At 69.2% G+C, this 56,256-nt stretch carries 54 protein-coding genes (2 of these 54 only partly in view); 32 read left to right on the forward strand and 22 right to left on the reverse strand.

The window, feature by feature from the left end:
* Positions 1-166 carry the 5' end (the start) of an MFS transporter gene (locus ABIC28_RS14230; protein WP_354579448.1) on the reverse strand. The gene continues 1,283 nt to the left of window position 1, outside the view, so only the first 166 of its 1,449 coding nucleotides appear in the window; its start codon is at positions 164-166; the stop codon falls past the left edge of the window.
* Positions 167-300: 134 nt separating this feature from the next.
* On the opposite strand from ABIC28_RS14230, the gene ABIC28_RS14235 reads away from it, so the two are divergent.
* Positions 301-900 carry a helix-turn-helix domain-containing protein gene (locus ABIC28_RS14235; protein ID WP_097211822.1) on the forward strand — a complete coding sequence of 200 codons (600 nt, stop codon included), beginning with the start codon at positions 301-303 and terminating at the stop codon, positions 898-900.
* A gap of 4 nt (positions 901-904) precedes the next feature.
* Here ABIC28_RS14235 and ABIC28_RS14240 read toward each other — a convergent pair whose 3' ends face one another.
* Entirely contained in the window at positions 905-1,474 is a 570-nt protein-coding gene (locus ABIC28_RS14240) for a TetR/AcrR family transcriptional regulator (RefSeq protein ID WP_097211823.1), read from the reverse strand.
* A gap of 221 nt (positions 1,475-1,695) precedes the next feature.
* On the opposite strand from ABIC28_RS14240, the gene ABIC28_RS14245 reads away from it, so the two are divergent.
* Both ABIC28_RS14245 and ABIC28_RS14250 read left to right on the forward strand, forming a co-directional pair.
* Positions 1,696-3,195 (forward strand): LVIVD repeat-containing protein, encoded by a 1,500-nt coding sequence (locus tag ABIC28_RS14245; RefSeq protein ID WP_245222156.1) that lies wholly within the window; start codon positions 1,696-1,698, stop codon positions 3,193-3,195.
* Positions 3,192-3,866 (forward strand): DUF305 domain-containing protein, encoded by a 675-nt coding sequence (locus ABIC28_RS14250; protein ID WP_097211773.1) that lies wholly within the window; start codon positions 3,192-3,194, stop codon positions 3,864-3,866. Before ABIC28_RS14245 ends, ABIC28_RS14250 begins: the two co-directional genes overlap by 4 nt.
* Before the next feature lie 15 nt (positions 3,867-3,881).
* Here the strand turns inward: ABIC28_RS14250 and ABIC28_RS14255 are convergent, their stop codons facing one another.
* Complete coding sequence (locus tag ABIC28_RS14255) at positions 3,882-4,517, reverse strand: TetR/AcrR family transcriptional regulator (protein ID WP_269589612.1); 636 nt, start codon at positions 4,515-4,517, stop codon at positions 3,882-3,884.
* 107 nt (positions 4,518-4,624) lie between these two features.
* Positions 4,625-6,340: a hypothetical protein gene (locus ABIC28_RS14260; protein ID WP_354579451.1), complete on the reverse strand. Its 1,716-nt coding sequence runs from the start codon at positions 6,338-6,340 to the stop codon at positions 4,625-4,627.
* A 354-nt stretch (positions 6,341-6,694) separates the two neighbouring features.
* Between ABIC28_RS14260 and rsgA the strand changes: the two genes are divergently transcribed.
* Entirely contained in the window at positions 6,695-7,717 is a 1,023-nt protein-coding gene (rsgA, locus tag ABIC28_RS14265) for a ribosome small subunit-dependent GTPase A (protein ID WP_354579453.1), read from the forward strand.
* 61 nt (positions 7,718-7,778) lie between these two features.
* On the opposite strand, the gene ABIC28_RS14270 is transcribed toward rsgA, so the two are convergent.
* Positions 7,779-8,588, reverse strand: a complete 810-nt coding sequence (locus ABIC28_RS14270) for an alpha/beta fold hydrolase (RefSeq protein ID WP_097211777.1) — start codon at positions 8,586-8,588, stop codon at positions 7,779-7,781.
* A 367-nt stretch (positions 8,589-8,955) separates the two neighbouring features.
* The gene (locus ABIC28_RS14275; protein ID WP_269589610.1) at positions 8,956-9,576 is read right to left on the reverse strand and encodes a TetR/AcrR family transcriptional regulator; all 621 of its coding nucleotides are present in this window, start codon (positions 9,574-9,576) and stop codon (positions 8,956-8,958) included.
* A 125-nt stretch (positions 9,577-9,701) separates the two neighbouring features.
* Here ABIC28_RS14275 and ABIC28_RS14280 point away from each other — a divergent pair, with 125 nt between their 5' ends.
* The 3 genes from ABIC28_RS14280 (at position 9,702) to ABIC28_RS14290 (ending at position 13,074) form a co-directional block, all read left to right on the forward strand.
* Positions 9,702-10,883: a phosphotransferase family protein gene (locus ABIC28_RS14280; RefSeq protein WP_354579456.1), complete on the forward strand. Its 1,182-nt coding sequence runs from the start codon at positions 9,702-9,704 to the stop codon at positions 10,881-10,883.
* A complete protein-coding gene (locus ABIC28_RS14285; RefSeq protein ID WP_269589608.1) occupies positions 10,880-12,043 on the forward strand; it encodes an Rv3169 family protein in 1,164 nt (387 codons plus the stop codon). The genes ABIC28_RS14280 and ABIC28_RS14285 overlap by 4 nt, the downstream gene beginning before the upstream one ends.
* Positions 12,044-12,126: 83 nt before the next feature.
* The gene (locus ABIC28_RS14290; protein ID WP_354579458.1) at positions 12,127-13,074 is read left to right on the forward strand and encodes a tyrosine-protein phosphatase; all 948 of its coding nucleotides are present in this window, start codon (positions 12,127-12,129) and stop codon (positions 13,072-13,074) included.
* Positions 13,075-13,173: 99 nt separating this feature from the next.
* On the opposite strand, the gene ABIC28_RS14295 is transcribed toward ABIC28_RS14290, so the two are convergent.
* Positions 13,174-13,806: a TetR/AcrR family transcriptional regulator gene (locus ABIC28_RS14295; RefSeq protein ID WP_354579460.1), complete on the reverse strand. Its 633-nt coding sequence runs from the start codon at positions 13,804-13,806 to the stop codon at positions 13,174-13,176.
* A gap of 47 nt (positions 13,807-13,853) precedes the next feature.
* On the opposite strand from ABIC28_RS14295, the gene ABIC28_RS14300 reads away from it, so the two are divergent.
* From ABIC28_RS14300 to ABIC28_RS14330, 7 genes are all read left to right on the forward strand, one after another.
* A complete protein-coding gene (locus tag ABIC28_RS14300) occupies positions 13,854-15,284 on the forward strand; it encodes an amidase (RefSeq protein WP_354579462.1) in 1,431 nt (476 codons plus the stop codon).
* Positions 15,285-15,310: 26 nt separating this feature from the next.
* A complete protein-coding gene (locus ABIC28_RS14305) occupies positions 15,311-15,835 on the forward strand; it encodes a hypothetical protein (protein ID WP_354579464.1) in 525 nt (174 codons plus the stop codon).
* Between the two features lie 80 nt (positions 15,836-15,915).
* Positions 15,916-16,371: a group II truncated hemoglobin gene (locus ABIC28_RS14310; RefSeq protein WP_097211784.1), complete on the forward strand. Its 456-nt coding sequence runs from the start codon at positions 15,916-15,918 to the stop codon at positions 16,369-16,371.
* A 115-nt stretch (positions 16,372-16,486) separates the two neighbouring features.
* Positions 16,487-16,957 (forward strand): Rieske 2Fe-2S domain-containing protein, encoded by a 471-nt coding sequence (locus ABIC28_RS14315; protein WP_502945017.1) that lies wholly within the window; start codon positions 16,487-16,489, stop codon positions 16,955-16,957.
* Positions 16,958-17,199: 242 nt separating this feature from the next.
* On the forward strand, positions 17,200-19,959 hold the full coding sequence (locus tag ABIC28_RS14320) for a (Fe-S)-binding protein (RefSeq protein ID WP_354579466.1): 2,760 nt from the start codon (positions 17,200-17,202) through the stop codon (positions 19,957-19,959).
* A 101-nt stretch (positions 19,960-20,060) separates the two neighbouring features.
* On the forward strand, positions 20,061-20,273 hold the full coding sequence (locus tag ABIC28_RS14325) for a hypothetical protein (RefSeq protein WP_245221121.1): 213 nt from the start codon (positions 20,061-20,063) through the stop codon (positions 20,271-20,273).
* Between the two features lie 3 nt (positions 20,274-20,276).
* Positions 20,277-20,762 carry a Clp protease N-terminal domain-containing protein gene (locus tag ABIC28_RS14330; RefSeq protein WP_097214437.1) on the forward strand — a complete coding sequence of 162 codons (486 nt, stop codon included), beginning with the start codon at positions 20,277-20,279 and terminating at the stop codon, positions 20,760-20,762.
* 10 nt (positions 20,763-20,772) lie between these two features.
* On the opposite strand, the gene ABIC28_RS14335 is transcribed toward ABIC28_RS14330, so the two are convergent.
* The gene (locus ABIC28_RS14335; RefSeq protein ID WP_097214436.1) at positions 20,773-21,675 is read right to left on the reverse strand and encodes a LysR family transcriptional regulator; all 903 of its coding nucleotides are present in this window, start codon (positions 21,673-21,675) and stop codon (positions 20,773-20,775) included.
* A 79-nt stretch (positions 21,676-21,754) separates the two neighbouring features.
* Here ABIC28_RS14335 and ABIC28_RS14340 point away from each other — a divergent pair, with 79 nt between their 5' ends.
* The 6 genes from ABIC28_RS14340 to ABIC28_RS14365 all read left to right on the forward strand — a co-directional run bounded on the left by ABIC28_RS14340 (position 21,755) and on the right by ABIC28_RS14365 (position 25,025).
* Positions 21,755-22,993 carry an MFS transporter gene (locus tag ABIC28_RS14340; RefSeq protein WP_354579470.1) on the forward strand — a complete coding sequence of 413 codons (1,239 nt, stop codon included), beginning with the start codon at positions 21,755-21,757 and terminating at the stop codon, positions 22,991-22,993.
* A gap of 61 nt (positions 22,994-23,054) precedes the next feature.
* Positions 23,055-23,693, forward strand: a complete 639-nt coding sequence (locus ABIC28_RS14345) for an NAD(P)-dependent oxidoreductase (RefSeq protein WP_097214435.1) — start codon at positions 23,055-23,057, stop codon at positions 23,691-23,693.
* 32 nt (positions 23,694-23,725) lie between these two features.
* Positions 23,726-24,187 (forward strand): winged helix DNA-binding protein, encoded by a 462-nt coding sequence (locus ABIC28_RS14350; protein WP_209928245.1) that lies wholly within the window; start codon positions 23,726-23,728, stop codon positions 24,185-24,187.
* Between the two features lie 29 nt (positions 24,188-24,216).
* On the forward strand, positions 24,217-24,618 hold the full coding sequence (locus tag ABIC28_RS14355; protein ID WP_097214434.1) for an SgcJ/EcaC family oxidoreductase: 402 nt from the start codon (positions 24,217-24,219) through the stop codon (positions 24,616-24,618).
* A gap of 39 nt (positions 24,619-24,657) precedes the next feature.
* Entirely contained in the window at positions 24,658-24,804 is a 147-nt protein-coding gene (locus ABIC28_RS14360; RefSeq protein WP_354579472.1) for a hypothetical protein, read from the forward strand.
* Positions 24,747-25,025, forward strand: coding sequence for a hypothetical protein (locus ABIC28_RS14365; protein ID WP_354579607.1), 279 nt, complete (start codon positions 24,747-24,749; stop codon positions 25,023-25,025). The genes ABIC28_RS14360 and ABIC28_RS14365 overlap by 58 nt, the downstream gene beginning before the upstream one ends.
* Positions 25,026-25,069: 44 nt before the next feature.
* Here the strand turns inward: ABIC28_RS14365 and ABIC28_RS14370 are convergent, their stop codons facing one another.
* The 3 genes from ABIC28_RS14370 to ABIC28_RS14380 all read right to left on the reverse strand — a co-directional run bounded on the left by ABIC28_RS14370 (position 25,070) and on the right by ABIC28_RS14380 (position 30,264).
* Positions 25,070-26,485, reverse strand: a complete 1,416-nt coding sequence (locus tag ABIC28_RS14370; RefSeq protein WP_354579474.1) for an HNH endonuclease signature motif containing protein — start codon at positions 26,483-26,485, stop codon at positions 25,070-25,072.
* Between the two features lie 69 nt (positions 26,486-26,554).
* Positions 26,555-26,917 (reverse strand): hypothetical protein, encoded by a 363-nt coding sequence (locus ABIC28_RS14375; protein ID WP_097213868.1) that lies wholly within the window; start codon positions 26,915-26,917, stop codon positions 26,555-26,557.
* Positions 26,918-26,985: 68 nt separating this feature from the next.
* Positions 26,986-30,264 (reverse strand): AfsR/SARP family transcriptional regulator, encoded by a 3,279-nt coding sequence (locus tag ABIC28_RS14380; RefSeq protein WP_354579477.1) that lies wholly within the window; start codon positions 30,262-30,264, stop codon positions 26,986-26,988.
* Positions 30,265-30,421: 157 nt separating this feature from the next.
* Between ABIC28_RS14380 and ABIC28_RS14385 the strand changes: the two genes are divergently transcribed.
* Positions 30,422-31,456: an NADP-dependent oxidoreductase gene (locus tag ABIC28_RS14385; RefSeq protein ID WP_209928237.1), complete on the forward strand. Its 1,035-nt coding sequence runs from the start codon at positions 30,422-30,424 to the stop codon at positions 31,454-31,456.
* 39 nt (positions 31,457-31,495) lie between these two features.
* On the forward strand, positions 31,496-31,891 hold the full coding sequence (locus ABIC28_RS14390) for a RidA family protein (RefSeq protein ID WP_209928235.1): 396 nt from the start codon (positions 31,496-31,498) through the stop codon (positions 31,889-31,891).
* On the opposite strand, the gene ABIC28_RS14395 is transcribed toward ABIC28_RS14390, so the two are convergent.
* Positions 31,881-32,888 carry a zinc-dependent alcohol dehydrogenase family protein gene (locus ABIC28_RS14395; protein ID WP_209928233.1) on the reverse strand — a complete coding sequence of 336 codons (1,008 nt, stop codon included), beginning with the start codon at positions 32,886-32,888 and terminating at the stop codon, positions 31,881-31,883. The two genes, ABIC28_RS14390 and ABIC28_RS14395, sit on opposite strands and share 11 nt — an antisense overlap.
* 21 nt (positions 32,889-32,909) lie before the next feature.
* Entirely contained in the window at positions 32,910-33,308 is a 399-nt protein-coding gene (locus ABIC28_RS14400; protein ID WP_354579480.1) for a nuclear transport factor 2 family protein, read from the reverse strand.
* Positions 33,309-33,399: 91 nt separating this feature from the next.
* Here ABIC28_RS14400 and ABIC28_RS14405 point away from each other — a divergent pair, with 91 nt between their 5' ends.
* Positions 33,400-33,969 (forward strand): TetR/AcrR family transcriptional regulator, encoded by a 570-nt coding sequence (locus tag ABIC28_RS14405; RefSeq protein WP_354579482.1) that lies wholly within the window; start codon positions 33,400-33,402, stop codon positions 33,967-33,969.
* Between the two features lie 52 nt (positions 33,970-34,021).
* Here the strand turns inward: ABIC28_RS14405 and ABIC28_RS14410 are convergent, their stop codons facing one another.
* From ABIC28_RS14410 to ABIC28_RS14425, 4 genes are all read right to left on the reverse strand, one after another.
* Positions 34,022-34,822: an SDR family oxidoreductase gene (locus ABIC28_RS14410; protein ID WP_097213862.1), complete on the reverse strand. Its 801-nt coding sequence runs from the start codon at positions 34,820-34,822 to the stop codon at positions 34,022-34,024.
* Positions 34,819-36,477, reverse strand: a complete 1,659-nt coding sequence (locus ABIC28_RS14415) for an FAD-binding dehydrogenase (RefSeq protein WP_269588681.1) — start codon at positions 36,475-36,477, stop codon at positions 34,819-34,821. The genes ABIC28_RS14410 and ABIC28_RS14415 overlap by 4 nt, the downstream gene beginning before the upstream one ends.
* A gap of 2 nt (positions 36,478-36,479) precedes the next feature.
* Complete coding sequence (locus tag ABIC28_RS14420) at positions 36,480-37,124, reverse strand: TetR/AcrR family transcriptional regulator (RefSeq protein ID WP_097213860.1); 645 nt, start codon at positions 37,122-37,124, stop codon at positions 36,480-36,482.
* Positions 37,125-37,282: 158 nt separating this feature from the next.
* Complete coding sequence (locus ABIC28_RS14425) at positions 37,283-37,894, reverse strand: hypothetical protein (RefSeq protein WP_097213859.1); 612 nt, start codon at positions 37,892-37,894, stop codon at positions 37,283-37,285.
* Positions 37,895-38,292: 398 nt separating this feature from the next.
* On the opposite strand from ABIC28_RS14425, the gene ABIC28_RS14430 reads away from it, so the two are divergent.
* The 5 genes from ABIC28_RS14430 to ABIC28_RS14450 all read left to right on the forward strand — a co-directional run bounded on the left by ABIC28_RS14430 (position 38,293) and on the right by ABIC28_RS14450 (position 43,534).
* Positions 38,293-38,634: a hypothetical protein gene (locus ABIC28_RS14430; protein ID WP_097213858.1), complete on the forward strand. Its 342-nt coding sequence runs from the start codon at positions 38,293-38,295 to the stop codon at positions 38,632-38,634.
* 122 nt (positions 38,635-38,756) lie between these two features.
* On the forward strand, positions 38,757-38,960 hold the full coding sequence (locus ABIC28_RS14435; protein WP_027502787.1) for a cold-shock protein: 204 nt from the start codon (positions 38,757-38,759) through the stop codon (positions 38,958-38,960).
* A 583-nt stretch (positions 38,961-39,543) separates the two neighbouring features.
* The gene (locus tag ABIC28_RS14440) at positions 39,544-39,876 is read left to right on the forward strand and encodes a hypothetical protein (protein ID WP_354579486.1); all 333 of its coding nucleotides are present in this window, start codon (positions 39,544-39,546) and stop codon (positions 39,874-39,876) included.
* A 161-nt stretch (positions 39,877-40,037) separates the two neighbouring features.
* On the forward strand, positions 40,038-41,771 hold the full coding sequence (locus tag ABIC28_RS14445; RefSeq protein ID WP_354579488.1) for an Ig-like domain repeat protein: 1,734 nt from the start codon (positions 40,038-40,040) through the stop codon (positions 41,769-41,771).
* 35 nt (positions 41,772-41,806) lie between these two features.
* Complete coding sequence (locus ABIC28_RS14450; RefSeq protein WP_354579490.1) at positions 41,807-43,534, forward strand: Ig-like domain-containing protein; 1,728 nt, start codon at positions 41,807-41,809, stop codon at positions 43,532-43,534.
* A 379-nt stretch (positions 43,535-43,913) separates the two neighbouring features.
* Here ABIC28_RS14450 and ABIC28_RS14455 read toward each other — a convergent pair whose 3' ends face one another.
* Together ABIC28_RS14455 and ABIC28_RS14460 are read right to left on the reverse strand one after the other, a co-directional pair.
* Positions 43,914-44,939 carry a beta-ketoacyl-ACP synthase III gene (locus tag ABIC28_RS14455; RefSeq protein WP_354579492.1) on the reverse strand — a complete coding sequence of 342 codons (1,026 nt, stop codon included), beginning with the start codon at positions 44,937-44,939 and terminating at the stop codon, positions 43,914-43,916.
* A 151-nt stretch (positions 44,940-45,090) separates the two neighbouring features.
* On the reverse strand, positions 45,091-46,074 hold the full coding sequence (locus ABIC28_RS14460) for an isopenicillin N synthase family dioxygenase (RefSeq protein ID WP_097213853.1): 984 nt from the start codon (positions 46,072-46,074) through the stop codon (positions 45,091-45,093).
* Positions 46,075-46,269: 195 nt separating this feature from the next.
* Between ABIC28_RS14460 and ABIC28_RS14465 the strand changes: the two genes are divergently transcribed.
* From ABIC28_RS14465 to ABIC28_RS14480, 4 genes are all read left to right on the forward strand, one after another.
* Positions 46,270-47,331: a glycoside hydrolase family 183 protein gene (locus ABIC28_RS14465; protein ID WP_179800693.1), complete on the forward strand. Its 1,062-nt coding sequence runs from the start codon at positions 46,270-46,272 to the stop codon at positions 47,329-47,331.
* A gap of 35 nt (positions 47,332-47,366) precedes the next feature.
* The gene (locus tag ABIC28_RS14470) at positions 47,367-47,975 is read left to right on the forward strand and encodes a methyltransferase domain-containing protein (RefSeq protein WP_097213888.1); all 609 of its coding nucleotides are present in this window, start codon (positions 47,367-47,369) and stop codon (positions 47,973-47,975) included.
* Between the two features lie 97 nt (positions 47,976-48,072).
* A complete protein-coding gene (locus ABIC28_RS14475; protein WP_097213851.1) occupies positions 48,073-49,908 on the forward strand; it encodes an acyl-CoA dehydrogenase in 1,836 nt (611 codons plus the stop codon).
* A gap of 214 nt (positions 49,909-50,122) precedes the next feature.
* Positions 50,123-51,355, forward strand: coding sequence for an oxygenase MpaB family protein (locus tag ABIC28_RS14480; RefSeq protein ID WP_257017778.1), 1,233 nt, complete (start codon positions 50,123-50,125; stop codon positions 51,353-51,355).
* 7 nt (positions 51,356-51,362) lie between these two features.
* On the opposite strand, the gene ABIC28_RS14485 is transcribed toward ABIC28_RS14480, so the two are convergent.
* The 3 genes from ABIC28_RS14485 to ABIC28_RS14495 all read right to left on the reverse strand — a co-directional run.
* Positions 51,363-53,486: a VanW family protein gene (locus ABIC28_RS14485; protein ID WP_354579496.1), complete on the reverse strand. Its 2,124-nt coding sequence runs from the start codon at positions 53,484-53,486 to the stop codon at positions 51,363-51,365.
* 577 nt (positions 53,487-54,063) lie between these two features.
* Positions 54,064-54,855 carry a glycoside hydrolase family 19 protein gene (locus ABIC28_RS14490; protein WP_097213849.1) on the reverse strand — a complete coding sequence of 264 codons (792 nt, stop codon included), beginning with the start codon at positions 54,853-54,855 and terminating at the stop codon, positions 54,064-54,066.
* A gap of 614 nt (positions 54,856-55,469) precedes the next feature.
* A protein-coding gene (locus ABIC28_RS14495) for an aldo/keto reductase (RefSeq protein ID WP_097213848.1) crosses the window boundary here: on the reverse strand, positions 55,470-56,256 show its 3' portion. The gene runs 209 nt beyond the window's last position; 787 of the gene's 996 nt are visible here — the last part of the coding sequence; its start codon lies beyond the right edge, outside the window — the gene reads right to left on this strand; its stop codon occupies positions 55,470-55,472.

A 56,256-nucleotide genomic window follows, 5' to 3' on the forward strand; every position in this document is an offset into this window, starting at 1 on the left:
CCATCGTCGTGTCCAGCCCGACCACGAACAGGCTCAGGCAACAGATGGCGAGCACCACCCAGCCCCTCCTGCCGCTGCTGCCCCCGGGGTCGACCGGTCCCGTCGAGGGGTCCTGCCGCGGATGCGGTGGCAGGTTCGTGGTGCTGATTCCAGGCTGAGGTCGCACGATCAGTTCCTCCGGTCGGTTCGTCCGGACCGCGCGGATCCCCCGCTGCGCCGATCCCCATTCGTCGGGGGGATCGTCGCAGTCGATCCCTCGAACCCGGTAGGAAATTTGCGAGGACTGCAAAGATGGGCGGCATGGACACCGAGCTGGAGCAGATGCTCGCCGACGTCGGACCGCGACTGCGCTCGCTCCGCCGCGATCGCGGCATGACCCTCGAGACGCTCTCCGCCGCGACCGGCATCTCCGTCAGTGCGCTGTCACGGCTCGAGTCGGGCAAGCGACGCCCGACCCTGGATCTTCTTGTTCCCCTTGGCCGGGTGCATCGGGTGGCGCTCGACCAGCTCGTCGGGGCTCCGGCCACCGGCGATCCGCGCGTCCACCTCACACCGCGGCGACGCCGCAACGGCAGCGTCGTCATCTCGCTGACCAACTACCCGGGCCGGGTTCAGGTCTTCAAGCAGGTGATCGGGCCGTGCACACCAAAGCTGGTCACCCATGCCGGGTACGAGTGGCTGTATGTCCTCGCGGGTGACCTGCGCCTGATCCTCGGCGAGCGCGAGGTGCTGTTGCGTCCCGGGGAGGTCGCCGAGTTCGACACCAGCGAGCCGCACTGGTTCGGCCCGGCTGGCTATCAGGCGGTCGAGATCCTCCACCTGTTCGGGCCGCAGGGCGAGCGGGCCCACGTGCGCGCACGGCCGAAAGAACATGCGGCCCAAGATCATCAGGATTGCTGAGGATCTACCGGATCGGTTTGGCCCCCAGCCCGCGCCGCAACAACCGCCACGCCCGGTCGGCCGTGTCACGGCGGGAGTCCTCGTCGCTCTGGAGCAGGATGGGCGCGAACATCGCCAGCGCCAACACCACGTCTGCCGCCTCCACCTCAGGCGCGATGGCGCCGGCCCGGCGAGCACCCTCGACCTTCCCGACCAGCAGGTCGGTGAACCGCACACTGACCTCGACGAGCCGGGGGTCCTCCAGTCCGGCAGGGATGAGCATCGCGACGAATGCCGTTGAGGCGGTGATCTGCTCGACGATGAACTCGAGGACCTCGTCGAGCGTCGATTCCGGCCGGGCTGCCAGTTCCTCGATCTCGGCGATGTTGTCCTCGAACACCGCCAGGATGATGCTCTCCCGGTTCGGGAAATGGCGGTAGAGGCTGCCCTGGCCGACCCCGGCGGCGCGCGCGATCAGGCTCAGCGGCGCGTCGACGCCGTTCTCGGCGAACACCCGTCGCGCCGCATCGACCAGCGCCGCACGGTTTCCCGCCGCGGCCTTGGGGCCTCGATTGACTCGGTGCGATGTGTTCACGCCGACCACCCTACGGAGGTGAACATTTCGGACATCGGCCGCCGCGAGCAGTGCACTGAACGGTGATTCGAAGCTTGACTCGACGACCGGTGTGACGCACACTACAGAACCATCCGGACAACGGTGTCCGGTTAGAGGGGAAACAAAGCGTGAACTCCAGGAATGTGGTGCGTGCCGGCCGAGCTGCCACTCTCGCCGCTGCCGCGGCACTGTTGCTGCCCATGGTCAGCGGCGCCGCCGCACCCCAGTCGGACGCGCCCGGCAAGGTGCTCGAGGAGCACGCCGTCGCCACCAACACGGCAGCGCTCGCGGACTGCGGCCCGGGTTCACTGCCGGAAACCGGACTGCAGGGCGACGTCCCCGCCGCCGAGCGCGACAACGGCCGCAGCACTCAGGGATACCGCTGCAACGCCTCCGCACTCGGTGGATTCGCGGGGCGTGGGGCAGGCATCGTCTCGGCCTCCTACGACCACTGCGCCTACCTGGGCACGATCTTCCCCGGCGACCTGCTCGGCCCCTCTCCCGGCGTACAGGTCCTGGACGTGTCCGACCCGGCCCACCCCGTCCCCACCGCGAACCTGACCGAACCCGCCATGCTCGCGGGCACCTGGGAGAGCCTGAAGGTCAACGAGAAGCGCAAGCTCCTGGTCGGCACCGGCGTCCCCGCGCTCACCGGCAACGGCCTGCTCTCGGTGTACGACATCTCCGATTGCGCCCACCCGCGCCTGCTGAACCCCGGCCCGGGCACCAACCTGCAGATGCCGCTGCCCATCACCTCCCACGAAGGCGGCTTCTCCCCCGACGGCAACACCTACTGGTCTTCGGGAATCGCCCCGAGTGTGGTCAGCGCCGTCGACCTCACCGACCCGGCCAACCCACACGTCATCTGGCAGGGCCTGATCGGCCAGTCCGCCCACGGGTTCGGCATGACCCCCGACGGCAACCGGATGTACCTGTCGGACAACGGCGGTGGCATCACGGTTCTCGACACCAGCGCGGTGCAACGCCGCGATCCCAATCCCCAGGTCCCCCAGCTCGCTCAGCTGACCTGGACCGATGGCATGGCGACGCAGCACAGCGTCCCGGTCACCTACGACGGCACGCCCTACCTGTTCACCCCAAACGAGGGCGGTTCCGGCGGGGTGAAGCTGATCGACGTCTCCGACGACGCCAACCCCCGGATCGTCAATACGATCAAGCTCGAGATCAACCTCCCGGAGAACCAGGACTCGGCCATCGGGTCCGCTTCCGGCGGTTCGGCATTCGGCTATGAGTCGCACTACTGCGCGGCGGACCGGCCGACCAACCCGACCGCCCTCGCCTGCGGCTGGAGCTCCTCGGGAATCCGGGTGTTCGATGTCAGTGACCCCTTCGACGTGCGGGAGATCGCCTACTACAACCCGCCCGCGATGAAGGGCCGCAACCTCGAACGCTGGAACTCTCCGCACGCGCTGGCGTCGGTCCTGGGAATCCCGGCGCTCAGCATCTCGGCCGCGATGCAGGCCAAGGAGCAGGGCAAGTTCAACATGGACGAGGCGCTCACCTCGCGCACCGGGATGATCGCGGGCGGCGACCTGACCACCGACTGGTGCTTCTCGCCGCCGCAGTGGCGCGGCACCCAGCTCTGGGTCACCTGCTCCGACAACGGATTCATGGCCCTGCAACTCGACAACGACGTCTATGACCCGCCCGCAAACCAGAAGTCCACGCTCGGATCATGACGAAGGCAACCTGCATTCGGGTCGCCGCGCTCGGGGCGGCGGCGCTGCTCTTCCTCGCTCTGGGCGCGGCGCTCCGCCCACTCGTCATCGACGAACCACAGGTCTCCACAACGGTGTTGAACGACACCGAGATCGGCTTCATCCAGGATATGGCGGGGCATCACCAGCAGGCGCTGATGATGGTCCAGCGGCTGGACCCCGGGATCGATCCGGGCGTCGCGCGCCTCGCCCAGCAGATCGGTGACGCCCAGCGCATCGAGGTCGGCACTCTGATGGGCTGGCTCCGACTCGCGGGCGTCACCGCCGCCAACCCCGCGCCGATGGCCTGGATGGGCGCCGACCACGAAACCGGCGGCGCCCATACGCATCGCGCCACAGTCCCGCCCGCGGACCCGCCGGCGGACCAACCGGCGGCGCTCATGCCCGGCATGGCCACCACCGCCGAGCTCGATGCCCTCGCCACCGCCCGCGGCCGCGACGCCGAAACGCTGTTCCTGCAACTGATGCAACGCCACCACCTCGGCGGGATCGCCATGGCCCAGGCCGCAGACCATCTGCTCGACGAAGGCCCGGTCAAGCAGACCGCGCGCAGCATGATTCTGGAACAGGGCTCGGAGACCGGGCTGATGACGGCCCTGCTCGATCAGCGGGGTGCCCAACCCCTCGGATAGGCGAGCCGACCGCCGCTACTGGACGGCGTCGGGGTCCGAGCCGGAGCCGACCATGTCTCCATCGTCGAACCCGGCCGCCCAGTACCGACCCCGCAGGGACAGGTTCAGGAGCATCTCGGTGACCTCCTCGGGCGTGAGGGGTGGTGGGTCGAGGTCGAGCCACCACTGCAGCACGCCGACCACTTCCCCTACCCATGCCCGCGACAGCACCGTGAGGTCCATGCGCGGGGTGACGCCGAGTGCCGTGGCCCTGGCCCCGAACATCTCCGCCGCTGCCGCGCTGCAGTCGTCGACGAACCGCCGCAATGCACGGCCGTCCCCCTCGCCCCGCAGGATCATTCGATAGATGTCGCGTTCCTCGGCTGCGTGCCGAAAGATCTCGAGTACCGGCCTTCCGGTGAACCCCACCGACGATTCTGGGGTCAGCGAGCGAAGGCGCTCCTGCAGATCATCGATCAGGCCGGTGACCACCTGTGCGAGCAGGGCGTCCTTGTCCGGGAAGTGGGTGTAGAAGGTGGCCCTGCCGAGGTCTGCTCGCTCGGTGATGTCCTCGACCGTGACGGCCGAGTACCCACGTTCCAGGGTCAATGACACCAGCGCGTCCCGTAGGAGTCCGCGACTCCTACGAACCCGACGATCTTCGCTTGCCACGCGATACTCCCTGGGTTGCCTGAGGTCGGAGCTGGACAGAGTACCCACTACCGTACAGAGCGTCGGTGCCGTCCCTACCCTGCTGACCACCGGGTTCACCCCGGGTTCTACCGGGATCGCCGCGGGATGCGGTGGACGAGGAAGGGATCGAGAGTGTCGATCGCCTCCTCTGGCTGGGTGCGGTGATTCCAGCGGAACATCGAGATGGTGATCGCTTCCGGGGTGAAATCGATCAGGGTGAACCCGTTCTCCTCGAGCGGTTGGACGATCTCCTGCGCAGTGAGGGTGGTCGAAGGTATCGGCGGTGTTCCCCGGAACGACGAGGGAAAGCCCGGGGTGCTGCTACCGGGCGTGCCCACGCACAGGCTCACAACGGGGTTTGCGGACAGATCGTGGTCACGGGTCCGGGAGATCGTGCCCAGCGCCGAGCAGTGCAGATCCCCGCTGACCCACAACGGAATTCGGTCCCGGCGCTCGGAGGTGGCGACGACGAGGCGGTCGTGCTGGTCGTGCCAGCCGCTGGGCCAGAACGGCTTGTCCAGGTCGGCCGAGAGTTCGCCGTCCTTGCCGAGCAGGTCCGGGTACCACTCGGCGAATTTCCCTGCGCCCCAGAGAATCGGCGAGCTGGGGATGTGCGCGATGTGGGACGCCGTGGTGCTGCGCGTGCGTTTGATCAGCCACTGCTCGATCGGCTTCGGTACCAGGCGGGCCTCGGGGTGGCCGTCGCGGCCCGGATTGTTGTTGTAGTCGGGCTGCGCCGGGTCGCGAGTGTTGTTCATCAGACCCTTGGCATTGTAGATCCAGCCCTCGAACAGATCGCCGTAGCGCAGCACTCCGAAGTCCGGTGACCGGCCGTCGGCGTTCGCGTATTCGGACGGCATGTCGTATCCCGCAAAGAGTTCCGGATAGTAGAAGTCCTGCGTCGCGCGGGCGGTGTCGAAGGCGAACCGATCGGGCGGGAAGGTCCGCGCTGCATCGGTCGCCTCGTCGTTGTCGAGGTAGTCGTGGTCGTCGCGCACGAAATAGACGGGGGTGGAGCGCCACTCGACCCCGTACAGGTCGGCGATCTGCGGACCGAAATCCCGCTTGAGGATCTGCTCGTTCGCGGTGCCCTTGACCGGCTGATTGCGGTCGAAGTACCCGCCGCCGATCACCGCGGCCTGTGGCGAACGCCCCTGGGCGATGCTGCTCGGGATGGAGCGGGTGTCCCAGTAGATGTGGTCACCGTTGGCGTGCATGGCGTCCGGAGCAAAGGACCGCATGCGATCAAGCAGGCGACGCTTGACCCGAAGAGGCTGGAACTGCGGGACGAGCGGCGGGAACCCACCCGCGTTCGGGCCGAGGAACTCGTCCGGACCACCCGCGCAGGTGATGCACGCCAGACGGAAGCTCGACGCCCGACTGTCCGGCGCGGGAAAGGTCCGCAAGGGCCACGTCGAGGTCACCGCGGCGCCGGCGGAGTCCACGATCCGCAGCGTGTACTCGTGGTCGGCGGACAAGCCGCGAGCATCGAATTCGAAGCACTCGCCCATGGTGTCGGTCATCCGCCCGGGGACACGGAGGTCGTCGACCAACAACACCGGCTCGGCCTGCTGCGGACCGCGGAACGACACCTTCACCACGAACCGCTCATGGGTCGCCGACGGCAGGATGTGCCGGACACTGCCCGCCTCGAACCCCTCCACACCGGCCGCACCACCGCCGGGCACGCCCGCTTGCGCGCTCGCCGGGGCCGTGACCAGCGCCGCTGCCGCGGCTGCTGCCACCCCACCCGTCCGGGCGAGGAACGCCCGCCTGTTCCAGGACCCACCCTGCTGCTTCACGATCAATCTCTCTTTCCGCCGGCGAACATCCACTGATTCCGTCGCTCAGGCCTCTCCCGACGACTCCAAGACCATTAATAGACATGGTGTACAGCATTGGACATAGTGCCCTAGACCTAGGAAAGCAGCAAGGGTTGGCCGGCGAGGCTTCGAGTGGCCGGAAATTCGGTTGCGGCACGACCTCCTCCTCCTGCAACATCGGTGGGTCCGATCCGACAGTCGACTTCAGGGAGGGGAACCGCATGGCCGCCTGGCCGTTCGGCGCCGCGTGCGCCGTCTCGCTCCCCTGCCCTCCCGCCTGACCGAGGCCCCACGTGACGTGACCCGGTCGGCGCCCTCGTCGAAGGATCACCCATGTTCACTCCCCATCACCTCGTCCGCTTCGGCTGGAACGAGGCGGTCTCCCACGCCTTCAGCACCCTCGACCTCGACCTCGACGAACCGGGTCGCGTCGTCCGCGTCGACCGCGGCGAATGCGACGTCGTCACCGCATCCGGGCAAATCCGTGCGCGCACCGGCGCCCAGTCGGTCTGCACCGGCGACTGGGTCACTGTCGGCGGCTCGGTCGTCGAGGACGTCCTGCCCCGACACAGCGCGATCGTGCGCGCCTCGGCGTCGATCCGCTCCGAGAGTCAGGTGCTCGCCGCCAACGTGGACACCGTGGTCATCGCGGCCGCGCTCGACACCGATGTCGACCTCGGCCGCATCGAACGCTTCCTCGCCCTCGCCTGGGAGAGCGGGGCGACGCCCGTGGTCGCGTTGACGAAAGCCGATGCGGCCCTGGATGTCTCCCGCGCCCTCGCGGATGTCGCGGCGATCGCGCCCGGCGCCACGGTGCTCGCGGTCAGCGCCAGGACCGGGGACGGCCTCGATGTTCTGATCGCGGCGGTCGACGGCACCGTCGCGCTCGTCGGGCAGTCCGGCGCGGGCAAGTCGACGCTGGCGAACGCGCTCCTCGGCGAGGACCTGTTCGCGACAGGCGAGGTCCGGCACGGCGATCACAAGGGCCGCCACGTCACCGCGCACCGTGAGCTGGTGCCGCTGCCGGGCGGCGGCACCCTCATCGACACCCCGGGGCTTCGTGGCGTCGGGCTGTGGGACGCGGCCGACGGAATCGGCCGGGCGTTCAGCGAGATCGACGCCCTCGCCGAGCAGTGCCGGTTCGGCGACTGCAACCACGACGCCGAACCGGGTTGCGCGGTACGCGACGCCGTCGAGCGCGAGGAGCTGCCGCAGCGCCGGCTCGACAGCTACCGCAAGCTGCAACGCGAGAACGAGTGGATGGCCGCGCGGACCGACGCACGCCTGCAGGCCGAGCGGACACGCCAGGTCAAGGTGCAGTCACGCTGGCTCAAGGAGCGTTACCGCAACCGGTAGATCGGCGCGGCCATGGGCCGTCGAGCGGGTGGCGGACGCCTGTTCGACGGCCCGCGCCCGCCTAGGTGGCGTCGGCGGCCGCGACGATCGTGTCGGCCACCACCCGTGGTTGGGAGACCAGCGCGACGTGCGAGGCCTGGACCTCGCTGGTGTGTGCGCCGATCCGGTTGGCCATGAAGCGCTGCGAGGCGGGCGGGATGACCGTGTCGCCCGCGGAGACCAGGTACCAGCTCGGTATGGCCGACCAGGAGGTCGGGCCGGACGGTTCGAGGTTGGCCCACAGCGCGATCGAGCGCTGGTGCGCCAGCATGGTTGCGGCCGTCGCGTCACTGACGTCGGGCGCGAAGACTCGATGGAAGGCGTCGGCGGCGATGTAGCCGTCGAGGTTCTTCCCACCGATCGCCTGGGCGTCGTCGACGACCTTCACCTGCAACGCAGGCGGGAGCAGCTGGCTGCCGGGGAATCGGATCGGGTCGAGGGCCAGCATCACCGGCTCGCCCTGCGCCGGCGCAAAGGCCGCGATATAGACCAGGGCCTTCACGTTCGGGTTCTGGGCGTTGGTGATGACGGCGCCACCGTACGAATGCCCGACGAGGACGACCGGGCCGGAGATCCCGGCCAGGGTCTTCTCGATCGCGGCGGAGTCGTAGCCGGGTCCGCGCAGCGGATTGTCGGGCACGACGACGGTGTAGCCGCGCCCCCGCAGGTCGGCAGCGACGCCATCCCAACTGGTGGTGTCGGCGAAGGCGCCATGCACCAGCACGATCGTCGGACGCGGCGCGGCGGACGCCGGCACCACGCCCGCCACGATCGTGGTCGCGAGCATGGCCAGCACCAGCAGAACGGCTCGGGCGAATCGGGTGAATCTCATCGTGCCCCCTTCGACGAAGGTACCTGCGCTCGCACGAGTCGGAAGATCACGAGAGTCGTGGTGTCGCACCGCCGTTGGAGGTTGCGATATTCCTCGTCGCCGAGCTTTCTCGACGGCGATACGGTGAGGCCGGTGGCCGCGCAGGCGTTGCTGATCGGGACGTCGACGCCGCCGAGCCGGACCAGCGACCAGGGCGCACTTTCCCGCGAGGTTCATTCTTCACCATCCCGCCGGGAGAATCCGAGGTTCCGTCCGGCGGACCGCCCCGGATGCCGCCCCTATCGCGCACATCTTCTGGCATGGACGCACACTCGTTGCGGCGCCAGAACGGGTGCGACCCTGTCAACCGGTGTGCGCCCGGACGCGCCTACTGCCCGGGGGGAAGGATGCCGCGCAGGACGATGTCGGCCAGCGATTCGGCGAGCGGCCCGGGATCGTCGACGTCGCGGACGGACAGCGCGAAGATGGCCGCGCCGGCCATGATGTCGAGGAGGGTGTCCGCGTCGACCCCGTCGCGGATCTCGCCCCTTTCCCTCGCCGCCTCGAGCCGACGCTTCAGCTCCACCCGCACCCCGGCGAGCTGTCGCACCACCAGGACCTCACGCAACTCGCCGTTTGTCCGCACCTCGCTCATCAGTCCGGGGGCCGCGGCCCGGGTGGCCGGGGATGCGAAGAGGGCGACCGCGCCCTGAACCAGCGCGCGAATCTGGTCCGCGATCGTGCCCTCGGTGCCGAGCTCGGTGAGGTCGGCGCCCTCCTCCGCGTCCAGCACCGGATAGATCGCCTCGTTGACGATGTGGGCCTTCGACGGCCAGCGCCGGTAGATCGCCGGCCGCCCGACGCCCGCGAGGGTGGCGATGGCGTCGATCGAGGTCCCCGCGTAACCCTTCTCCACCAGCAGCTGCCTGGTGGCCTCCAGCACCGCCGCGTCGATCGCCGGGTTTCGTTGCGGTCCGAGCCGGTGCTTGGCCTCGGGTTCCTTCGGCATTTTCTGCAAACCCCTTGCGTCCTCGTGTGATGGCCGTTACATTCTGTCACGACTTTAGTCGATACAAAGTGTATCGGCTAACGCCACGTGCGCATCGGCGCCACCCGAACCACGAGGAGTGGTGAATGACTTCTGACACTGTCGGCGTAGATCCCGATTACGCCGAGCTCGCCCGCCCCGGCGAATCCCGCACCGACCCCGCCGTGATGCGCAACAGCCTCGGACGCTGGCTCGCGACCGTGCTGGAACCCGGCACGGAACCCGAGGTGACCTCGGTCGACGTCCCGGCCGCGAACGGCATGTCCAACGAGACAGTGCTGTTCGACGCGACCTGGACCGAGGACGGACGCCGGACCGAGCACCGCCTGGTCGCCCGCATCGCCCCGCGCGCCAGCGCGACCCCGATCTTCCCGTCCTACGACCTGGACCAGCAGTTCCAGGTCATGCGCGCCGTCGCCGCGCACACCTCGGTGCCGATCCCCCGGGTGTACTGGTCCGAGAGCTCGCCCGACGCGCTCGGCGGCGAGTTCTTCGTGATGGAGCGGCTCGACGGGGAGGTCCCGCCCGACGTCATGCCCTACACGTTCGGATCCTGGCTGTCCGAAGCCTCGGCCGCGGACCGGTCCCGGCTCCAGCAGGCCTCGGTCCGGGTGCTCGGCGAACTGCACGCCATGACCGAGCCGCACCGGGCCTGCCCGAATCTGGCCCCCGGCGGCGCCGAACCGACCGGCGCGGAAGCGCTGCGCGCGCACGTCGAGGAGCAGCAGCGCTACTACGAGTGGGTGATCGCCGACGGCCCACGGTCCCCGCTGATCGAGCGGGGCTTCCACTGGATCGAGGCGAACCTGCCCGCCGACGCCGGTCCGGCGGTGCTCTGTTGGGGCGACTCCCGGATCGGCAACATGATGTACCGGGACTTCGAGCCGGCGGCCGTGCTCGACTGGGAGATGGCCGCGCTCGGACCACGGGAGCTCGATCTCGGCTGGATGATCTTCCAGCACAGGTTCTTCGAGGATCTCGCCGCGATGGCCGGCCTCCCCGGGATGCCCGATTTCCTGCGCCGCGACGAGGTGTCGGACACCTACCTGCAGCTGACCGGTCATCGGCCTGCGGACCTGGATTTCTACACGCTCTACGCCGCGCTGCGCCACGCCGTGATCATGTTCCGCGTGCAGAGCCGCGCCGTGGCATTCGGCCAGGCCGAGCTGCCGGCGAACCCGGACGAGATGATCCTGCACCGAGCAACGCTCGAGGCCATGCTCGACGGCACGTACTGGGCATCGATCGCATCCGGAGGCATCGAATGACGCTGTCCCCGCTCGACGACTACCCGGTGCACCAGATCGCCGAGACGATCCGGCACGTCGGCACCTCCGATCGGAACTTCTACGACCGCTACTACTTCAACTGCCATGCCGGCGTCGATGGCGACAGCGAGCCGCTGTTCCTCATCATCGGACTCGGCCAGTACCCCAATCTCGGTGTGTGCGACGGGTTTGCGGTGCTGCGGCGCGGCGACGACCACATCGTCTTCCGGGCGTCCCGCGCACTGGGCGACGATCGCATGGACCTGTCCGTCGGGCCGCTGCGGATCGAGATCCTCGAGGGCCTGCACCGCCTGCGGGTGGTGCTGGACCCGAGCCCCGAGGCACCCGACCTGAGCTTCGATCTCACCTTCGAGTCCGACGGGCCCGCCAACCTCGAGGCCCGACACTTCCACCGCCAGCTCGAACGGGTCACCTTCGACACCCAGCGGTTCGTGCAGACCGGCGCGTGGTCCGGCTCCCTCACGGTCGACGGCGAGGTCATGCCCGTCACCGCGGACACCTGGCGCGGCAACCGTGACCGCTCCTGGGGCGTCCGGCCGGTCGGCGAGGCGGAACCGCCTGGGCGCAAGGCGGATCCGGCGCTCGCGGGGAGCCAGAACTTCTTCTGGATCTACTCGATCATGCAGTTCGGCGACTACAGCATCGTCACGGTCATCCAGGAGGACCAGCAGGGTCGCCGCATCGTCGAGGATGCGACCCGGGTCTGGTCGGACCGCAGCCGGGAACCGGAGTGGCTGGGCCGACCCGACCACGAGCTGACCTTCACCCCGGGCACCCGCGAGGTCGCCGCCGCAACCCTGCACTTCCGACGCCCGGGCGCGCCCGGCGAGCCCGACCGGGTCCTCTCGGTCGCGTGTGAACCGGTGCTGCCGAACTACATCGGCGTCGGCACCGGCTACGGCCTCGAGCAGGACTGGCGCCACGGGATGTGGCAGGGCGAGTTGGTGGTCCAGGGACTGCGGGAGAAGGTCCCGGACATCGAGCCCTGGAAGAAGATGCTGTGCCCGGTCGACAACCTCGCCCGGTTCACCGTCACCGAGGACGGCGTCTCCCGCACCGGGGAGGGCCTGTTCGAGGTGGCCGTCATCGGACCCCACCAGCGTTACGGGTTCACCGGAGTCGGTGACGTCGCGCCCTGACCGGCCCGGCCCTCGCCGGGTACGACCGCCGACCGGAATCCCTTCGGTCGGTCAGTTACACGCATAAAGAGAGGCACCATCAGATGTCCACACGCTCCCGAACGCTGTCCACCCGCACCGCGAGGGCCGCCGCCTTACTGGTCGCAGGCGGTCTCCTGTTCACCGCCCCCGCCACCGCGGGCGCCTTCGATCTGAGCTCCATCGACACCGGGTCGCTCGGCGGTTCACTCGACCTCGGTTCGAGCAACCCCGTCCTCGCCCCGACCCCGAAGCTGGCCTCCGTCTCCAACTTCCGCGATGTCGCGGGCAACGACGGCGGCGGGTACGCCACCGCGGACGGCAAGCACCTCAAGCGCGGCGTCGTCTACCGCGCCAACGCACTCACCAAGACCAGCGACGCCGACAAGCAGACCCTCACCACCCTCGGTCTGGCCGACGTCTACGACCTGCGCGGCGCCAACGAGATCAGCAACCCCTTCATCGGCGGCCAGGACAAGCTCCCGGACGGCGTCGCGTACAAGAACATCCCGGTCGAGTTCGCGGACCTGATCCAGCTCGCCCAGACCATCCAATCGCCCGAACAGGCCAGGCAGTTCATGATGGACGCCAACCGCAGCTTCGTCACCGACGCCGCGCGCCGCGCGGGCTTCGCCCAGGTGCTCTCGGACATCGCCGCCGGCGACGGTGCGCAGCTCTTCCATTGCACCTCGGGCAAGGACCGGACCGGCTGGACCACCATGCTGCTGCACTCGATCGCCGGGGTCCCCGCCGCCACCACCATGAGCGACTACCTGCTGAGCAACACCTACCTCCAGGCGACCAACGAGCAGACCCTCGCCCAGATCACGGCCGCCCTCGGCCCGCAGGTCGCCACCAACCTGACCCCGACGCTCGGTGTGGACGCGACCTACCTGGAGGCCGGTCTCGCCCAGATCACCGCCGACTACGGCAGCGTGAGCAACTACCTCACCCAGGGTCTCGGACTGAGCCAGGACACCATCGCCGCACTGAAGGCGAAGCTCGTCGCGTAACCCTGCCCTGCCGACGACCCCGGGTGCCCGCACGGGCACCCGGGGTCGTGGCGTGAAGTCCTGCGATATCGCGGTTCTCGAGGCTCGGCGTCGTCGCGGTCACGAGCGGGCCTCGGCGCCCACGGCGACGGCGACACCGTCGAGAATCAGCCCCACCCCCGCGGCGAAGCGGCGGTCGTAGTCGTGGTGAGCGGCGTAGACCGAGACCGCCCGGCGCTCGGCGGGGACGGTGCCGAAGTCCCCGCGGCTGAGCCGGATGGCGACGTGCCCGGTCACGAAGTCGTGCAGCGTGGCGTAGGCGTACGTGGCCTTTTCGTCTCCCAACCCGGCCTCGCGGAAGGCGCGCACCACGCGATGCGCGGTGTCGTCGGCGCCCGGCGCCTCCAGCGCGGCCTGCCGGTGCGCCTCGAGGACCAGCGGGTGCCGCATGAGCAGGTCGTGCAAGGTGTCGGCGAAGGTCCGCGCGACCGCTCGCCACTCCTCGGGCCACTCGATGGCCGCGACGGCCTCGCCCACCAGGGTGGACACCAGATCGCGGCGCAGCGCGTCGATACCGCCCGAGGTGCGGTGCACGGCCATCGGCGAGGTTCCGAGCCGGTCCGCGAGCACGCGGAAGGACACGGCATCGAGCCCCCCGTCGTCGGCGATCTGGGCCGCGGCCTCGAGGATCTCGTTGTGGCTCACAGCCTTTCGGCGTCCCACCCTTGCGGTGTCCCCGGATTCGGCTACCATGCATTCCACCATATCGATACGCGTAACGGAATGACAAGGTGGCCGTCGTGACAGATCTGCACCAGCTCTCCGCCGTCGAACTCGCCGAGGCGATCGCCCGTCGGCAGCTCTCCGTTCCCGAGGTGACGCGCCACTTCCTCGATCGGGCGACCACCCAGGATGACGTCGGCGCCTTCACCACGGTGGCGACCGAGCACGCGCTCGAGCTCGCCGATCGCGCGCAGGCCCGGCTCGACGCCTGCGAGGATGGCCTGCCCCGGCTCTTCGGCGTCCCCACCGCGATCAAGGACCTCGAATCCACTCGCGGGATCCGAACGACGTTCGGCTCGGCCATCTTCCGTGATTTCGTCCCCGAGGTCGACGACGAGATCGTCGGGGCGCTCCGCGACGGCGGGCTCGTCGACATCGGCAAGACCACCGTCCCGGAGTTCGGCGCCGCCTGTTACACCGAACCGGACGTGGCCCCGCCCTCGCGCAGCCCGTTCGACCCCGCCCGCAGCGCCGCCGGGAGCAGCGGCGGCGCCGCGGCCGCCGTAGGCGCGGGCCTCGTCCCGATTGCACAGGGCAGCGACACCGCGGGCTCCCTGCGGTCACCGGCCAGCGTGTGCGGCGTGGTCGGACTGAAGCCGAGCCGGGGACTGCTCACCATGGGGTACGCCGGGCACGACGGTTTCGGCTTCGCCAGCAAAGGCCCGATCGCCCGGACGGTGCGCGATACCGCCGCGCTGCTGGACGTGCTCGCGACCCGCCCCGGCGCCGGGACCCTGCATCCTCCGCGCCCGGACTCCTTCGAGGACGCCGTCGTACGCGGCGCCGACGGATCGTCGCGGAGGCTGACCGTCGCGCTGGCCCAGGGATCGGTGTCGCGGGGTCCCGTGGACCCGGAGGTGTCGGCTGCCGTCGCGCGGGTGGGCGCCGTCCTGGAGTCACTGGGGCACACCGTGGTCGAGCGTCCGCAGGCCGTCGACACGGCGTTCTCGGACGCGTTCATCACGATGTTCTCGTCCCTGGCCGGCACCAAGCCCATCCCGCAGGAGTACGAGCACCTGCTGCGGCCCATCGTGCGGCACCTGCGGATTCGGGCCAGGGAGACGTCGTCGGGCGACCTCGCGGCCGCGATCGGGCTGGTGCAGGCGTGGTCGCGGCGCTGGAGCCTCGACCACGAGGACGTGGACCTGGTGATCACGCCGACCGTCACCCTGCCGCCCGTCGCCGTCGGCGAACTGCGCAACGACGCCGATCCGGCCACCGAGCTCGCGGACATGGTGGCCTTCACCGGCAACACCATCGTCGCGAACGCGACGGGCTTCCCGTCCGTCAGCCTGCCGCTGGGCTGGACCGACGAGGGGGTCCCGCTCGGCGTGATGATCTCGGCGAAGTGGGGCGCCGACGCGGACCTGCTGACGGCCGCGGCGATGCTGGAGGCGGCCATGCCGTGGCACAGCCGCTACCGTTTCGACAGGAGCTCGGTCTCATAGTCCGCCGCCGCCAGGAGGCCCCAGTCATGGATCCGATCGATCTCGACAGTCTCTTCGAGCCCTGGAACCGGACCCTGGGCGAGGACCGCACCGCCTACCGCAATCACGTCGAGCGCGTGCTGCGCCTCAGCACGACGCTCGCGGGCGGCGAACTTCCCGATCCGGTCGCGTTCCGCGTCGCGGCGGTCTATCACGACCTGGGCATCTGGAGCGACGGGACCTTCGACTACCTGGACCCCTCGACGACGCGCGCCGTCGAGTGGCTGCGCGAACACGGCCACGCCGACAAGACGGACCTGGTCACCGCGCTGATTCAGCAGCATCACAAGGTGACCGCTGCCGGGGCCGCGTGGGATGCCGTGGAGATCTTCCGCCGGGCCGACTGGATCGATGTCTCACTGGGCCTGCGCAACTTCGGCCTGCCGCGCGGGCACTACCGCGAACTGCTGCGGGAGTTCCCGGATGCCGGCTTCCATCGCCGATTGCTCGAGCTGGGCGGCAGGCGGGCACTCACCAGGCCGTGGAGTCCGCTGCCGATGTTTCGCTGGTGACGCGGCGACCTATCCGAAGCGGATCACTCGCAATTCTGTAATCATGTAATCAAGCGTCTCGTCCCTCACCGAGGAGTGCCATGACAGCGGACAGGAACACCACCGAATCCCTATTCGAGCACGTCGGCGGCAGGGAAGGACTGCACCGCCTCGTCGCGACCTGGTATCCGCGAGTCCTCGCCGACCCGCTCCTGCACCCGCTGTTCGGCGCGGGCAGCCCCAGCCACATCGACCACCTGACAGATTTCCTCGCCGAGGTGTTCGGCGGTCCCACCGTCTACACCGACCAGTTGGGCGGATTCCCCGCGCTGTTAGAGGCGCACCGCGGCAAGCAAATCAGCGAGGAGCAGCGCCAACGGTTCGTCGACCTGTTCCTCACCGCCGCGGACGACGCCGGGCTGCCCTCCGACACGAAATTCCGCACCGCATTGCTCGACTACCTCCGCTTCGGCACCGAAGTGGCCGTACAGAATTCGCATGCGACCGGCGACGTCGACCTGCATCCCTGCCAGGAAGTGCCCCGCTGGGACTGGTGAGCCGACGTCGACTCGACGCCGATCCTCGCGCGTTCCCGCCCAGCGGATCGACCCGTTGACGCCCGGCCTGCGGATTGACACGGTTGCGCCTCCGAGCAATACGAAGGGACGCACCATGACCGCTGTCGAGACCGGGTGGCACTGCCTCGGACCGGCCGAGGACTACCGCGACGGCAGGCCGCACGCCATCGAGGCGTTCGGCACCAAGCTCGTCGCGTTCGCCGACCGCCGGGGCGAGATCCGGATCCTCGACGCCCGCTGCCCGCACATGGGCGGAGACCTGAGTTACGGCTCCGTCGTGGGCGACACGATCGACTGCCCGATCCACCGCTGGCGCTGGGACGGCAACGGCGAGGCCGCAGGCGGATCCCCCCACCCGACGCCCACCCGCGCCTGGCCGACCCTCGAGCGGGACCACCTGTTGTTCGTATGGCACGACCCGGAGGACGGCCCCGCCCCATCGAACCCACGGGAGCCGGCAAGTTCCATCGCATGGACGCTCGCGACCCAGCGGTCATCCCACCGCGGCCGGTGCCCGTCGACATCTTGTAGTCCAGGTTTGTCGCTGCCCGGCGTTCGGCGTTGAAGCCGTGTCGTTTTGGGGCGCCCACGCCTGAGAGGTGCATTGACCGGCAGGCTTCCATCAATTGCGACTCAACGGGACGAACAGCGTCGAGTTCGGCATGCCTACACCGACCTGGGCGTTGAGAGTCTCGGTTCGCACTGTGTGGTAAGAATCGATTGGAAGCATCACAAGTTACCGATGGGTAACTTGCCGGGGGTGGGGACCGGTGGCGAGTTTCGACACCGGACCGGGAGGGACGCGACATGAACACTGTGACCGTGACTCTGGGCGTGATCGGCGTCCTCTTGAGCCTGCCGTGTTGGGCATCGTTCTTCGGCGGCGGGTCGACGATGGTCCGGACGGTCCGACTCGGCCAGCCGGCGCCGGATCGTTGGCGCCCCTTCTTCCCGCGCTTCAAGCAGATGATCGTCGAGTTCGCCGCGCACACCCGAATGGTGAAATTCCGGACGGTGGGCTGGGCGCATTGGCTCGTGATGATCGGCTTCCTACTGGGAATGTTCGTCGCGATGGAGGCGTACATCCAGACGTTCGACCCGGCGAGCGGGTGGCCAATCGTAAGCAGTTGGCCTATCTATCATTTCGTCGACGAGCTTCTCGGGATCATCACTGTTGTCGGCGTCCTGACATTGATTCTGATTCGCCAGCTCAACCATCCCCGCGTCCCGGCGCGACTATCCCGTTTCGGCGGATCAAACTTCCGCGCAGCCTATTTCGTCGAGGCCGTCGTCCTGATCGAGGGCGTAGGCATGATCATGGTGAAGGCCGGTCGCATCGCGATGACCGGTCACGCGGACCCGTGGACCGATTTCTTCACGATGCATGTCGCCGAACTGCTGCCCGCCAGTCCGAACATGGTGTCCGCGTTCGCTTTTGTGAAGTTGATGTCAGCGATGGTCTGGCTGTACGTGGTCGGTCGCAACATCACCTGGGGTGTCGCCTGGCACCGCTTCTCCGCGTTCCCGAACATCTACTTCAAGCGTGAGGACGACGGCGGCGTCGCCCTCGGTGCCGCGAAGCCGATGATGTCCAAGGGCAAGGCCCTGACCATGGACAACGTCGACCCCGACACCGACACCCTCGGCGCCGGCCAGATCGAGGACTTCTCCTGGAAGGGCTGGCTCGACTTCACCACCTGCACCGAGTGCGGCCGCTGCCAGAGCCAGTGCCCCGCCTGGAACACCGGCAAGCCGCTCTCGCCGAAGCTGCTGATCATGTCGCTGCGAGACCACGGCTACGCGAAGGCGCCCTACCTGTTGGCCGGTGGCCGTAAAGGCCCTGGGGGCAACGGGTCAGCCGGCGACGAGATCGGCCTGGTCGACGCCGACGGCAACGTCAACGAGGCCGCGCTCGCCGCAATCCCGGCGGCCGCCCGCACCGAGGCCGGCCGCAAGCTGATCGGCGAAACCGTCGAGGGTGAACTGGCTCCGGTCATCGACCTCGAGACCCTGTGGTCGTGCACCAACTGCGGCGCCTGCGTCGAGCAGTGCCCCGTCGACATCGAACACGTCGACCACATCATCGACATGCGCCGCTACCAGGTGCTCATCGAGTCGGAGTTCCCGTCCGAGCTGGCCGGGCTGTTCAAGAACCTCGAGAACAAGGGCAACCCCTGGGGCCAGAACTCCAAGGACCGCCTCAACTGGATCAACGAGATGGACTTCGAGATCCCCGTCTACGGCAAGGACGCCGACACCTTCGAGGACTACGAATACCTGTTCTGGGTCGGCTGCGCCGGCGCCTACGAGGACCGCGCCAAGAAGACCACCAAGGCCGTCGCCGAACTGCTCGCCACCGCGGGCGTGAAGTTCATGGTCCTCGGCGCCGACGAAACCTGCACCGGTGACTCCGCTCGCCGCGCCGGCAACGAGTTCCTGTTCCAGCAGCTCGCGATGCAGAACATCGAGACACTCAACAACGTCTTCGACGGTATCGAACAGTCCAAGCGCAAGATCGTCGTCACCTGCGCGCACTGCTTCAACGCGCTCGGCAACGAGTACCCGGAGGTGGGCGGCGACTACGAGGTCGTGCACCACACCCAGCTGCTCAACCGCCTGGTGCGGCAGAAGAAGCTGATCCCCGTCGCCTCGGTCAACGAGGACGTCACCTACCACGACCCGTGCTTCCTCGGCCGCCACAACAAGGTCTACGACGCGCCCCGTGAACTGATGGCCGCCACCGGCAGCAACCTCAAGGAAATGCCGCGGCACGGCGAACGATCCATGTGCTGTGGCGCCGGCGGTGCGCGCATGTGGATGGAAGAGAACATCGGCAAGCGCATCAACGTCGACCGCGTCGACGAAGCGCTGTCCACGGATCCGAAGAAGATCGCGACCGGCTGCCCCTTCTGCCGCGTCATGCTCACCGACGGCGTCACCGCACGCCAGGAATCGGGCCAGGGCGAAGGCGTCGAGGTCGTCGACGTCGCGCAGATGATGCTCGAATCCATCACCCGCCTCGAACCGGCCGCACTGACCGCGAACATCAAGGTCGAACCCCGAGAGAAGGCACCGGCACCCGCCGCCGAGACCGCCCCGGTCGCCGAAGCCGCACCGGCCGCTCCGGTCGCCGAGGCTGCTGCTGCTCCCGCCGCCGCGAAGCCCGCGGTCAAGGGACTGGGCATGAAGGGCCTGGCCAAGGCCCCGGGCGCGAAGGCACCGGGCGCCAAGGGCCTCCAGGTGAAGGGCGTAGCCAAGGTCCCCGGGGCCAAGGCTGCCGCACCGGCATCGGCAGACGAGGCCCACGCCGCTGAGGCACCCGCTACCGCGGCGACCCCGACCGCCAAGCCCGGCGGACTCGCCATGAAGAGCGGCGCCAAGGTACCCGGTGGCAAGGGCCTGCAGATGAAGGGCGGAGCGATGGCGCCAGGCGCGAAGAAGGCCGCCGCTCACGCCCCCGCTGTCGAGGCTCCCCACCCTGAGGCACCTGCCGCGGCCGAGCCGCCGCAGGCCAAACCCGGCGGACTCCAGATGAAGCGCGGGATCAAGACACCCGGGCGGAGGTAAGGGCACTTTCACCGGCTCGGTTCGAATCTGCCGACCTACGGCTTCCGCCCGCCCATCAACAAAGGTTGACAGCTCATGCCCATCAACCTAAGTTGATGGGCATGAGTGAGAGCCCAGACCAGGCGTTCGCGTCCGTGGTCGCCCTGCGGCGACGGGCCGATCAGCTCGAGATCGAAGCCGTCGAACAGGCGCTCGATGCCGGCTGGACCTGGGCCCAGATCGGGCTGGCGCTCGGCATTTCCGGCCAGGCCGCGCACAAGCGACTGGGCCCCCCACGCGCTCGGCGACTCAACCGCCACGCAGACAAGGAGTAGTCGATGAGGATCGCTCGCGCGCTACGTGACATGCGCACCATGAAGCAGCTGTTCGCGGAGACCGAGGCCGAGGCCGACCGTCTGGGCGATCAGAACCCGGGAGCCGAGCACCTGCTCCTCGCGGCCCTGTCCCTGCCCGACGGTTCCGCGCAGCGCATCTTCGACAGGGAAGGCGTGTCGAGAGACGCACTCCGCGACGCGATCGCTCGCGTGCACGAAGAGGCCCTCACCGCAGCAGGTTTGAGCGAACCCGGTCGCTCCGGCGCGCAGGCGCTCGAGCGGCCAAGGACCGGAGCGCTGCGACTGACCGAACCCGCGCAGGCCGCATTCAGGAGCGCGACCGCGCTGGCCAAGTCCGAGCGCAGGCCGATCTCGGGCGCCGACGTGGTCGCCGGAGTCGCGGAACTCGAGCACGGCACCGCCGCAAGAACATTGGAGCTGCTGGGCATCAGCCGATCCCGCCTGATCGAGGCGGCTCGGGCGCGCTGAGCGCGGGTCGCTACCGACGCCCCGGCGACGACAGGAGCTGGTCGTCGGCGACCCCCAGCCCGGACAGGTAGGCCGCGGCCGCCGGCGTGGGCCGCCGCGGGCTCCACACCAGGTGCTCGACCCGGGTCGGGGGATCGCGCAGCTCGACGGCACACAGGTCGGGGAACCCCGACACGATGGACGCCGGCAGCAACCCGATGCACAGGCCCTGCCGGATCAGCCGAGCGAAGAAGTCCACGGCCATCACCTCGAAGGCGACACGACGCTGGACACCGACCGCCGCGAACGCCTGATCGGACTGCGCTCGACCGGCGGAGCCCGCCGGAAAATCGACGAACACCTGGTCGGCCAGCCCCTGCAGGTCCAGACCCCTCGCCTCGGCGAGGGGGTGTCCCGGCGCCATCAACGCGACCAGTTCTCCACGCGCCAGTTCGACGCCACGGACGCCCGTCGGCTGCACGCCTGGCGGCAGGCCGAGGAAGGCGACATCCAGTGTGCCCTGGCGGATCTGGTCGATGTGATCGCCGCTCGCCCCCATTCGGAGACTGATCTGCACCTGCGGGTGACGTGCCGTGAAATCCCGTAGCGACGCGGCGAGGTCGACCGCCCCGACAGTCGGGATGGCACCGATCGCGAGCCGGCCCCGGATCTCGCCCGCGACGGCGGTGACCTCGGCCCGTGCCCGTTCCGCGGCCTCCACACTCTGCCGGGCCTCGGGGAGGAACGCCTCCCCGGCGGGCGTGAGCTCGACCCGGCGACTGGTCCGGTCGAACAGCTTTGCGCCCAGTTCTCGTTCCAGGCGCGCGATCTGGTGGCTCAGCGCGGACTGGACAACCAGGCAGCGTTCGGCAGCTCGGGTGAAGTTCTTCTCCTCCGCGACGGCGAGGACGTACCGCATCTGCTGAAGCTCCATCCATCTATCTTGAATCACGATCGTTGCGGTGACAAACATGTGTTGGACTCATTGATCTTTCTTGGCCAGGCTTTCGGTCATGACAAACCTGATGGCGCGAACGACACCGCGTGCCGCCGCTCCCGAGGCCGCGGGCGGCCTGAGCCGAGGACTGCTGCTCCTCATGTCGGTCTCGACCGGACTCGTGGCGGCGGGCAACTACTTCGCACAACCGCTCCTGGACGTGATCCGCCAGGACCTCCAGCTCAGCACGTCGACAGCGGCGATGGTCGTCACCGCCGCGCAGGCCGGCTACGCCCTGGGGCTGATCCTGTTGCTGCCGCTCGGAGATCTCCTGGAGCGGCGCCGCCTCGCGGTGGCGTTGTTCGGGGCCACCGCGGTGTTCCTCCTGATGTCGGCCGCCGCCCCCAACGGTGCGGTCCTGCTGGCTGGCACCGCACTCGCCGCCATCACCTCGGTGGCTGCGCAGGTACTGGTGACCTTCGCGGTGGCGCTCGCCGATCCGGAACATCGCGGCCGGGTGGTGGGCACCGTGATGAGCGGCCTCCTGCTCGGCGGACTGCTCGCGCGGACCGTCTCGGGAATGCTGTCGGAGTTCGGCGGCTGGCGCACGGTCTACTGGGTCAACGCGGTGCTGCTGACCGTGGTCGCGGTGTTGCTGTGGCGCGTCCTGCCCCGCCTGCACACCCCCGCCGGGATGTCCTACCCCTCGCTGCTGCGCTCGACCGTCGTCCTGTTCCGAACCGAACCCGTGCTGCGTTGGCGGGCGATCATCGCCGCGCTCTCGCTCGCCTCGTTCAACGTGTTCTGGACATCCGTCACGTTCCTACTGGTCGGGGACCACTACTCGTGGTCGGAGGCGGTGATCGGCCTCTTCGGTCTGGTCGGCGTCGCGGGGACGATCGCCACCCCTGTGGCCGGCAGGCTCGCCGACCGCGGCTACGTGCAGTGGGTGTCCGGTATCGGCACCGCACTGCTGGCGATGTCCTGGCTGGCGATCGCCGCGGGGGCGACATCGCTGGTGTGGCTGTTGGCAGGCGCGATCGCCCTGACGGTGGCGCAGCAGTCGGTGCTCAACAGCAATCAGAACGTCATCTACGCCCTGGCCCCCGAGATCCGCAACCGGCTGAACTCCGCATTCATGACGGCCTTCTTCGTCGGTGGCGCCGCAGGTTCGGCACTGACCGCCGTCGCCTGGGTGCGCGGCGGATGGGCGGGCGTGAGTGCCCTCGGGGGTGCACTCGCTCTCGCCACCTTCCTGGTCTGGGTCGCCGAGCGTGTGAGCACCACCAGGCGCAGCCCCGCCCTCCCGGCCTGACCACGGACCGCACGGACCACCCGACATTCATCGACAACCAACTGACAGGAACGAAACAACCATGCGCATCACAGTTTTCGGCGCGGCGGGACAGGTGGGCAGCAGGGCGGTGGCCGAGGCCCTCGACCGCGGCCACGAGGTGACGGCCGTGCTCCGGAGCCCCGCGCGAGCACACGAGGTGCCGGCGGGAGCAGAGGTCCGCATCGGCGACGCAGCCAGCATCGAGGACATCATCGACCTGAGCGTCGGCCAGGACCTCGTGATCAGTGCGACGCGGCCGACACCGGGCAATGAGGACGAGCTGGTCTCGACCACAAGGGCATTGCTCGCAGGGCTGGCCCGGACCCGGGTGCGGCTGCTGGTCGTCGGCGGCGCCGCGACCCTGACCGTGCCCGGCACGGCCGGGGTGACCGTGATGGACGAACCGGACTTCCCCGCCGAGTTGCGGGGCATCGCGCGGGCGTGTGCCGACCAGCTCGAGGTGTGCCGTGCCGACGCGTCGGCGCAGTGGACGTACCTCAGCCCGCCCGCACTGCTCGAGCCGGGAACGCGAACCGGACTGTTCCGGCTTGGCACGGACGACCTGCTGGTCGATGCCGACGGCGCCTCCGTGCTCTCCATGGAGGACCTGGCGGTGGCGCTGCTCGACGAGGCGGAACGGCCACGGCATCACCGGGTCCGGTTCACCGCCGCCTACTGATCCGCGCAACGCAAACCCGAGAGGACAACGACATGACGATGATCGGCTACCCCGACGACGTGATCGCCGCCCAACCGATGGGCTACTGGACCGACCTGGCGGCCCGCGCGGTCATCGGAGCCCTGCGCGGACAGCTCGCGGTCGAACAGCTCACCCAGCCGCACTGGTGGACCCTCAATCACGTGAGCGGGTCCCCCGGCACCTGGACCCGCACGACGCTGGCCGAGCGTCTCGACGAATTCGCCGACGAGGGAACAGATTTCGGCGCTGTCCTCGACGATCTGGCCGGCAGGGGCTGGCTGCGCGTCGACGAGGGCGCCGGCACCCTGACCCTGACCGACGACGGCGAGGCCGGGCGGCGGCGCGCCCACGAGCGGAATGCTCAGGCACACAGGCAGATGCGCGAGGGGGTGCCGACCGCCGACTACGTCGCGACCGTCAACGTCCTGCGGCGCATGGTCGCCAACCTGGACGGCCGCACGGATCTGCCCTGACCACCACGACCCCCACCTGGAGCACCGACATGAGCACCGATTCACCCGCACTGACCGCCATCCGCCGCCTCGTCGCCGACGCCGTGGAGTTCCAGAACAACGTGGACCGATTCATCCCGCTGCACACCCCCGAGGTGACCATCGTCAACTTCGGCGGACGCCGGGTCTCGGGCCGGGACGCGCTGACCGAGGCGATGCGGCAGGCGCTGGCGACACCGCTCGCGGACGTGACCACCACCGTCGACATCGAGGACATCCGATTCCTCCGCGACGACGTGGCGATCGTGGCCTGCGTCAAACGGGTCTTCGACGGAAGGGATTCCGCCGCAACGGCCCTGCCCGCGACCACGGGGCAACTCACTTACGTGATGGTCGAGGACGGCGACCGCTGGCGGATCGCCTCCGCGCAGACCACGCCGACCACGACCTGAACCGCCGCACCCATCACGTCTCGACAAGGGAGAACCACCATGAGCACCGACACCGGCTTCTACTCGATCATCGACTACACCGTCGACGGTCCCCGGACCGGACAGAGCTCGTCGACGCCTTCGCCGAGCTGCAGAACCGTTGGGTCAGTTTCTATCCCGGATACCGATCCGCGCGATTCCACGTGAGCACCGACGGATCCCGGGTGTACAACATCGTGCACTGGGCCAGCGAGGCCGACTACCGCAACTTCGTCGAGACCTCCGATACCGAGGGACGGATGTCGGCGATCGGCGCGGCACTCAAGGCGATCGCAGGCAAGGCCGAGCCCCTCATGAGCGGGATCCCCACCTACACCGTCGTGCGGGAGGTCGGCCCCAGGACTCGGGAGCCCGAGGATGCAGCGTGATCACCGCACTCGGCGCCCCGCGCTCTGTGCCCGATGGATTCGCTTTAGGCGGCGAAGGTGAGTTGGTTGCGCCGGTTGTGTGCCGGCATGGGTTGTCGTCGGGGGTCGATCCATGGGGGTGGGGTGAACCAGGGGTGGCCGTCGGTTTTGCTGATGGTCACGGTCCAGTCGCCGCGGTGGATGGTGGTGTGGTGGAAGCGGCAGAGCAGTACCAGGTTTGACAGGTTGGTGGGTCCGCCGTTGGCCCAGTGTTGGATGTGGTGGCCTTCGGTCCAGGCGGCGGGTCGTCCGCAGCCGGGGAAGGCGCAGCCGCAGTCCCGAGCATTGAGGGCGCGGCGGAGTTTGCGGGGGATGAGGCGGGTGGTGCGTCCGACGTCGATGGGGTTGCCGTCGGCGTTCATGGTGATGGGGGTGATGTCGGCGTCGCAGGAGATCTGGGCGGCGAGGTCGAGTGAGATGGGCCCCAACCAGGGCATCCAAGCCGGTCCACGTCTACGCCCCCGGTGGCCGCGTTCATGGTGATGGTGTTGGTCGGTGGTGGCGGCGAGGTCGTCGGCGTCGACGAAGACGTTGATGTGGGGTCGTTCGCCGCCTTCGCTGGGTGCTTGCCCGGAGTCCAGATAGCTGCGGACGATGTGGGTGAGGGCATCGGCGCGGCGTTGGGCGGGGGTGCGTTGGTCTTTGCTGGTTTGTCCGTCGCGGTTGTCGGCCCCGGGGCGGGGCTTGGACAGGGCGGAGAGTGCGGTGAGGAGGGCTTCGCCGGAGGCGGCGTCGAGGTGTCCTTTGAGGTGGACGCGGCCGCCGAGTCCGGGTGAGGCGTGGAATTCGTTGAGTTCGGCGTTCTCGGAGTCGGGGTTCTTCTTGTCGCCGTTGAGGATCTGATCGAGTGCCTTGGCTCGGCGGGCGAGGGTGGTGGAGTCTTCGGTGCGGGCGGCGTAGAGGAGGTAGCGGCCGCAGGCCTCGGTTCGGGTGGCGTCGGTTCCGACGATGTCGAACACATTCTCGCCGTTGCCGTCACCGTCGGGTTCTCCGTCGCCGTCACTGTCGGTCTCGGCCGTGTCGTCGTCGGCGGTGTTGTCGGTAGAGCGGGCCGGGGCATCGGGGTCGGGGACCTTGTTCAGGAGTTCGATGATCACCCGGATCTGGTCGTAATCGGTTTCGCCGGCGTCGAACGCGGCGGCGACCTCCGGGTGCTTCGCCAGCTCGCGGCCGAGTTTGACGATCTTGTTCGCCTGGCCGGGGGTCATGGTGGCCGCGCCGGCGAGCCAGTTGCCGGGGGAGGAGGCCCCGACCTGTTCGGCCGCACACCGCTGATCGACCTGATGCATCAGACGTACCCGCAGCGCCTCGAGCTGTCGCATCCGCAGCGAGAGCTCGGGGATCAGCCTCAGGAGTTCGGCGTCCGCGAGCTGCCACGCGGCCACATCCGGTGGCGCGGTGAGCATCTCGTCGAGATCCATGTTCGAAGTCTACTCGAACACACGTTCGATGACAATGGATTGGGTTGAAAGTAAATAGCTCAGCCCGGCTTACGGCTGCCAGACGTAGACCTTGCCGCCCTCATACCCGGCCCCTGAGCCCGAGCCGAAGAGCCCCATGGCGGCGAGCGGGTTCTGCAGGCCGTGCACCTTGCCCTGCGGATCGGTCTGGCTCGCATAGAAGAACCCGTGCCACGAGCCGCAGGAGATGCGATCCGTGCCGTACGGGCTGATGACGACCATCTTGTCGGTGGTCCAGGCCTGCGGGTCGAGCGGCACCACGAACTGGTCACTGCACGGATGCGACTCCGGCCCACCCTGTCCCCTGACCGCCTCGGCCGAAGCGGCCGGGGCCAGCAGGGTTCCGAGACCGATCGCCAGGGCGCAGGACCCGGCTAAGAGCATGCGGTTCATCGTCGATTACCTCCCGGAGACGCGAAACAGCCCAGACAGTATGTTTGTCGGCCCGGGACCGGCCCCCGTTACCGCACCGTCGCGGGCACGGCGGCGAGCACGGGATCGCCCAGGACATCGGCGAGGTCGCGGGCGGCACCTCGGTCGAACTCCTCGGTGAACACCGCCGCAGACACGGCATCCCTGATCAGAGCCTCGATCCGGACCACGTCACCTCGCTCGGCGTCGGGTAGCGGCTGGCCCACCGCCTTCCTGGCCGCGGCGGCGGCCCCCAACAGCCGCGCGGCGAGCTCGGGGCGGCCGCCCGCCGCGTGTGCACCGGCGATCCCCTCCAGCGCCAGAGCGATCGCGCGGGGATCGCCGGTCTCCCGGACCGCGGCGAGACCCTCGTGGTGCAGCGCCAACGCCTGCTCGACCTCGCCGCGCTGCTCCGCGTTGAAGCCCAGTTCGGCGAGGATCAGCACCACGCCGTAGAACGGGATCCCCTGGGCGGACTCGAGCCGCCGATCCCACTCGAGCCAGTGCTGCAGATGCACCCGGGCGCCATCCAGGTCGCCCGTCCTTCGGGCCACCAGCGCGAGCCCGATCTCGGCGAACTGCTCGGCGAACCGGTGCGACTGCTCCGCGGCGACCCGCATCGCGCGCTCGTGTAGCTCCCTGGACTCATCGAAATCACCTGTGAGTAAGGCAATTCGACCGAGACCGGACAGCCGGTACGACACATCGGTCCACAGGTGGAGCTCCTCGGCGAGGCCGACCCCTTCCTGGTGCAGGCGGGCGGCATCCGAGTAGTCGCCGGTGATCTCCGCGAGTGTGGCCAACACATCGGTGGCCTGAATTCGGCCCCACCCGTCCCCCAGTTCCGCGAACGCGGCCATGCCCGCGGCGGCGTGACGCCCGACCGATTCCAGATCCCCCCGGAACAGCGCGGCGGTCGCGAGGGCATGCTCCGCCGCTCCGATGCCCCAGCGGTCACCGAGTTCACGGAAGGTCGAGATCGCCGCGTCGATCAGCTCGGAGCTCACGTCCAGCGCGCCCAGCCTCAGGTGGACATACGCCAGGAACCACTGCGCCCGCGCCCGCCCACCCCGATCGTCGGCGCCGTCGAAGGCCCGCAACAACGCCCGGCTCCGCTCCCCCGGTTCGGTACCCTCGCCGACCAGCATCGCGAAGCCGGCGAGCCAGGCACCGGCCCTGGCCGTGCCTGCGACCGCGGCTTCCCCTGGGGCCGCCAGCGCCGCGCGCAGCGCCCTGTTCCCCTCCGACAACCGGCCACGAAGAAACCAGTACCACGCCATCGCATCGGCGATCCGCACCGCGAGGTCCGCCTCGCCTCGCTCCGCAGCGCCGTCGAGAGCGGCACGAATGTTTGCTGCCTCGGCGTCGAGCCGACGCAGGCCCGCGTGCTGGTCTCCGCCGCGCAGCCGCGACTCGGTCCGCTCGGCGAGCTCCGTGTAGAAGATGTTGTGCTGCAGGCGAACCTGCTCGAACTCTCCGGCCTCGTGCAGCCGTTCGAGGCTGTAGGCCGCAACTGATTCGAGCAGCCGGTACCTCGGCTCCGCCCCGTCGTCCACGACCACCACGAGCGATCGGTCGACCAGACGGCTCAGCAGATCGAGCACCTCGACGGTGCCGACGCCGACACCGGCACAGACGGCCTCTGCGGCGTCGAGGGCACAACCGCCCTCGTGTACCGCGAGGCGGCGCAACACGATTCGCTCCTGCTCGTCGAGGAGGCCCCAGCTCCAGTCGATCACCGCCCGCAGGGTCTGCTGGCGGGGCGGGGCGCCGCGCCTGCCGGCGGCCAGCAGTCGGAATCGGTCGTCGAGCCGGTCGGCGAGCTGGTGAATCCCCAACGCGCGCACCCGGCTCGCCGCCAACTCCAGCGCCAGCGGAATGCCGTCGAGTCGGCGGCAGATCGCGGCCACGGCGCGCGCGTTCCCGGCGTCCAGCACGAACCCAGGGGCGGTGGCCACGGCGCGCATCGTGAAGAGCTGCACGGCGGCGGACCGTTCGACGTCCGCGAGGTCCGGCTCCGCGTCGGGCAGGCGCAGCGGGGGTACGACCTGCAGGACCTCCCCGTCCACCGCCAGCGGTTCCTGACTGGTGGCCAGAACCCGCAGGCCTGGCGCCCGCCCCAGCAGCAGATCGACCAGCGTCGCAACGGAATCCGCCACATGCTCGCAGTTGTCCAGCACGAGCAACAACCGCCTTGATCGCAGTGCACCCGCGAGCAGGTCCGCCGGATCGGCGGATTCGATCGCCGGGCGGGGACCCGTGACGGCGTCATCGCGTATCCCGAGCACTGCGGCCACCGCGGCGGCCACCTCGCGGGCGGACGACGACTCCGGAACCGCAGGCCTACGCAGCTCGGCGAACTCGACGAACCACACGCCGTCCGGGAAGTCCTCGGCCACCGCCTCGGCGGCGGCCAGCGCCAATCGCGTTTTCCCCACCCCGCCGGGCCCGGTCAGCGTGACCAGTCGGGCGCCGGCGAGCCGGTCCCGGGCCTCGGCCAGCTCCCGCGCCCGGCCGATCAGGTCGTTGCGCGCCGCGGGCAGGTTGTCGCGGGCGCGCGCGGCGGCGTCCGGGGCCGCCAGAAGCCCCGGGTCCTGATCCAGGATCGAGTGATAGAGGGTGACCAGGTCCGGACTGGGGTCGACGCCGAGCTCCTCGGCCAGCACCTCCCGCAGCTGCCCGTAGCTCGCCAGCGCCTCGCTCTGCCTGCCGGCCCGATAGAGGGCCAGGACCTGCGCGGCACGGAGGCGTTCCCGCAGCGGATGGGCGGCGACCGACGGCCCCAGCTCGTCGGCCAGCAGGTCGTGCTCACCGAGCTCGAGGCGGGCCTCGGCGTGATCCTCGAGAGCGGTCAGCCGCAGTTCCTCCAGGCGGGTGATCGCCTCGCGCGCGAATCCCTCGTCGGCGAAGTCGGCGTAGGCGGACCCCCGCCACAACGCCAGCGCCTCCGCGAGCAGCCCGGCCCGCTCGCGCGGATCGACGGTGGCGCGCGCCCTCGCGGTCAGCGCGGCGAACTGCCCGGCGTCCACGGCGGCCGCCTCGACCCGCAGCAGGTAGCCGGGTGGGCTGTACCCGACCAGATCCCGGCCGCCCGGTTCCGCACCCTCGAGGGCCCGGCGCAGCTGGGAGACCTTGGTCTGCAGGGTGTTCGTGGGGTTACCGGGGAGATCCTCACCCCACAGGTCGTCGGCCAGCCGCGCGGCCGTCACCGGCCGCCCGTGATGCACCAACAGGTCCGCCAGCAGGGCTCGGACCTTCACCTCGGGGACCCGCACCGGGGTGCCGTCGGAGGTCCACACCGCGAGCGGACCGAGTACCCCGAAACGCATTCGGCCACAGTAACCCAGCCGTGCGTGACCCCCAGCGAACCCTGCGCGGATCGTGCGCGCCCGTCGGCACAGTGGTTCCAGCGAGGCCGGAGGAACCGACGAACAGCCGGTCACCACCTCGAAACCGAACCGCACACCGATCAGAGAAGAGAACCCCATGAGCGCGAACCAGAACGCCGCCCCCCAGCTCACCGGCCGCGAGATCCGCCTCGCCTCCCGCCCGGTCGGCGAGCCCGGGCCGGACAACTTCGAACTCGTCGAGGTCGCCGTGCCCCAGCCGGGCGAGGGCCAGATCCTGGTCCGCAACACCTGGATGTCCGTCGACCCGTACATGCGGGGCCGCATGGACGACGCCGAGTCCTACATCCCGCCCTTCCAGCTGGGCGCCGCCATGGACGGCAGCGCGGTGGGTGAGGTCGTCGCGTCCCTATCGGAGACGATCCCCGTCGGCACGACGGTGACCCACTTCCTCGGATGGCGCGAGTACGCGGTCCTGGACGCGGCCGACGCCACCGTCATCGACACCGCGATCGCGCCGGGCCAGGCCTACCTCGGGGTGCTCGGCACCACCGGCCTGACCGCGTACGCCGCCCTGACCGAGGTCGCACCGGTCCGGGAGGGCGACGTGGTCTTCATTTCCGCGGCCGCCGGGGCCGTGGGATCGGTCGCCGGCCAGATCGCACGGAAGTTGGGCGCCGCCACGGTGATCGGATCGGCGGGCGGTCCGATCAAGACCAAGAAGCTGATCGCCGACTTCGGCTACGACGCCGCGATCGACTACCGCGAGGGCCGCCTCACCGAGCGGCTCGCCGAGGCCGCCCCCGAGGGGATCGACGTCTACCTCGACAGCGTCGGCGGAGATCATCTCGAGGCCGCCATCGGAGCCGCGCGGGTCGGCGGCCGGGTCGCCCTGGTCGGCGCGATCAGCACCTACAACAACACCGCGCCCGCCCCCGGCCCCACCAACCTGTTCCAAGCCGCCGCGAAGGAACTGACCCTGCGCGGCATGCTGATCGGCTCGTACTTCCACCTGTTCCCGGAGTACATCCCGCTGGCGGCGGGCTGGCTCGCCGACGGCACCCTGCGCACCGAGGAGACCGTCGTGCACGGTCTCGAGCAGGCCCCGGACGCATTCCTCGGCGTGCTGCGCGGGGCCAACACCGGCAAGATGCTCGTCCGCCTCGGCGACTGACCTCGACCCTCACCGACCACCCCCGAAAGGACCCGCGCCATGTCGCACTCGATCATCAACCCCGAGAACCTGCACGACCCGGTCGGATTCGGCTACAGCCACGTCGCCCGCACGCGCGGGGACCTGGTGTTCATCGCCGGCCAGTACGCCTCCGACGGCGACGGCCACGTCACCTCAACCGATTTCACCGACCAGGTCGAACAATCGCTGGCGAACCTGCGGACCGCACTGGCCGCGGTTGGCCTCGACTACCGCCACGTCGTCGCGCTCCGCACCCACATCGTCGGCCACGACGCCGACAAGCTCGCGGTCATCGCCAGGCTGATCGGCGAGATCTGGGGCGACCGGCCGCCGACCCAGACGCTGACCGGGGTGGCCGCGCTCGCCCTCCCGGACATGCGGTTCGAGATCGACGCCGTCGCGGTCACACAGTGACCACCACCTTTCCCAGCGCCGCGCCCGAGGCGTAGTGGCGGTAGGCGTCGGGGGCGTCGTCGAAGGCGAACACTCGGTCGATGACCGGGCGGATCCCGTTCGCCTCGATGACGCGGTTCATCGCGAGGAACTGCGCGCGGCTGCCGACCGCAACGGCGCGCACCGTGGCACCGGAGGCGAACAACACCCGGGCGTCGATGAGCGGCGGTGCGTTGTCGGAGACGAAGCCGACGCAGGCGACGTGCCCCTCCGTCGCCACCGCCAGGAGCGACTGCTCCAGGTACCCGGTCACGTCGATGACGCGGTCGGCGCCTCGCCCACCGGTCAGGTCCCTGACCTCGCTCGACCAGTCGGGCGTTGCCCGGTAGTCGATCACCTCGTCGGCACCGAACTCGGTCAAGCGGGCGGCCTTGGCCGGGCTGCTGGTGGTGGCGATCACCCTGGCCCCGAGCGCCTTCGCGAACTGGAGCGCGAACAGCGACACCCCGCCCGAGCCCTGCACGACCACGGTCTGCCCGGCCCGCAGGCCGATGCCGTCACCGGTCAGGGCGTTCCACGCGGTGACCGCGACGCAGGGCAGCGTCGCCGCCTCCTCGAAGGACAGGTGATCGGGGACCGGCACGAACTCGTCCTCGCCGAGCACCACGAACTCGGTGAGCATGCCGTCCAGCGAGCCGCCCCGCTGCGGCAGGTGCTCGGCCCCGAACGGCCCGTCCTGCCAGCTCGGGAACAGGGTCGCTGCCACACGGTCACCGATCCGGGCCGAGCGGACCCCCGGTCCGACCGCGATGATCTCGCCCGCCCCGTCCGACACCGGCACCACGTCCGGCTTAACCGGCAACACGTACGTGCCGCGCAGCACCAACAACTCGCGGTAGCTGAGCGAGACGGCGCGCACCGCGACCAGGACCTGTCCAGGGCCTGGGACCGGGACCTCGTGCCGCCGGATCGTCAGGCCGTCGATCCCGGCCCCCTCGTCAACGTGATAGCTACGCATCGGTGTTCTCCCTCCTCTTCCTCAGTGCCCGGCGGCGGTGTCGATGGCCAGCGGAACCTCGCCCGCGGTCTTGCTGTAGCCGAGGGCCTCGACGATCAGTCCGTCCCGGACCCGCATGAGGTTCACCCCCTCCACCCAGTCCGCTTCGCCGTCGCCAAAGCGGTACCGCCAGCGGATCGTCGCCCGGTCCCCGGCCACCACCACCTCCTGGGGACGGAACTGGGTGGCGCGGTCCAGGGCCAGCGCGCCCCACCACGCCAGGCAGGCCGAGCGGCCCTCGACGCGCTCCCCGGTCGGGGCGGGCTGGACCGACTCCATCACGCAGTCCTCGCCGATCAGGTCGGTGAGGAGGCCGGCGTCCGCGTCGGTGAAGGCGCGGTTGAAGAGGTCGATGACATCGGTGGTGGTGCGGAGCGCCATGGTGACAATCCCATCAGTAGATAGAACGTTCGGTCTCATCGGAATATATAGAACGGTTGATCTACCCGTCAACACCTGGAAGGCTGGCCCCATGACCACCCGCACCACACCCGGGCCACGAGAGCGCCTGCTGGACGCCGCCCAGGAGCTGACCTACAGCCAGGGCATGGGCGTCGGCGTCGACTCGCTCCTCAAGACGGCGAGCGTGGCGCGGCGTTCGCTGTACGAGCACTTCGGCGGCAAGGACGGGCTGATCGCCGCGGTGCTCGAGCGCAGCACCGCCGAGGACGAGGCCGACTACGAACGGACGATGCGCGCCGCGGGCGACAATCCACGTGATCGCCTGCTGGCCGTCCTCGACCGGCTCGGCGAGGTCATCGCCCAGCCGGGGTTCCGCGGCTGCCGCTACCTCGCCGCCGACCTCGCGCTGGCCGACCCCGACCATCCCGGGCACGCCGTCACCCGCAGCTATCGCGAGCGCGTGCACCTGCTCCTCGAGGCGGAATTCGTCGCCCTCGGGCACCCTCGGCCCGCGCACGCGGCCGATCAGTTCGCGCTGCTCATCGACGGCACGCTGGCGGCAGGGGTCACCCGGCCCGGCACCGACCCCGCGACCTCCGCCCGCGAACTGGCCGGGCCGATCCTCGACGTCCGGGGCTAGGACCGGCGCTCGCCCCCGTCACGGCGGTCGAACCGCCGTGACAGGGTGCGGCTCAGCGCAATCCGTGCCGACGGGCCACCAGCTTCTCGACCATCGTGCGCGGGAGCATCCGACGCAGCGCGAACGTCACCGGGGCGTTGCTGCCCACCGCGTAGAGCTGCTTGGGACGGTCTGCCTCGATCGCCTTCACGACGGTCTCGGCCACCTTCTGACCGGAGATGCCCGCGCGCTCGTTGGCGTCGAGCGCAGCGATCATCGTCCGGTACTCGGCCGTGTACGGCGACCCCTCGTCGAGGTAGTGGGTGCGGCGCTCACCGATGCCGGTGCTGATCGAACCCGGCTCCACCGTCGTCACGCCAACGCCGTATGGCGCGACCTCCCGCCTGGCCGCGGTCGCGAAGCCCTTGATAGCCGCCTTCGTTGCGACATAGGACGAGCGGTAGGCCAGCGGGAAACTCGCGAGCATCGACCCCACCATGACGACCCGTCCGTACCCGCGCGCACGCATCCCGGGCAGCACGAGCTGGGTGAGCCGGACCGCGCCGAAGACGTTGGTCTGGAAGAGCCGCTCGACCGCCTCCATCGGAAGCTCCTCGATCGGCCCGCTCTGACTCTCCCCGGCATTGTTGACCAGGACGTCCACCTCGCCCGCCGCGGCCGCGCACGACTCGATGCTCGCCGGATCCGTCAGGTCGAGGGCCAGGTACTCGACACCGGGGATGGGATCGCCGATCGACGCGGGGTTCCGGCTGGTACCGAACACCCGATATCCCCGGCCGACAAGAGTTTTCGCCACCGCAGCACCGATACCGGAGGACGCCCCGGTCACCAGCGCGGTGCGCGTACCGGTCACGCGAGCTCCCGCGCCAGCGCCCGGCCCGCGGCGCGGCCGGAGAAGATGCAGCCGCCGAGGAAGGTCCCCTCGAGGGCGTTGTAACCGTGCACCCCGCCGCCGCCGAACCCGGCGACCTCGCCCGCCGCGTACAGGCCATCGAAGGCCTCGCCGTCGGCGCGAATCACCTGCGAGTCCAGGTTGGTCTCGAGCCCACCGAGGGTCTTGCGGGTGAGGATGTTCAGGCGCACCGCGATCAGCGGTCCGTGCTCGGGATCGAGCAGCCGGTGCGGCTTGGCGACCCTGGTGAGCTTGTCGCTGCGGTACTGCCGCGCGTTGGTGATCGCCATCCGCTGCAGGTCTTTGCCGAACTTGTTGTCGAACTGGCGATCTCGGGCGAGGACCTCACCCTCGACCTGATCGAAGTCGAGCTGGGGGCCGCGGGCGATCTTGTTCATCCCGTCCACCAGCTCGCGCAGGTTGTCCGCCACCACGAAGTCGACGCCGTGCTGCTTGAACGCCTCCACCGGGCCCGGCGCCCCCTTGGCCAGCCGGCTGCGCAGCAGCAGCTTGACGTCCTTGCCGGTGACATCGGGGTTCTGCTCGGAGCCCGACAGCGCGAACTCCTTCTCGATGATCGACTGGGTGAGGATGTACCAGGAGTAGTCGTGCCCGGTCGCGAGGATCGCCTTCATGGTCTGGTTCGTGTCGAAGCCGGGGAAGTTCGGCGCGGGCAGCCGGCGCCCGGTGGCGTCGAGCCACAGCGAGGACGGGCCCGGGATGATGCGGATGGCGTGGTTCGGCCAGATCGGGTCCCAGTTGATGATGCCCTCGGTGTAGTGCCACATGCGGTCGCGGTTGACGATGTTGCCGCCCGCGCTCTCGGTGATGGCCAGCATCCGACCGTCCACGTGCGCAGGCACGCCCGAGATCATCGTCTCCGGCGCCGGGCCGACACGCTCGGTCGGCCAGTTCTTGCGCACCAGGTCGTGGTTGCCGCCGATGCCGCCGGACGTGACGATCACCGCCTTGGCGCGGAACTCGAACTCGCCCACGGCGGTTCGCGAGGACGCCTTGCCCCGCTCGAGGTCCGTCGGCTCCAGCACGGTTCCCCGGACACCGACGACCGCGCCGTCCTCGACGATCAGCTCGTCGACCTGATGCCGGAACTCGAAGTTGACCAGACCCCGCTTCTCGCCCTCGAGAACCGGCTCGGCGAAGATGCGCACGACCTCCGGTCCGGTGCCCCAGGTGAGGTGGAACCGGGGCACCGAGTTGCCGTGCCCGGACGCGCTTCCGCCGCCGCGCTCGGCCCAACCGACGGTCGGCACGACCTTGAGCCCGAGCTCACGTAGGTACTCCCGCTTCTCGGTGGCCGCGAAGTCGACGTAGGCGCGCGCCCACTGGCGTGGCCAGTGGTCCTCGCGCTCGCGGTCGAATCCGGCCGATCCCATCCAGTCCGCCAGCGCCAGCTCGTGGGAATCCTTGATCCCCAGTCGGCGCTGTTCGGGGGAATCCACGAAAAACAGGCCCCCGAGCGACCAGAATGCCTGTCCACCAAGGTTGTTGCGATTCTCCTGGTCGATCACCAGCACCCGGCGTCCGGCCTTCACGAGCTCGTGGGTGGCCACCAGTCCTGCCAGGCCCGCCCCCACCACGATGACATCGGCGTTCACGTTCACACTTCCTCGCTGTAGTTGCGCAGCACGCTCACGAACAGGTTCGTGCGCGCCCGGCGGACGGTGTCACTTTCTGGTTCCATCAGGCATTGGACGGTGGTCCCGTCGTGCACGGCCACCAACGCCCGGCCGAGGGCTTGCGGGTCCGTCGCTCGCCGCCCGGCCCGCGCCAGTGCCGCTTCGACGATCGGCAGGATCGTGGCGAGGATGGCCTCTTCCCTTGCGGCCATCACCCGCTTGAGCGACGGATTTCGCAGGGCGTGCGCCGTGAATTCCGCGGTGATCCGGTACCACTGGTCGTCGATCGGGATCGCGTCGAGAATCCGTGCGGTGGATTCCACCACGCCGAGCTCACCCGGTTCCCCGGTGTACTCGCCCGACACCGCTTCGCGGAGGTCGGCGAGCATCTGCGCCGATCGTTGCTCCCACATCGCCAGGAACAGCTCGTCGAGGGAGGCGAAGTTCGAGTAGAAGGCGCCCCGGGTATAGCCGGCGCGTTCGCAGATCTGCTCCACCGTCGAACGCCCGAAGCCCTCCTCGGCGAAGACGAGCAGCGCGGCGTCGAGCAGCCGCTCCCGCGTCTGGATGCGGCGCTTCGTCACGCGCTTGGGCGTCGCGGATTCGGCCGTGTCGTCCACACGCATCAGCCGCTCCTTCCCGAGATACCGCACATTTCGATACATTTCTGCATCCGATGCGGAACCGTATCAGTTCAGCGGCCACACGTGTCGGGAATCGGGAGGCGGCCGCGCAGACGAAAGCCCCCGGTAGGTCCGGAGGCTTCGTGTGCGGCTGGAGATCGTCAGGTCCGCCGCGCGGTGACGAGCATCGGCTCGTGCAGGTCGAAGTACGACACCTCCCCCATCAGCCGGCCCTCCTCCTCGAACAGCGAGCGCAGGTCGTCGGGGATCTCGATCTTCTCGTGGGCGCGCGCCTCCGCTTCGGACGTGAAGTAGACGGTCTCGACGTATCCGCCGGAGCCGTCCGTCGCCAGCGTCCCACCGACGATCTCCGGGCGCAGCTCCTGGACCTGGTCGCCTGCCTGCGTCAGCACCTCCCGCATCCGGGTCTCGTCGCTGGTGTGCCCCTCCATGATCTGCACGAATCCGGCGTCGTCCGAGCCGCCGCCGAGCCATTCGGTCACCTCCGGGCAGTCCATGAAGGAGACCGGACCGTCGAAGCAGCGCTCGGTCTCAGCCCACCAGGCGCTCTGCTCGGGGCGCTCGCTGTTCCTGCGGGCCGCCGCCTCGGACTCGAACCGTGCCACCACGATGAAGGTCCCGTCCTCGGACATTCCGCGGGTCGACCCCAGAAAGCCGGTGGCCCCCGGCTGCAGTTCTTCCGCCCACCAGTCCATGCACCTGCGCAGGCCCTCCTCGTCAGACACCTTTCCTTGGACGACTTGGATGAACATCTCTGCCTCCTCGAGTCGGGGCCTGGACCCCAACTCAACGGATCACGGTGACCGACCGACGCGGTCCACCGATCGGCGGGCACCACCCGGCCCGCGCGGCGGCCACTACGGGTTCAATCCTTCGCCCGGCCCCCACCGCACGCAAGAGCCCGTCACGGGTCACAGATACAACTCCAGGCGGCGACGGTCGAGGAGTCGTGGTCACCCGGCACGCCCACGACAAGCAACACCGCGACTGTTTCTCTCATGGCGTTCTCCGGCGTGGATCGGCCCAGATCAGGCGGGCTCACCACTCAACCTTCCGGCGGGCGACCAATATCACGTGAGTAGCCGACTACTCGAATCGACGATCGCCGGGCAGGGTTGCGCCTGGCACCCGAACGCGGTCGAATTGATTCGTGGACCCCGAGGAACGCTTCACCTCGCTGGTCGACGAGTTCGCCGGCCTCGCGGGCGTGTCGGTGCCCGAACAGTGCACCCGGCGGGGCTTCGGATCGGGCGCACTGAAGGTCAACGGCTCGATCTTTGCCATGCTCACGGGCGGTCGACTGGTGGTGAAGCTGCCGAGGACCCGGGTCCAATCCCTGGTCGGGAGCGGAATGGGCGGAACGTTCGAGGCCGGCAAGGGGCGGCCGATGAAGGAATGGCTGACGGTCACCGTGGACGACGACCTGACGTGGCTCTCGCTGGCCAGGGAGGCCCTGGAGTTCGTGGGAAGCAGGCGTCCCGCACCCCGTTGAGAGCGTCCTGAACCCCACAAAGTACAGCCCGCTGTGGACGCAGCGGCATCGAGGTGGCATCCTTACCGTGAGACCAGGGTTCTCGACCTGAGGATCCGGCTCGCAGTAACAGGAGTAATAACGTGGCACAGGGCACCGTGAAGTGGTTCAACGGCGAAAAGGGTTTCGGTTTCATCGAGCAGGACGGTGACGGACCCGACGTGTTCGTTCACTACTCCGAGATCCAGGGCAGCGGCTTCAAGTCCCTCGACGAGGGCCAGCGCGTGGAGTTCGAGATCGGCCAGGGCCAGAAGGGCCCCCAGGCCACCGGCGTTCGCACCGTCTAAAGCGACTTAGTCTCCGGGCGCGCGCCACACGGCGCGACCCGTCAGACCTTCCGAAGGGCGTCTCCGTTTACGGAGGCGCCCTTCGGCGCGTTCGCCCCAAGCGCGGGACTCGCCGTCCCCAGCGGCCCGCGCCTCCCTCCCGACGATGTCCTCGCTCGTCGACCCCGTGTGATCTCGGCCGCAAAATGGCGATTCAATGCCAGACTCGGGGCGCATAATCTATCATTTGAGGATTTTGGCGCTGATTGGCGCTACTTCTCGCCCGGTGCCACGGCGAACAAACCCGAGGATTGGAGCAGAGATGCGAATCTTGCGTGCGTTTGTAGGTGCGGTCGGTGGGGTGATCATCCTGGTTCTGGCGCTATCTCTTCACGCACCCGTGGCGACCGCTCAGACCGAGTGCATGAGAATGCCGTACTTCACGCCGTTCGGATATGCCAATTTCGATTCCCCCCGCGAATCGTCGGGCTGCTGAAACGACAACGAGATCGCGGTCGAGGGCATCACGCCGTTCCAGGCCAAGCCCGCGAAGACCGGTCTCTATCTGCCGATCGGCTCGCACACCAACCACATCGACGCGTGCATGGGCGTGTACTACCCCGGCGGGCCGAAGTTCGTCAGCAAGACCGGGAACTCTGTTGCGGCCGAGAACATCTGGCTGCGGATGGACGGCGCCTACGCGACCATGAAGATCAACGGGGTCGCCCAGGGCGAGAGGATGGTCGCCACCTACAACGTGGGTGAGATGATGCCGACGGTCATGACGCCGCACGGTGGCGGGATCGGCCCCACCTACTGGCCGTTCCGCTTCTCCCCCTATTTCGCGCAGGTCTTCAACCAGACTGCCGGCGCCAACCTCGTCAGTGCGGGTGAAATGTTCGCCAACCTCGACGCCGTCGGGAAGTTTGCGCCCTGATCTGACACGCAGACAGACGGCTCCTGAACAGGCAGAAATCCCCCGAACAGGAATCTTAAACAAGCGTTCAATCAATTCCTTCATTCTCGTAACCACACCGGCCCGGTTGTGCTCTACTCGGATCTTTGGTCTCACCCCCCTCTCCGAAAGACCGGGTCACCATGCCTCGCTCAACCCTGCGCCGCTCCGTGGCGCCCGTCGGCGTCCTCGCCCTGACCGCCGGGCTCGCCCTCATCGGCGGGCCCGCGCACGCCGGCACCGTCAACTTCCAGACCGCCTGCCAGGCCACGCCGTCGACCTCGCTCGCCGGTCCGCAACACCAGGTGGTGGCGGCGTCGGCCTCGGTGACCGCGCCCGCGAGCGTCGCTCCCGGCGACACGTTCACCTACCGGATCCAGCCCGGCCCCGGCTCCTATCCGGACTCCCAGTCGGGTGGCACCACCGCCGGACTGTCGCGGCTGAAGTTCGACTTCGAGATCCCCGCGAACTCGTCGTTCGTGAACGCCGTCGTGGCGGCAGGCACCGGCGCCAACCTCGGCGGGGTCGCCCCGAACGTGCTTCGCGTGAACACCTCCGGCACCGTCGACGCCACAGGCCCGATCCTGCGCCTCTCCGGCAACAACCAGACCATCGGAAACGGCCCCTCGTCCAGTGGCAACAGCGAGGGCGGCATCACCGCCCCCAAGCTGAAGAAGAACCTCGACGGCACGAGCAATTCCGGCGGCAACAGCGTCTTCCAGCTGCCCGCCGTGGACGTCACTGTCGTCGCCGGGTCCGCAGGCACCATCACCCCGAAGCTCCGGGTGGGCGGGAACGCGGCCGCCTACAACAGCGACGAGAACTACAGCACCTCCCTGGCGAAGGCCAGCGCCCCGTTCGTCGGCACCGTGTGGGCGCCCACCCGCTGCGTGCCCAAGGACAGCAGCGGTGGAGCGCTCAACGCCGGCGGCGGACCGCTGGCCACCGTCAACGTCGTCGCGGCCGCCGTGACCACCGCCACGACCCTGACCGCGCCCGCCACCGCGACCACCGGCACCGCGATCGACCTCACCGCGGCCGTCGCGCCCGCCCCCAGCGGCGGCACCGTCCAGTTCAAGGACGGCGATACCAACATCGGCGCACCGGTCAACCTCACCGGCGGCAACGCCACCCGCAGCCACACCTTTGCCACCGCGGGCGCCCATGCCATCACCGCGGTCTACAGCGGCGCGACCGGCTTCACCGGTTCCACCTCCGCGGCCGCGACAGTCGACGTCCAGGGCCCGGCCCCCGTCGACGTCGCCACCGCCGTCACCCTGACCGTCCCCGCCACCGCGACCACGGGCTCCGCCGTCGGCCTGTCCGCGACGATCGCGCCCGCCCCGAGCGGGGGCACCGTCCAGTTCAAGGCCGACAACACCCCGATCGGCGCACCCGTCGAGGTCGTGGGCGGCGTCGCCACCCTGGCGCACACCTTCACCACCACCGGGCACCGCAACATCAGCGCGTCCTTCTCCGGCAGCGCCGGATTCCTGGGATCGAACTCCGCCTCGCAGACCATCGAGGTCAACGCCCCGGCGCCCACCGACGTGGCCACGGTGACCAAGGTGACCGCGCTGAGCACGGCCACCGTCAACACGGCGATCGACCTGTCCGCGACGGTCACCCCCTCCCCGGCGGGCGGCACCGTCCAGTTCATGGACGGCACCACCCCGATCGGCGGACCGGTGACCGTGGTGAACGGGACCGCGATCCTGGCGCACACCTTCACCTCGGCGGGCGAGCACGGCATCACCGCCGTCTACAGCGGTGCACCGGGCTTCGTGGCCTCCACGTCCGCGACCTTCGCGGTGACCGCCTCGGCCACAGGAACCCCGGGTGGCAGCGGATCGGCCGGCAGCCTGTTCGGTTCCTGATCACCTTCCTCAGACCCACCCCCTCAGGAGTTGCTTTGACATCACCCACCCTGCGCCGCGGCGCGGCGGCCCTCGCGGCCGCCGGATTGACCGCGGGCGCACTGCTATTGGCGGCCCCGGCCACCGCGGCGCCCACCACCACCGGCTTCGATGCCGCGTGCTGGGGCAAGTTCAAGAGCCTGCTGGACAACACCCACAAGTCCATCGGCACCGGCGTGACCGTCGAGGCCCCCGCCAGTGTCGTCACCGGCGATACCTTCACGTACCGGCTCCAGCCCGAGACGATGACGCTGGCGCGCAACGGCGAGAACCTCCGGATCCGCTCGAGCGTGTCCCGGATCAAGTTCGACTACGAGATCCCCGCCGGCGCCCAGTTCGTCTCCGCCACCGTGGTTCCCGGCACCGGGGTCAACCTGGCCGGATCGGCGCCGACGGTCACCCGGGTGGCCGAGAACGGTAGCCCCTCCGCCGCAGGCACGATCCTGCGCCTGTCCGGCAACAACGAGACCGTGGGCAACGGCCCGACCACCAACGACGGCGCCGAGGGCGGCATCGTCGTGAATGCCGCGGGCTCCGGCGACACCTCGTACCGGCTGCCCGCCATCGAGATCACGGCCGTGGCCGGTCCGGCCGGATCCGTGGTGACCCCGAAGATTCGCACCACCGGAGCGGCCGCGAACTACAAGGCCGACGAGAACTTCTTCACCTCGCTGGTCCGGGAGAAGGACCCGGTGTTCTCCGTGTCCTACTGGTCCGCCACCCGGTGCGTGCCGAAGAACGGCACCGACCCCGGCAGCGGCGTCCCGCTCAACGCGGGTGCGGGACCGCTGGCCACGATCAATGTCACCGCCCCACCGGACGCGACGACCACGACCGCGGTCGCCGCGCCCACGACCGCGAACACCGGTGCGGCCGTTGATCTCACGGCCACCGTCAGCCCCGCCCCCGCGGGCGGCACGGTCCAGTTCAAGGACGGCGCCGACAACATCGGCGGGCCGGTCACCCTCAGTGGCGCCACCGCCACGCTGAGCCACACCTTCGCGACCGCGGGCGCACACGCCATCACCGCGGTCTACAGCGGCGCTCCCGGGTTCGCGGGCTCGACCTCCGCGCCGCATTCGGTCGAGGTCGGCGCCGCCACCGTCGACACGACCACGGTGCTGACCACCCCGACCCACGCGAAGACCGGGGTGTCGGTCGGCCTGGCCGCGACCGTCGCACCCACACCGACCGGCGGCACGGTGCAGTTCCTCGACGGCGGTGCCCCGATCGGCGCACCGGTGACCGTCGCGGGCGGCGTGGCCACGCTGGCGCACACCTTCGACTCGGCGGGCAGCCACTCGATCACCGCGTCGTTCAGCGGTGCGCCCGGCTCGGCCCCCTCGACGGCGGCCGCGAAGACCGTCACGGTCTCCGTCCCGGCGCCGAACGAGGCGACCACCAGCACCACGCTGGACGCCCCGACCCCGGCCACCCAGAACCAGGCCGTGTCGCTCACCGCCACCGTGGCACCGAGCGAGGCGGGTGGCACCGTGCAGTTCTACGACGGCGTCACCGCGATCGGCGTCGCGGTGCCGTTGTCCAACGGCACCGCGACGCTGTCCCACGCGTTCGGCGCCGTCGGCGCGCACGGCATCACCGCCGTCTACAGCGGCGCGGCCGGATTCCTGGGCTCCACGTCGGACGCGCACGTGGTCAACGTGACCGCGGTGGGCACCCCCGGCGGCGGTAGCGGCTCGGCAGACAGCATCTTCGGCTCCTGATCGAACCGCTCGCCCCACGGCGGGGGCGTCGCCTTCCGGTGACGCCCCCGCCGTTTCTCGTCCGGCGGGGCCTGTTCGTGGTGCCGCCGATGCGCCAGTCTGGAGAGGCCATCACCTCATTCGAGTAAGGACACGTGATGACTTCCGCAACCATCCGGGCGATGCAGGTCAGCGAGCCGCGCAGACCGGGGCGCGGGCCTGGATCGAGGAGGCTCCCCTCGCAGAGGACGGACAGGCCTTCGACCGGATGCTCACCGGCAAGGCCCGCTTCCGGATGGTCCTGACCACCGGCAACTGACAGGCGGACGCGAAGGGGCACCGCAAGCGCGAATTCGCGCGAGGATGCCCCCTCGGCCGGGCGCGGGGTGTCCCGCCCTTGTCAGCTCTCGGCCAGCACCGGCATCTTGACGACCTGGCCTGCGTAGGACAGGCCGGCGCCGAATCCGAGCAGCAGCGCGGTCGCGCCGGCCTGAACCTGACCGGTGCGCAGCATCTTCTCCATGGCGAGCGGGATCGACGCCGCCGAGGTGTTGCCGGTCTCGATGATGTCGTCCGCGACCGGAACGCCCTCGGGCAGGTCGATCGACCGGACGATGACGTCGTTGATGCGCAGGTTCGCCTGGTGCGGCACGAACGCGTCGATCTGGTCGATCCGCACCCCTGCGCGGTCCAGAACCGTCTTGGCGATCTTGCCCATCTCGAATGCCGCCCACCGGAAGACGGCGGTGCCCTCCATGATGATCCAGGGGCGCTTCTGCTCCGGGTTCAGCGCGAAGCCGACCCAGTCCGGCTCCTGCCGGATCGAGCGGCCCTGCGCACCGTCGGAGCCCCACACCGTCGAGCTGATGCCGACCTCGTCGGAGACGCCGACGACCACAGCGCCCGCACCGTCACCGAAGATGGCCCGCACCGAGCGGTCGGTGGGCTCGGTCGAGTCCGTCATGCGGTCCACCCCGACCACCAGCACCTTGTTCGCGGTGCCCGCCCGGACCAGGTCCGAGGCCACCCCGAGCGCGTAGCAGAAGCCCGCGCACCCGGCGGCGACGTCGAAGGCAGAGGGGCCGCCTGCGCCCAGCATGTCGGCGAGGATCGCCGCGCCCTGCGGCGTCTGCATCGGGTAGGTCGACGTGGCCAGGATGACCACGTCGAGCTCGGCAGGCTCGACTCCCGCGGCCGCGAGCGCGGACCGGGCCGCCGACTCGGACATGTCCAGCACGGACTCCTCCGGGTAGGCCTTGGCGAACCGCCGCTCCTTGATCCCCGTGCGCGACTGGATCCACTCGTCGGTCGAGTCGATCGACTGGCAGATCTCCTCGTTCGTCACCACGCGCTCGGGTCGGTGCACCCCGAGTCCGAGCATGGCGGTGTTACGGATTTCGGTGGAGTTCGTGATCACTGCACCCATGGTCTATCTCCTCTTGTTCAAAGTTTCGCTTCGGGATGCTCGGGCGAAACCCACGAACTCTCCTCGCTCGACACCGTAGCGCCCAAAGAAACTGGACGGTGATCCAGCCCACAAGGGCGATGCGGTACACAATCGCGTACGGCCGCGCGGTTCAGCTGGTGTACCCCCAGCGGGCCGCCACGTCCGGGTGCGCGCGCACCCTGCTCTTCCACGCGTTCGCGCCGTAGGTGTCGAAGATGGGGTTTCCCGGGTCTGCGCTGACCCCGCGCGCCCGGCCGGCCAGCTCCGCGGGCAAGGTCAGCACCGGCACCACCGCGTCGAGCGCGGGGTTGAAGAAGTAGGGCACCGAGATCCGCTCGGGCGAACCCGGGGCCGAGAGCACCCGATGCCTGGTCGCCCTCAGGTATCCCGCGGTTGCCACCTCGAGCAGCTCGCCGATGTTCACGATGAACGCCCCCGGCAGCGGCGGGGCGTCGATCCAGTCACCGCCGCGCCCCTCCACCTGCAGCCCGCTCGACCCCGGCTCGACCAGCAGCAGGGTGAGCACACCCGAATCCTTGTGTGCGCCAACACCCTGGTCGCTCTCCCGTTCCGCCCCCTCGCCGACTCGATGGCCCGGATAGCGCACCACCTTGATCAGGGTCGCCGGGTCCGTCGCGAACGCGGGGTCGAACACGTCGGCACTCGCCCCGAGCGAGACCGCCCACTCCCGCAACAGTTCCAGGCCGAGCCGCGACAGTTCGGCGTCCCAGCGGATGATCGTCGCCCGTAGCTCGGGCAGCGCCCTCGGCCAGCGGTTCGGGCCCTGCAGGTTCCAGTACCCGACCGCGCCGGGGATAGCCGCGCGCTCAGGCCCGATGTCGATCTGCTCCCGCCAGTCGGTCCGTCCCTCGGTGAGCTCTCCACCGAGCCGCGTGTAGCCCCGGAAATGCGGACTGCCGAGCATCTCGATCGACATCTTCTCCTCGACCGGCAGCGCGAAGAACCTGTGGGCCACCCCGAGCACCTCGTCGATCAGAGCCCTCGGCACGCCGTGGTCGGTCAGGTAGAAGAAGCCGAGCTCGTGCGTCGCCCGGCGCAACGCCAGTCGCCCCCGCACACTGGTCAGTTCGCCGAAGTCGACCACCGGCAACATGAATCCAGGGTATCCCCGGTGAATCCCTGCAATACCGGCTAACCCTGATTAGGATCTACGTGGCGTGCGCGTTGCCGCTCACGCCACGGGAACTCGTGTTCCATGACCAAAAGTCACAATGGACGTCGATGGGGTGGTGTGATCGTGGGAGCTTCGAAGCGATTGGTGCAGGTCTCGGCAATCGGGGCGGCGGCGATGCTCCTGCTGGCCGGGCCTGCCGCGGCAGATCCGAACACCGTGAACCCGATCCCTGGCCTCAACGGGACCAACGGGCTGCCGGTGTTGAACGGCCGCTCCTCGGCCATCGCCCAGGCCACCGGCCTGCTCAGCCCCAATCGAACCCAGGATGCCAACGTCCTCGGCACCGACCTCGGCATCATGTGGGACAACGGAAACGGCGAGGTACTCACCGCATTCGGCGATTCGGCCGGGCTCGGCATCCCGAACCTCATGAACGGAAGCCTCTGGTCGTGGCGGAGCAACACCCTCTTCCGCAGCGCCGATCGAAATCTCGCCGACGGCATGAGCTTTGACAGCTCGCCGCGCGACTTCCTCGGCCAGGCCAAGGAACTGATCCCCAGCCCGAAGATCCCGTTCGTCGAGATCAGCAGGATCCCGACCGCCGGTGTCGCGGTGGACGGCGTCCAGTACATGTCGCTGATGTCGGTCAAGAACTGGGGCGAGCCGGGCCAGTGGGACACCAACTACTCCGGGCTCGCGTTCTCCACGGACAACGGGGAGAACTGGACCGTCGCCCCCGAGACCAACCGTCCCGCCACCGCCGGTAACCGGAACTTCCAGATGAGCGCGTTCGTCAAGGACGGCGGCTTCGTCTACCAATACGGCACCCCGCCGGGCCGCGGCGGACTCGTGCACCTGGCCCGGGTGCCGGAGAAGCAGATCCGCGACCTCGGCGCCTACGAGTACTGGAACGGCCACGAATGGAAGAAGGGCGACCCGAACGCGGCCGCGCCCATCGTGTTCGGCGGTGTCGCCGAGCTGTCGGTGCAGTACAACCAGTTCCTCGGCCAGTACCTGATGCTCACCACCGACAACTTCAACTCCGTGGTGATGCGCCGCTCGCCGTCACCCACCGGCCCCTGGGGCCCGCCGGAGGTGCTGCTCGAGGCCCGTGAGCTGCCGACCGCCTACGGCGCGTACATCCATCCCTGGTCCACCGGGCCCGATCTGTACTTCCTCACCACCGTGCACTCCAACTACAACGTCCTGTTGATGCGCACCACCCTCAATCGGTGAACGCCGGCCGGCAGCGCACGGCTAGCGTCACCGCGATGGACGCACAGGACTGGAACGAGAAGTACGCGGGCACCGAACTGGTCTGGGGCGCGCCCGCCAACGCCGTGGTCATGGAGTTCGCGACCTCCCTGCCGGCGGGACGGGCCCTGGATCTCGCCTGCGGCGAGGGCCGAAATGCGTTGTGGCTGGCCACTCGTGGCTGGCAGGTCACCGCGGTGGACTTCTCCTCGGTGGCACTCGAGAAGGGGGCAAGGGCCGCCGCGCCACTGCCCCGGTCAGTGCGCGAACGACTCGAGTGGCTGCACGCCGATGTGACGAAGATCGAATTCCGGCAGGAGTATGACCTGGTTCTCGTCGTTTACCTGCATCTTTCGCCGAAAGAGCGGCCAGAACTGCTGCGCAGGGCCGCGGCCGCACTCCGGCCAGGCGGCACGCTGCTGGTCCTCGGGCACGACGCCACCAATATCGCCGATGGCGTTGGCGGGCCACAGGACATCGAGATCCTATACACCCCAACGGAGCTGGTCGACGAGCTGGGCGACGCGGTGGACCCCACAGTCGCGGAACGGCGGCACCGGCACACCGAGACCGGCACCGCGATCGATGCGCTGGTCGTGGGAAGGCGCCCCTATCTTGGCAGCTAACTGAATGCCGAGTAATATCGGCTAAGTTACCGACGAGTAGCTACTTGGGCGGTACTTGACACAGCATGACCGCACCGTCTCACCGGGAGAAAAAGACATGGGCCATTACAAGAGCAACGTCCGTGACCTGGAGTTCAACCTCTTCGAGGTACTCGGTCTCGAGAAGCCGCTGAGCGAGGGCGCCTGGGGCGACCTGGACGCGGACACGATCCGCACCATGCTCAGCGAGGTCGCCAAGCTGGCCGAGGGCCCGCTCGGCGAGGCGTTCGCCGACGCGGACCGCAACCCGCCCGTCTTCGATCCCGAGACCCACACACTCGCGCTGCCCGAGTCGTTCAAGACCTCGTTCAAGGCCATGTGGGACGGCGAGTGGTACCGGATGGGCCTGCAGGAGGAGATCGGCGGCGTCGCCGCTCCCCGCGCCCTGGTCTGGTCCATCGCCGAGATGCTGCTCGGCGCGCAGCCTGCCGCCTTCATGTACGCCGCGGGCCCGTCGTTCGCGGGCGTGCTGTTCGAGAACGGCACCGAAGAGCAGAAGAAGTGGGCCGAGACCTGCGTCGAGCGCGGCTGGGGCGCCACCATGGTGCTGACCGAGCCGGACGCGGGCTCGGACGTCGGCGCCGGCCGCACCAAGGCCGTCAAGCAGGACGACGGCAGCTGGCACATCGAGGGCGTCAAGCGGTTCATCACCTCGGCGGTCTCCGACGATCTGTTCGAGAACATCTTCCACCTGGTGCTGGCCCGCCCCGAGGGCGCCGGACCGGGCACCAAGGGTCTGAGCCTGTTCTTCGTGCCGAACACCCACTTCGACTTCGAGAAGAACGAGCTGGGCGAGCGCAACGGCGTCTTCGTCACCGGTGTCGAGCACAAGATGGGCCTCAAGGCCTCCGCGACCTGTGAGCTCACCTTCGGCGGCCACGGCATCCCCGCCAAGGGCTGGCTGGTCGGCGAGGTCCACAACGGCATCGCCCAGATGTTCGACGTCATCGAGCACGCCCGCATGATGGTCGGCACCAAGGCCATCTCCACCCTGTCGACCGGCTACCTCAACGCGCTGGCGTACGCCAAGGAGCGCGTGCAGGGTGCCGACCTGACCCAGATGACCGACAAGGCCGCGCCGCGCGTGACCATCACCCACCACCCGGACGTCCGCCGGGCGCTGGCGATGCAGAAGTCGTACGCGGAGGGCCTGCGCTCGGTGTACCTCTACACCGCCGCGCACCAGGACGAGGTGCTGGCGCAGCTGGTCTCCGGCGCCGACAAGGACCTCGCGTTCCGCGTCAACGACCTGCTGCTCCCGATCGTCAAGGGCGTCGGCTCCGAGCGGGCCTACCAGTACCTGACGGAGAGCCTGCAGACCCTCGGCGGCTCGGGCTTCCTGCAGGACTACCCGATCGAGCAGTACATCCGCGACGCGAAGATCGACTCGCTGTACGAGGGCACCACCGCGATCCAGGCGCAGGACTTCTTCTTCCGGAAGATCGCCCGCGACCGTGGCGTCGCCCTGGCCCACGTGGCGGGCGAGGTCAAGAAGTTCATCGAGCGCGAGGATGCCGACAACCGCCTCAAGTCGGAGCGTGCCCTGCTCGCCACCGCGCTCGAGGACGTCCAGACGATGGCCGCGACCCTGACCGGCTTCCTGATGGGCGCCCAGGAGCAGACCACCGAGCTGTACAAGGTCGGCCTCGGTTCCGTGCGCTTCCTGATGTCGGTCGGCGACCTGCTCATCGGCTGGCGTCTGCTGGAGCAGGCCGAGATCGCCATCAAGGCGCTCGACGCCGGTGCCGCCGACAAGGACAAGTCGTTCTACGAGGGCAAGGTCGCGACCGCGTCCTTCTTCGCGAAGAACGTGCTGCCCGAGCTGACCGCGAACCGCGCCATCATCGCGAACACCGACAACGACATCATGGAGCTCGACGAGGCCGCGTTCTAAACGGCACGAGCTCGGCCGGGCAAACGGGCCCGATCCGGATCAACGGCGATGCCGCACACCGACACGGTGTGCGGCATCGCCGTTTCCGTGCCGGATGGGCCGCAGGCGCCGGGCCGTGACCAGGTATTGACAACATGCGTTGTCATACTGCATGTTGGCCATGGGCCGGTACGCAGATCCGCGGGCACCGGATCCCCCGAGCGAAGGGCACACCGTGACCAAGAGCCTGTCGGATACCACCGGAGCACGGGCGCCGCAGCGGTTCATGCGGGATCCGATCGCCGCGCGCCGAGTCGCGGCGCCCCTGCGCCTGCTCGTCGGCGCGGCGCCGGACCCCACCGACGACGAACGCGACCGGCTCGGCCGGGCACTGATGGAACGCGACGAACCGGCCGACGCCCTGGTCCGGGCGATCCGCGAGGACCACATCGTGACGATGCCGATGTTCCGCCAGGCCCTCGAACACGGCATCGACTCGATCCCCGATCCGCCGGACCCGCTGCGGGACTTCTTCGAGACGCTGGCCCGGACCCCCGACTGGGTGGACGAGGCGAAGTTGACGCACGGCGCACGGGTGCTGCGCCGGGTGGGCCTCGATGCCTCCCTTGTCCTCGGTTACGGCTCACTTCTTGGCGGCTACAACAACTCCGGGCCGCTGCCGCTGTTGATGGCATCGGGCAAACTCACCGGCGAGCAGACGCTGCGCCGGGTATCCGAGACCAGCGTGTGGTGGCGCGCGGTCACCGCGCCGGACGGACTCGAGCGCTTCGGCGAGGGCTGGAAACTCACGGTGCACGTGCGGGCGATGCACGCGTTCCTCAACTACCATCACGAGCACGACCCCGCCTGGCGCAGCGACGTGCGCGGGCTGCCGATCAACCAGTTCGACCAGGCGGGCACCCTCGGACTGTTCTCGACCACCTTCCTGATCCACACCCGGGTTCTCGGCCTGCGCTACACAAAGGCGGACGCCGACGCCGCGATGCACCTGTGGTGTTACGTCGGCTGGCTGATGGGCGTGGACGAGCACTGGCTGCCGTTCACCGAGGCAGGCGGCCGCCGGATGATCTACCACATCGGGACCGCGTCACCGGCGGCAGACGCGAACAGCCTCGCTCTTGCCAAGTCGCTGATCGAATCGCCGAAGCTGATCCACCACAAGAACTTCCAGCGAGTCCGCCGCACCTACGACTACGAGCGCGGGCTGAGCCTGGCCACCACGCTGCTCGGCCCCGCGGGAGTGCGTGCGCTCCGGGTGCCGATGCGGCCGCCCTGGTACCCGGTGTGGCGGGCCGCTGCGAACACCGTCAAGCATCGCGTCATCGCCCGACTGCCCGGCGGGCAACGCTGGGTCGACGCCCGCGCGGAACGACAGCTGGACGACGCCCACCGCCGCCTGCTCGGCGGCGAGCGACCCCCGATCGGGCAGATCACCCACTCGGACTGAGCGGCCGCTACTCACATTTGACGATGGGCACCGGGTCGTACTTGACCGTGCGGGTGTCGCGCGAGATCTCCTGCCCGGTGGCGTGATCGGTGATCACCCTGGTGTCACTGGTGGTGAAGCCCTTCGCGCCGCTGGAGGCGATGCAGCCCGGCCCCTTGGGCAGGGTCACGGTGTTCGGGTCGGTTGGCGCGTACCGCTCCCCCGGGATGGACTCCACGTCCACCGTCTTGGTGCCCCAGAGCCGCACCGTCACATCGGATCCGGTGCCGACGGCCTGGATCAGCACACCGGTCGGCGAGTCATTCTTGAACTTCAGGTCGATCGCACCCTCGAACACGGTCGCCTCCCTGGCCGCGGGGTAGCGGGAGATGTAGTAGCTGTGCTCGGTGTGGCCCGCGTCTTCCATGCCCGCGAAGTAGGCGGCGTTGTAGAGCGTGGTGGCGAGCTGGCTGATGCCACCGCCGACCGCCTTCGCCGGCCGGCCGTTGTTGATCACCCCGGACTCGACGTAGCCCTCTGCCGATCCACGCGGACCGGTGTGTCCGTTGAGCGAGAACGTCTCCCCCGGCTTGACGACGGCGCCGTTGATCTCGCTGGCCGCCAGACGGATGTTGACCCCCGAGGCCGCCTCGAAACCGCCGCTGGTGAACTCGCCGATGACCTGCCGGATGCCGAGCTTGTCCGCGGCGGCCGTGGTCAACGCGGGCTGCTTCTGCTCGTAGACCGCGGCCGTGCTGCGCGGTCCCGTCTGCGCCAGCAGCGTGGGCAGCTGCTCGAGGGTCTTGCGCCACTCGATCATGTCGCCGGTCACCGCGGGCACCACCGTTGGCGCGCCGCTGGACAGGCTGAACGTCGCGTCCTTGGGCTGGACCTCGGTGCCTGCGAGTTGCGGCGCGAGCACACCGATCGCCGCGTCGACGTTGTACTGCGGGGTGAGTCCACCGTTCCCGTCGGGCGCAAAGGTGAGAACACCGCCGACCTGGTCCCGGCGCAGCACCGCGGACTTGTTGTCCCGGCCGGTCACCACGAGATCCGTCGCCACGGCCGGGACCGCGACCTCGCTCATCGCCCGATCCACGCCGTCCTGCCCCACCGAGACGGGCACCACGCTCACGGGCAGGTCCACGCTCTCCCCGTTCGCCCAGTTCTCGGCGAAGGCGGTCTCCGCGGCCTGTCCGTCGAGATTCTGGCCCTGTCGGGGCGTGACGGCGATCGGCGTCGCGCCCTCGAACACGACGTTGCCCTCGAGCGGTGCGCGGTCGGTCTGCAGCCGGATCCCGTCGATCGCCTCGGTCAGCTTCACCGGGTCCGTGGTGGTGACGACGCCGATCTCGCGCTCGGAGAACAGTGACGTCAGCCGTGTGACGGGGTTCAGCGGCTGGGAGCCGGCCCGGTCGAGCGTGGCCGACCAATCGACGGCGAGGCCCGCCTCGCTCGGCACGATCTCGGTCTGCACCTCCCCGGCCTGCACCGGGACCGGCTGGTCGGCCCTCGGCCCGATCTGTGCGCGCAGCTTCGCCTCCGCGTCGGCGGTGCTCAATCCACCGACGTCGACACCGGCCACCGTGACGCCCCGCGGGACCGAATCGCCGGACAGGACGTAGTCCGCCCCGTATACGACGAGCCCGACCGCGGCCAGCGCCGCGGCGCCGATCGCGATCTTGGCGAGCGGGGATCGGCCCGGCGACCCGGGCTGCGACGACCCGGGGCCGTCCTGCGGGCCATTCGGCGGACCGACCGGCGGGACGGGCGGAGGTCCGGGCGCGGCGGGTTCCTGCCGCGGTTCGGCGGGCGGGCCGGACTGATGCGCGGCGCCCTCCCCTGCCATGAGCACGGTGTCGGGGTCGACCGGATCCGACGGTCCGGCGGCCGCGCCGGCTCCCGGCACATCGCTGTAGGCCTGCACCGGCGCATGGAAGGCCTCCGACGGCGCATCCGCCTGCTGATCGGGGCGCACGACGGGGATGATCATCGTCGCGGCTTCGTCCGGCCCGGCGTCGTCACCCTGGTCTGGCTGCGGCTGCTCCTGGCGCTCGATCCGCGCGGTCGGGGCCTCGGCTTCCTGTCCCGGGTCGAGGACGATGCGAACCGTCTTGGCGCCGTCGGCGTCGCCGACGGAATGGCCGGGCACCTTCCCGCCATCTTCGGTCGGGGGTGCGACATGCCCGTTCGCATGCCTACCGCTCCCGCCGTTACCGTCCGTCACCCTGGCCCCTCCTACCGAATTGCCGCTGGGCCAACCGCCTGTTTTCCGAGGTCCAGCGTAACGCGACGCTGATGGGGCTGCAGATTCGTCGCGTCGCCGGACCGGGGAACCGTCGGATTCCATCTCTGGTCACCGTCGGACCACGAGACGGCGTCATCACGAATGACTCAGCCCCTCGGTAACTTTGGCGAAAAATGTTGGTCGGGCGTCCAGTCAGGCGGACGCCAACACGCGGATATGGGTAGTCCCGCATTGCAACCGGGTCGGGGGTCAGGCTGCAACGCGGGACTACACGGGTATCGACCGGCGTCGAGATCCCGTTACACACCGAGATCAGAACCCTTCTCGGCCGTCCCAAGATTCGGGATGAAGCCACGCCACCTGCACAAATACCTGCACACTCGGCCATCCGCCGCGCAGAAGCCTGTCGCACCACGGCCGGATCCCTTCTCCGCGAGCACCTTTGCCGACGAGACCACACGGAACGACCGGACGGTGAGCGCTAAGGGCGGATGAGCACGTCCAGACCACGCTGGAAGTCCGCCACCCGCCGCTCGAGAGCGTGGTGACCACCGTTGACGAGCTCGGACACCCGGACGATTCCCGCGGAATCGGCAACCTGGTTGAGGTCCCTCGACTGCCAGTACCAGACCGCGGTGGTGAACGCGTTCTCCGGCGCCTCGACGAGCTCGGGGTGCGCGACGAAGTCGATGCCCGTGAACTGGCTCAGGCTCTCGTAGTTGTGGCGGCCGGTGATCTGGATGGCGCCGCGGCCCTTGTAACGCTCACCGTCGCCCGCCTGGGTGTTTCCGAGGTCGGCCCGACCCTCGTACGCCCCGCCCGATGCGTACTCCTCGAAGGTCCGGAACGAGTCGGATTCGACGGCGAGCTGCGCGATGAACGCCGCCTGGCGGACGGGGTTGTCGATTCCGCCGCGCTCCATCGCCGCGTTCAGGGGAGCGACATACTCCGCAATCTTCTCCGCCGGCATGCCGGGCACGATGCGTCCCAGCTCGTCGGGGGTGACGCCCGCAGGCGCCGGGGCAGGCGGCTGGGGCGCGGGCTCGGCCGCGGCAGCCGGCTCGGCGGGAGCCGGATCCGCGGGAGCCGGCTTGGCTGCACGAAGCGTCTCGACCCGAGGGGGCGCGGAGGCGTCGAGGGGACCGTAGAACCCGGCGGGCACTGCGGTGGCGGCGTTGGCGACACCACCGGGTCCGATGACTGCGGCTCCGGTGGCGATCAGGGTGGCTGCGGCGAGGGCGACACCGAAATGGCGCGAGCGTGAAACGTTCAAGGGTCGGGCTCCAAGATTCGACCGAATGTCGATCCGGCCTCCGAACGGTGCCGCGGGCGCTTGGACAAGGACGTCATCATCCTGTCAAGTCACCGTCAAGCAGCAATTAGGTCACAACCAGGTAACGTCGCAGGTGACCCAGATTTCAACCAATTGCGACGAGCGTCACAAACAGTGCTTTGGCGTGTCGGGTTGACATTTGATGCCGATCGGAGTTGGGCGACCCGCTCGGCGCGGCAGTCCTCCTCCACGGCCACCACGGCAGGATTCGCCCAGGAATGGACGGGCCGACGCGCGGCCGGCTTCCCAATGTCGGGGTACTCCAATGAGATTCATCCGCCGCATCGCAATGAACCGGCACGGCAGGGCCGGGTCGGTGTCGCGATCGACGACGGCGTTCCCGAGCGGTCCCGTGACCTGCAGGCATCGCCCTCGCGACCCCGCAAGCAAAACAGGGCGGTCGGTTGGTGTCCTACACAACACCCGTAACCGGGCCTGGTCGAACCTCGGTTGGACACAGAAACGGCGTCCGCGAGCCCTGTCCGTGACATATCCGAGACCGGACTCCGGACGGGCGGCTCCCGTCGTCGAGCGGGCTCCCTCGCGGGGTGGTCCTACTCCCGGCCGGAGGACACCCAGGCCGGATCAGCCGACCGCGCCCCGACCGTGATCGCGGCCAGCTCGTCGAGCCGGGAGATGAGGTCGGCGGGCAGCTCGAGCGCCACCGCCTCCGCGTTCTCGGTGACCCGCGCGGCGAAACGCGTCCCCGGGATCGGCACCACCGGCAACGAGAACTCGCGCCCCTTGGCGTACAGCCAGGCCAGCGCGACCTGGGCCGCCGTCGCATCGGACTCGCGGGCGACCGCTTCGATCACCTCGAGCACCTTCGCGTTGCCGGGCAGCGCCTCGGCGTCGAAGCGGGGGAACCGCAGGCGCAGGTCGGACTCGCCGAGCGCGGCCGGGTCGTAGGTGCCGGTGAGAAAACCCCGACCGACCGGCGAATACGGCACGAAACCGACGCCGAGCTCGGCGGCGGTGGGGACGACGCTGCGCTCGACGTCGCGGCTCCACACGCTCCACTCGCTCTGGATCGCGGCGATCGGGTGGACCGCGTGGGCCCGGCGCAGCTCGTCGCCGGTGGCCTCGGAAAGCCCGAGGTGTCGCACCTTCCCCGCGGTCACCAGCTCGGCCATCGCGCCGACCGTCTCCTCGATCGGGACATTCGGATCGACCCGGTGCAGGTAGTAGAGGTCGACGCTGTCGACGCCGAGGCGGCTCACCGACGCCTCCAGAAAGCCCGCGACATGCTCGGGTCGGCCGTCTATGCCCCGCTGTCCCGCGGCGATGTTGCCGACGAGACCGAACTTGGTGGCCAACTGCACCTCGCCGCGCCGGGTGCGC

The sequence above is a fragment of the Rhodococcus sp. PvR044 genome (assembly GCF_040548995.1).
GTDB classification, from domain to species: domain Bacteria; phylum Actinomycetota; class Actinomycetes; order Mycobacteriales; family Mycobacteriaceae; genus Rhodococcus_G; species Rhodococcus_G oryzae.

Bases quoted from the DNA above. Each gene is read 5' to 3' on its own strand.
- ABIC28_RS14390 (WP_209928235.1), top strand. From the start codon at position 31,496: ATGTCGCACTCGATCATCAACCCCGAGAACCTGCACGACCCGGTCGGA.
- ABIC28_RS14380 (WP_354579477.1), bottom strand. From the start codon at position 30,264: ATGCGTTTCGGGGTACTCGGTCCGCTCGCGGTGTGGACCTCCGACGGC.
- ABIC28_RS14280 (WP_354579456.1), top strand. From the start codon at position 9,702: ATGACTTCTGACACTGTCGGCGTAGATCCCGATTACGCCGAGCTCGCC.
- ABIC28_RS14360 (WP_354579472.1), top strand. From the start codon at position 24,658: ATGAGCACCGACACCGGCTTCTACTCGATCATCGACTACACCGTCGAC.
- ABIC28_RS14315 (WP_502945017.1), top strand. From the start codon at position 16,487: ATGACCGCTGTCGAGACCGGGTGGCACTGCCTCGGACCGGCCGAGGAC.
- ABIC28_RS14330 (WP_097214437.1), top strand. From the start codon at position 20,277: ATGAGGATCGCTCGCGCGCTACGTGACATGCGCACCATGAAGCAGCTG.
- ABIC28_RS14295 (WP_354579460.1), bottom strand. From the start codon at position 13,806: ATGGTAGCCGAATCCGGGGACACCGCAAGGGTGGGACGCCGAAAGGCT.
- ABIC28_RS14475 (WP_097213851.1), top strand. From the start codon at position 48,073: ATGGGCCATTACAAGAGCAACGTCCGTGACCTGGAGTTCAACCTCTTC.
- ABIC28_RS14375 (WP_097213868.1), bottom strand. From the start codon at position 26,917: ATGAACCGCATGCTCTTAGCCGGGTCCTGCGCCCTGGCGATCGGTCTC.
- ABIC28_RS14250 (WP_097211773.1), top strand. From the start codon at position 3,192: ATGACGAAGGCAACCTGCATTCGGGTCGCCGCGCTCGGGGCGGCGGCG.
- ABIC28_RS14320 (WP_354579466.1), top strand. From the start codon at position 17,200: ATGAACACTGTGACCGTGACTCTGGGCGTGATCGGCGTCCTCTTGAGC.
- ABIC28_RS14395 (WP_209928233.1), bottom strand. From the start codon at position 32,888: ATGCGTAGCTATCACGTTGACGAGGGGGCCGGGATCGACGGCCTGACG.
- ABIC28_RS14370 (WP_354579474.1), bottom strand. From the start codon at position 26,485: ATGGATCTCGACGAGATGCTCACCGCGCCACCGGATGTGGCCGCGTGG.
- ABIC28_RS14460 (WP_097213853.1), bottom strand. From the start codon at position 46,074: ATGTTGCCGGTGGTCGACTTCGGCGAACTGACCAGTGTGCGGGGGCGA.
- ABIC28_RS14455 (WP_354579492.1), bottom strand. From the start codon at position 44,939: ATGGGTGCAGTGATCACGAACTCCACCGAAATCCGTAACACCGCCATG.
- ABIC28_RS14245 (WP_245222156.1), top strand. From the start codon at position 1,696: ATGGTCAGCGGCGCCGCCGCACCCCAGTCGGACGCGCCCGGCAAGGTG.
- ABIC28_RS14305 (WP_354579464.1), top strand. From the start codon at position 15,311: ATGGATCCGATCGATCTCGACAGTCTCTTCGAGCCCTGGAACCGGACC.
- ABIC28_RS14270 (WP_097211777.1), bottom strand. From the start codon at position 8,588: ATGAGATTCACCCGATTCGCCCGAGCCGTTCTGCTGGTGCTGGCCATG.
- ABIC28_RS14465 (WP_179800693.1), top strand. From the start codon at position 46,270: ATGCTCCTGCTGGCCGGGCCTGCCGCGGCAGATCCGAACACCGTGAAC.
- ABIC28_RS14325 (WP_245221121.1), top strand. From the start codon at position 20,061: ATGAGTGAGAGCCCAGACCAGGCGTTCGCGTCCGTGGTCGCCCTGCGG.
- ABIC28_RS14285 (WP_269589608.1), top strand. From the start codon at position 10,880: ATGACGCTGTCCCCGCTCGACGACTACCCGGTGCACCAGATCGCCGAG.
- ABIC28_RS14335 (WP_097214436.1), bottom strand. From the start codon at position 21,675: ATGGAGCTTCAGCAGATGCGGTACGTCCTCGCCGTCGCGGAGGAGAAG.
- ABIC28_RS14290 (WP_354579458.1), top strand. From the start codon at position 12,127: ATGTCCACACGCTCCCGAACGCTGTCCACCCGCACCGCGAGGGCCGCC.
- ABIC28_RS14425 (WP_097213859.1), bottom strand. From the start codon at position 37,894: ATGTTCATCCAAGTCGTCCAAGGAAAGGTGTCTGACGAGGAGGGCCTG.
- ABIC28_RS14400 (WP_354579480.1), bottom strand. From the start codon at position 33,308: ATGGCGCTCCGCACCACCACCGATGTCATCGACCTCTTCAACCGCGCC.
- ABIC28_RS14340 (WP_354579470.1), top strand. From the start codon at position 21,755: ATGACAAACCTGATGGCGCGAACGACACCGCGTGCCGCCGCTCCCGAG.
- ABIC28_RS14405 (WP_354579482.1), top strand. From the start codon at position 33,400: ATGACCACCCGCACCACACCCGGGCCACGAGAGCGCCTGCTGGACGCC.
- ABIC28_RS14470 (WP_097213888.1), top strand. From the start codon at position 47,367: ATGGACGCACAGGACTGGAACGAGAAGTACGCGGGCACCGAACTGGTC.
- ABIC28_RS14440 (WP_354579486.1), top strand. From the start codon at position 39,544: ATGGGCGTGTACTACCCCGGCGGGCCGAAGTTCGTCAGCAAGACCGGG.
- ABIC28_RS14235 (WP_097211822.1), top strand. From the start codon at position 301: ATGGACACCGAGCTGGAGCAGATGCTCGCCGACGTCGGACCGCGACTG.
- ABIC28_RS14310 (WP_097211784.1), top strand. From the start codon at position 15,916: ATGACAGCGGACAGGAACACCACCGAATCCCTATTCGAGCACGTCGGC.
- ABIC28_RS14420 (WP_097213860.1), bottom strand. From the start codon at position 37,124: ATGCGTGTGGACGACACGGCCGAATCCGCGACGCCCAAGCGCGTGACG.
- ABIC28_RS14385 (WP_209928237.1), top strand. From the start codon at position 30,422: ATGAGCGCGAACCAGAACGCCGCCCCCCAGCTCACCGGCCGCGAGATC.
- rsgA (WP_354579453.1), top strand. From the start codon at position 6,695: ATGTTCACTCCCCATCACCTCGTCCGCTTCGGCTGGAACGAGGCGGTC.
- ABIC28_RS14350 (WP_209928245.1), top strand. From the start codon at position 23,726: ATGACGATGATCGGCTACCCCGACGACGTGATCGCCGCCCAACCGATG.
- ABIC28_RS14445 (WP_354579488.1), top strand. From the start codon at position 40,038: ATGCCTCGCTCAACCCTGCGCCGCTCCGTGGCGCCCGTCGGCGTCCTC.
- ABIC28_RS14345 (WP_097214435.1), top strand. From the start codon at position 23,055: ATGCGCATCACAGTTTTCGGCGCGGCGGGACAGGTGGGCAGCAGGGCG.
- ABIC28_RS14275 (WP_269589610.1), bottom strand. From the start codon at position 9,576: ATGCCGAAGGAACCCGAGGCCAAGCACCGGCTCGGACCGCAACGAAAC.
- ABIC28_RS14355 (WP_097214434.1), top strand. From the start codon at position 24,217: ATGAGCACCGATTCACCCGCACTGACCGCCATCCGCCGCCTCGTCGCC.